General features: G+C 62.6%; 67 protein-coding genes and 2 tRNA genes (2 of these 69 only partly in view). 58 read left to right on the forward strand and 11 right to left on the reverse strand.

The window, feature by feature from the left end; translation table 11 throughout:
• Together CXY91_RS10245 and CXY91_RS10250 are read left to right on the forward strand one after the other, a co-directional pair.
• Positions 1 to 337, forward strand: the 3' portion of a protein-coding gene (locus tag CXY91_RS10245) for a sigma-70 family RNA polymerase sigma factor (protein WP_100961026.1). 218 nt of this gene lie to the left of the window's left edge; the window shows 337 of its 555 coding nt (coding positions 219-555); its start codon lies beyond the left edge, outside the window; it ends in the stop codon at positions 335 to 337.
• Positions 337 to 615, forward strand: a complete 279-nt coding sequence (locus tag CXY91_RS10250; protein WP_100961028.1) for a hypothetical protein — start codon at positions 337 to 339, stop codon at positions 613 to 615. The genes CXY91_RS10245 and CXY91_RS10250 overlap by 1 nt, the downstream gene beginning before the upstream one ends.
• A 1-nt stretch (position 616) precedes the next feature.
• Here CXY91_RS10250 and CXY91_RS10255 read toward each other — a convergent pair whose 3' ends face one another.
• A complete protein-coding gene (locus tag CXY91_RS10255) occupies positions 617 to 820 on the reverse strand; it encodes a hypothetical protein (protein ID WP_100961030.1) in 204 nt (67 codons plus the stop codon).
• 95 nt (positions 821 to 915) lie between these two features.
• On the opposite strand from CXY91_RS10255, the gene CXY91_RS10260 reads away from it, so the two are divergent.
• From CXY91_RS10260 to CXY91_RS10505, 49 genes are all read left to right on the forward strand, one after another.
• Positions 916 to 1347 (forward strand): GIY-YIG nuclease family protein, encoded by a 432-nt coding sequence (locus CXY91_RS10260; RefSeq protein WP_100961032.1) that lies wholly within the window; start codon positions 916 to 918, stop codon positions 1345 to 1347.
• Between the two features lie 190 nt (positions 1348 to 1537).
• A complete protein-coding gene (locus tag CXY91_RS10265; protein WP_158673351.1) occupies positions 1538 to 2005 on the forward strand; it encodes a VRR-NUC domain-containing protein in 468 nt (155 codons plus the stop codon).
• A gap of 103 nt (positions 2006 to 2108) precedes the next feature.
• Positions 2109 to 3011, forward strand: a complete 903-nt coding sequence (locus tag CXY91_RS10270; protein WP_100961036.1) for a hypothetical protein — start codon at positions 2109 to 2111, stop codon at positions 3009 to 3011.
• 1155 nt (positions 3012 to 4166) lie between these two features.
• On the forward strand, positions 4167 to 4415 hold the full coding sequence (locus tag CXY91_RS10275; protein WP_100961038.1) for a hypothetical protein: 249 nt from the start codon (positions 4167 to 4169) through the stop codon (positions 4413 to 4415).
• Positions 4416 to 4536: 121 nt separating this feature from the next.
• A tRNA-Thr gene (locus tag CXY91_RS10280) sits at positions 4537 to 4612 on the forward strand.
• Positions 4613 to 4709: 97 nt separating this feature from the next.
• The gene (locus tag CXY91_RS10285; protein ID WP_100961040.1) at positions 4710 to 4898 is read left to right on the forward strand and encodes a hypothetical protein; all 189 of its coding nucleotides are present in this window, start codon (positions 4710 to 4712) and stop codon (positions 4896 to 4898) included.
• Between the two features lie 50 nt (positions 4899 to 4948).
• The gene (locus CXY91_RS30140; RefSeq protein ID WP_158673352.1) at positions 4949 to 5098 is read left to right on the forward strand and encodes a hypothetical protein; all 150 of its coding nucleotides are present in this window, start codon (positions 4949 to 4951) and stop codon (positions 5096 to 5098) included.
• Between the two features lie 94 nt (positions 5099 to 5192).
• Positions 5193 to 5384, forward strand: coding sequence for an HNH endonuclease (locus CXY91_RS10290; RefSeq protein WP_100961042.1), 192 nt, complete (start codon positions 5193 to 5195; stop codon positions 5382 to 5384).
• 135 nt (positions 5385 to 5519) lie between these two features.
• Positions 5520 to 5909 carry a hypothetical protein gene (locus CXY91_RS10295; protein WP_100961044.1) on the forward strand — a complete coding sequence of 130 codons (390 nt, stop codon included), beginning with the start codon at positions 5520 to 5522 and terminating at the stop codon, positions 5907 to 5909.
• Positions 5869 to 7806 carry a terminase large subunit gene (locus CXY91_RS10300; protein WP_100961046.1) on the forward strand — a complete coding sequence of 646 codons (1938 nt, stop codon included), beginning with the start codon at positions 5869 to 5871 and terminating at the stop codon, positions 7804 to 7806. Before CXY91_RS10295 ends, CXY91_RS10300 begins: the two co-directional genes overlap by 41 nt.
• A complete protein-coding gene (locus CXY91_RS10305) occupies positions 7803 to 9077 on the forward strand; it encodes a phage portal protein (RefSeq protein WP_100961047.1) in 1275 nt (424 codons plus the stop codon). Before CXY91_RS10300 ends, CXY91_RS10305 begins: the two co-directional genes overlap by 4 nt.
• Positions 9074 to 9703, forward strand: coding sequence for an HK97 family phage prohead protease (locus CXY91_RS10310; RefSeq protein ID WP_100961049.1), 630 nt, complete (start codon positions 9074 to 9076; stop codon positions 9701 to 9703). Before CXY91_RS10305 ends, CXY91_RS10310 begins: the two co-directional genes overlap by 4 nt.
• 95 nt (positions 9704 to 9798) lie before the next feature.
• On the forward strand, positions 9799 to 11082 hold the full coding sequence (locus CXY91_RS10315; RefSeq protein ID WP_100961052.1) for a phage major capsid protein: 1284 nt from the start codon (positions 9799 to 9801) through the stop codon (positions 11080 to 11082).
• A gap of 44 nt (positions 11083 to 11126) precedes the next feature.
• Entirely contained in the window at positions 11127 to 11330 is a 204-nt protein-coding gene (locus CXY91_RS10320; RefSeq protein ID WP_100961054.1) for a hypothetical protein, read from the forward strand.
• Positions 11330 to 11572: a hypothetical protein gene (locus CXY91_RS10325; RefSeq protein WP_100961056.1), complete on the forward strand. Its 243-nt coding sequence runs from the start codon at positions 11330 to 11332 to the stop codon at positions 11570 to 11572. Before CXY91_RS10320 ends, CXY91_RS10325 begins: the two co-directional genes overlap by 1 nt.
• Before the next feature lie 4 nt (positions 11573 to 11576).
• Entirely contained in the window at positions 11577 to 12068 is a 492-nt protein-coding gene (locus CXY91_RS10330) for a head-tail connector protein (protein ID WP_248307430.1), read from the forward strand.
• A gap of 10 nt (positions 12069 to 12078) precedes the next feature.
• On the forward strand, positions 12079 to 12489 hold the full coding sequence (locus CXY91_RS10335) for a hypothetical protein (RefSeq protein WP_100961060.1): 411 nt from the start codon (positions 12079 to 12081) through the stop codon (positions 12487 to 12489).
• Entirely contained in the window at positions 12489 to 12842 is a 354-nt protein-coding gene (locus tag CXY91_RS10340) for a head-tail adaptor protein (RefSeq protein ID WP_100961061.1), read from the forward strand. The genes CXY91_RS10335 and CXY91_RS10340 overlap by 1 nt, the downstream gene beginning before the upstream one ends.
• Before the next feature lie 305 nt (positions 12843 to 13147).
• Positions 13148 to 13606 carry an HK97-gp10 family putative phage morphogenesis protein gene (locus CXY91_RS10345; protein ID WP_100961063.1) on the forward strand — a complete coding sequence of 153 codons (459 nt, stop codon included), beginning with the start codon at positions 13148 to 13150 and terminating at the stop codon, positions 13604 to 13606.
• Positions 13606 to 14013 carry a DUF3168 domain-containing protein gene (locus CXY91_RS10350; RefSeq protein WP_100961065.1) on the forward strand — a complete coding sequence of 136 codons (408 nt, stop codon included), beginning with the start codon at positions 13606 to 13608 and terminating at the stop codon, positions 14011 to 14013. The genes CXY91_RS10345 and CXY91_RS10350 overlap by 1 nt, the downstream gene beginning before the upstream one ends.
• 12 nt (positions 14014 to 14025) lie before the next feature.
• Entirely contained in the window at positions 14026 to 14466 is a 441-nt protein-coding gene (locus CXY91_RS10355; protein WP_100961067.1) for a phage tail tube protein, read from the forward strand.
• A gap of 3 nt (positions 14467 to 14469) precedes the next feature.
• Entirely contained in the window at positions 14470 to 14904 is a 435-nt protein-coding gene (locus tag CXY91_RS10360) for a gene transfer agent family protein (protein WP_100961070.1), read from the forward strand.
• A 422-nt stretch (positions 14905 to 15326) separates the two neighbouring features.
• Entirely contained in the window at positions 15327 to 18128 is a 2802-nt protein-coding gene (locus CXY91_RS10365; protein WP_100961072.1) for a tape measure protein, read from the forward strand.
• Between the two features lie 386 nt (positions 18129 to 18514).
• Positions 18515 to 19027 (forward strand): DUF1833 family protein, encoded by a 513-nt coding sequence (locus CXY91_RS10370; protein WP_100961074.1) that lies wholly within the window; start codon positions 18515 to 18517, stop codon positions 19025 to 19027.
• A gap of 397 nt (positions 19028 to 19424) precedes the next feature.
• The gene (locus CXY91_RS10380; protein ID WP_158673353.1) at positions 19425 to 22619 is read left to right on the forward strand and encodes a host specificity factor TipJ family phage tail protein; all 3195 of its coding nucleotides are present in this window, start codon (positions 19425 to 19427) and stop codon (positions 22617 to 22619) included.
• Positions 22620 to 23596: 977 nt separating this feature from the next.
• The gene (locus tag CXY91_RS10385; RefSeq protein ID WP_158673354.1) at positions 23597 to 25387 is read left to right on the forward strand and encodes a hypothetical protein; all 1791 of its coding nucleotides are present in this window, start codon (positions 23597 to 23599) and stop codon (positions 25385 to 25387) included.
• A 13-nt stretch (positions 25388 to 25400) separates the two neighbouring features.
• Positions 25401 to 25844, forward strand: coding sequence for a hypothetical protein (locus tag CXY91_RS10390; RefSeq protein WP_248307431.1), 444 nt, complete (start codon positions 25401 to 25403; stop codon positions 25842 to 25844).
• A 357-nt stretch (positions 25845 to 26201) separates the two neighbouring features.
• Positions 26202 to 26420: a DUF7940 domain-containing protein gene (locus CXY91_RS10395; protein WP_100961081.1), complete on the forward strand. Its 219-nt coding sequence runs from the start codon at positions 26202 to 26204 to the stop codon at positions 26418 to 26420.
• Positions 26421 to 26453: 33 nt separating this feature from the next.
• Complete coding sequence (locus CXY91_RS10400; RefSeq protein WP_465246850.1) at positions 26454 to 26879, forward strand: lysozyme; 426 nt, start codon at positions 26454 to 26456, stop codon at positions 26877 to 26879.
• Positions 26879 to 27250 (forward strand): hypothetical protein, encoded by a 372-nt coding sequence (locus tag CXY91_RS10405; protein WP_100961085.1) that lies wholly within the window; start codon positions 26879 to 26881, stop codon positions 27248 to 27250. The genes CXY91_RS10400 and CXY91_RS10405 overlap by 1 nt, the downstream gene beginning before the upstream one ends.
• A 201-nt stretch (positions 27251 to 27451) precedes the next feature.
• Entirely contained in the window at positions 27452 to 27757 is a 306-nt protein-coding gene (locus CXY91_RS10415; protein ID WP_100961089.1) for a hypothetical protein, read from the forward strand.
• 66 nt (positions 27758 to 27823) lie between these two features.
• A complete protein-coding gene (locus CXY91_RS10420) occupies positions 27824 to 28180 on the forward strand; it encodes a hypothetical protein (RefSeq protein ID WP_100961091.1) in 357 nt (118 codons plus the stop codon).
• A 395-nt stretch (positions 28181 to 28575) separates the two neighbouring features.
• On the forward strand, positions 28576 to 28872 hold the full coding sequence (locus CXY91_RS10425) for a hypothetical protein (protein WP_100961093.1): 297 nt from the start codon (positions 28576 to 28578) through the stop codon (positions 28870 to 28872).
• Positions 28873 to 29017: 145 nt separating this feature from the next.
• Positions 29018 to 29296, forward strand: coding sequence for a hypothetical protein (locus CXY91_RS10430; protein ID WP_100961095.1), 279 nt, complete (start codon positions 29018 to 29020; stop codon positions 29294 to 29296).
• Complete coding sequence (locus CXY91_RS10435; protein ID WP_248307432.1) at positions 29293 to 30537, forward strand: helix-turn-helix domain-containing protein; 1245 nt, start codon at positions 29293 to 29295, stop codon at positions 30535 to 30537. Before CXY91_RS10430 ends, CXY91_RS10435 begins: the two co-directional genes overlap by 4 nt.
• Positions 30534 to 30785: a hypothetical protein gene (locus tag CXY91_RS10440; protein WP_100961097.1), complete on the forward strand. Its 252-nt coding sequence runs from the start codon at positions 30534 to 30536 to the stop codon at positions 30783 to 30785. The genes CXY91_RS10435 and CXY91_RS10440 overlap by 4 nt, the downstream gene beginning before the upstream one ends.
• 88 nt (positions 30786 to 30873) lie before the next feature.
• Positions 30874 to 31308 (forward strand): hypothetical protein, encoded by a 435-nt coding sequence (locus CXY91_RS30555; protein WP_199777400.1) that lies wholly within the window; start codon positions 30874 to 30876, stop codon positions 31306 to 31308.
• Positions 31308 to 31541: a hypothetical protein gene (locus CXY91_RS10450; protein WP_100961099.1), complete on the forward strand. Its 234-nt coding sequence runs from the start codon at positions 31308 to 31310 to the stop codon at positions 31539 to 31541. The genes CXY91_RS30555 and CXY91_RS10450 overlap by 1 nt, the downstream gene beginning before the upstream one ends.
• A 12-nt stretch (positions 31542 to 31553) precedes the next feature.
• Positions 31554 to 31880 (forward strand): DUF7768 domain-containing protein, encoded by a 327-nt coding sequence (locus tag CXY91_RS10455; protein ID WP_100961101.1) that lies wholly within the window; start codon positions 31554 to 31556, stop codon positions 31878 to 31880.
• Positions 31877 to 32305 carry a hypothetical protein gene (locus tag CXY91_RS10460; protein ID WP_100961104.1) on the forward strand — a complete coding sequence of 143 codons (429 nt, stop codon included), beginning with the start codon at positions 31877 to 31879 and terminating at the stop codon, positions 32303 to 32305. The genes CXY91_RS10455 and CXY91_RS10460 overlap by 4 nt, the downstream gene beginning before the upstream one ends.
• The gene (locus tag CXY91_RS10465; RefSeq protein WP_100961106.1) at positions 32305 to 32550 is read left to right on the forward strand and encodes a hypothetical protein; all 246 of its coding nucleotides are present in this window, start codon (positions 32305 to 32307) and stop codon (positions 32548 to 32550) included. The genes CXY91_RS10460 and CXY91_RS10465 overlap by 1 nt, the downstream gene beginning before the upstream one ends.
• Positions 32550 to 32717, forward strand: a complete 168-nt coding sequence (locus CXY91_RS30145) for a hypothetical protein (RefSeq protein WP_158673355.1) — start codon at positions 32550 to 32552, stop codon at positions 32715 to 32717. Before CXY91_RS10465 ends, CXY91_RS30145 begins: the two co-directional genes overlap by 1 nt.
• Positions 32714 to 32998 carry a hypothetical protein gene (locus tag CXY91_RS10470; RefSeq protein ID WP_100961108.1) on the forward strand — a complete coding sequence of 95 codons (285 nt, stop codon included), beginning with the start codon at positions 32714 to 32716 and terminating at the stop codon, positions 32996 to 32998. Before CXY91_RS30145 ends, CXY91_RS10470 begins: the two co-directional genes overlap by 4 nt.
• Before the next feature lie 202 nt (positions 32999 to 33200).
• Entirely contained in the window at positions 33201 to 33755 is a 555-nt protein-coding gene (locus tag CXY91_RS10475) for a hypothetical protein (RefSeq protein WP_158673356.1), read from the forward strand.
• A 268-nt stretch (positions 33756 to 34023) separates the two neighbouring features.
• Positions 34024 to 34455 (forward strand): hypothetical protein, encoded by a 432-nt coding sequence (locus CXY91_RS10485; protein ID WP_100961114.1) that lies wholly within the window; start codon positions 34024 to 34026, stop codon positions 34453 to 34455.
• A gap of 5 nt (positions 34456 to 34460) precedes the next feature.
• Positions 34461 to 34883, forward strand: a complete 423-nt coding sequence (locus CXY91_RS10490) for a hypothetical protein (protein ID WP_158673357.1) — start codon at positions 34461 to 34463, stop codon at positions 34881 to 34883.
• Between the two features lie 7 nt (positions 34884 to 34890).
• The gene (locus CXY91_RS10495) at positions 34891 to 35112 is read left to right on the forward strand and encodes a hypothetical protein (protein ID WP_100961117.1); all 222 of its coding nucleotides are present in this window, start codon (positions 34891 to 34893) and stop codon (positions 35110 to 35112) included.
• Between the two features lie 169 nt (positions 35113 to 35281).
• On the forward strand, positions 35282 to 35491 hold the full coding sequence (locus CXY91_RS10500; protein ID WP_100961119.1) for a hypothetical protein: 210 nt from the start codon (positions 35282 to 35284) through the stop codon (positions 35489 to 35491).
• Positions 35492 to 35768: 277 nt separating this feature from the next.
• Positions 35769 to 36062, forward strand: coding sequence for a hypothetical protein (locus CXY91_RS10505; protein ID WP_100961121.1), 294 nt, complete (start codon positions 35769 to 35771; stop codon positions 36060 to 36062).
• Positions 36063 to 36514: 452 nt separating this feature from the next.
• On the opposite strand, the gene CXY91_RS10515 is transcribed toward CXY91_RS10505, so the two are convergent.
• The 4 genes from CXY91_RS10515 to CXY91_RS10530 form a co-directional block, all read right to left on the reverse strand.
• A tRNA-Thr gene (locus CXY91_RS10515) sits at positions 36515 to 36589 on the reverse strand.
• Positions 36590 to 36784: 195 nt separating this feature from the next.
• The gene (gene pdeM / locus CXY91_RS10520) at positions 36785 to 37447 is read right to left on the reverse strand and encodes a ligase-associated DNA damage response endonuclease PdeM (protein WP_100961890.1); all 663 of its coding nucleotides are present in this window, start codon (positions 37445 to 37447) and stop codon (positions 36785 to 36787) included.
• A 44-nt stretch (positions 37448 to 37491) separates the two neighbouring features.
• Entirely contained in the window at positions 37492 to 39978 is a 2487-nt protein-coding gene (locus tag CXY91_RS10525; RefSeq protein ID WP_100961125.1) for a ligase-associated DNA damage response DEXH box helicase, read from the reverse strand.
• Positions 39979 to 40033: 55 nt separating this feature from the next.
• Positions 40034 to 40723: a L,D-transpeptidase gene (locus CXY91_RS10530; protein WP_100961127.1), complete on the reverse strand. Its 690-nt coding sequence runs from the start codon at positions 40721 to 40723 to the stop codon at positions 40034 to 40036.
• Between the two features lie 105 nt (positions 40724 to 40828).
• Between CXY91_RS10530 and CXY91_RS10535 the strand changes: the two genes are divergently transcribed.
• Complete coding sequence (locus tag CXY91_RS10535) at positions 40829 to 41758, forward strand: LysR family transcriptional regulator (protein ID WP_091833914.1); 930 nt, start codon at positions 40829 to 40831, stop codon at positions 41756 to 41758.
• Between the two features lie 21 nt (positions 41759 to 41779).
• Here CXY91_RS10535 and CXY91_RS10540 read toward each other — a convergent pair whose 3' ends face one another.
• Complete coding sequence (locus CXY91_RS10540) at positions 41780 to 42718, reverse strand: methyltransferase domain-containing protein (protein WP_158673358.1); 939 nt, start codon at positions 42716 to 42718, stop codon at positions 41780 to 41782.
• Positions 42719 to 42778: 60 nt separating this feature from the next.
• On the opposite strand from CXY91_RS10540, the gene CXY91_RS10545 reads away from it, so the two are divergent.
• The 4 genes from CXY91_RS10545 (at position 42779) to CXY91_RS10560 (ending at position 46602) form a co-directional block, all read left to right on the forward strand.
• On the forward strand, positions 42779 to 43834 hold the full coding sequence (locus tag CXY91_RS10545) for a ligase-associated DNA damage response exonuclease (RefSeq protein ID WP_100961131.1): 1056 nt from the start codon (positions 42779 to 42781) through the stop codon (positions 43832 to 43834).
• On the forward strand, positions 43831 to 45465 hold the full coding sequence (locus CXY91_RS10550) for a cisplatin damage response ATP-dependent DNA ligase (protein ID WP_100961133.1): 1635 nt from the start codon (positions 43831 to 43833) through the stop codon (positions 45463 to 45465). The genes CXY91_RS10545 and CXY91_RS10550 overlap by 4 nt, the downstream gene beginning before the upstream one ends.
• A 115-nt stretch (positions 45466 to 45580) precedes the next feature.
• Entirely contained in the window at positions 45581 to 46246 is a 666-nt protein-coding gene (locus tag CXY91_RS10555) for a response regulator (protein WP_425285432.1), read from the forward strand.
• A gap of 83 nt (positions 46247 to 46329) precedes the next feature.
• Complete coding sequence (locus CXY91_RS10560; protein ID WP_100961135.1) at positions 46330 to 46602, forward strand: DUF6460 domain-containing protein; 273 nt, start codon at positions 46330 to 46332, stop codon at positions 46600 to 46602.
• A 3-nt stretch (positions 46603 to 46605) separates the two neighbouring features.
• Here the strand turns inward: CXY91_RS10560 and CXY91_RS10565 are convergent, their stop codons facing one another.
• Together CXY91_RS10565 and CXY91_RS10570 are read right to left on the reverse strand one after the other, a co-directional pair.
• Positions 46606 to 47694 (reverse strand): quinone-dependent dihydroorotate dehydrogenase, encoded by a 1089-nt coding sequence (locus CXY91_RS10565; RefSeq protein WP_100961136.1) that lies wholly within the window; start codon positions 47692 to 47694, stop codon positions 46606 to 46608.
• Positions 47691 to 48032 carry a DUF952 domain-containing protein gene (locus tag CXY91_RS10570; RefSeq protein ID WP_091833946.1) on the reverse strand — a complete coding sequence of 114 codons (342 nt, stop codon included), beginning with the start codon at positions 48030 to 48032 and terminating at the stop codon, positions 47691 to 47693. The genes CXY91_RS10565 and CXY91_RS10570 overlap by 4 nt, the downstream gene beginning before the upstream one ends.
• On the opposite strand from CXY91_RS10570, the gene CXY91_RS30150 reads away from it, so the two are divergent.
• Positions 48022 to 48195: a hypothetical protein gene (locus CXY91_RS30150; protein ID WP_158673359.1), complete on the forward strand. Its 174-nt coding sequence runs from the start codon at positions 48022 to 48024 to the stop codon at positions 48193 to 48195. The genes CXY91_RS10570 and CXY91_RS30150 overlap by 11 nt on opposite strands.
• Positions 48196 to 48276: 81 nt before the next feature.
• Positions 48277 to 48903, forward strand: coding sequence for a S24 family peptidase (locus tag CXY91_RS10575; protein WP_091833949.1), 627 nt, complete (start codon positions 48277 to 48279; stop codon positions 48901 to 48903).
• Positions 48904 to 49066: 163 nt separating this feature from the next.
• Here the strand turns inward: CXY91_RS10575 and CXY91_RS10580 are convergent, their stop codons facing one another.
• From CXY91_RS10580 to CXY91_RS10590, 3 genes are all read right to left on the reverse strand, one after another.
• Positions 49067 to 50521 carry a sensor histidine kinase gene (locus CXY91_RS10580; protein WP_100961138.1) on the reverse strand — a complete coding sequence of 485 codons (1455 nt, stop codon included), beginning with the start codon at positions 50519 to 50521 and terminating at the stop codon, positions 49067 to 49069.
• 11 nt (positions 50522 to 50532) lie between these two features.
• Positions 50533 to 51978, reverse strand: a complete 1446-nt coding sequence (locus CXY91_RS10585; RefSeq protein WP_100961141.1) for a dihydrolipoyl dehydrogenase family protein — start codon at positions 51976 to 51978, stop codon at positions 50533 to 50535.
• A gap of 248 nt (positions 51979 to 52226) precedes the next feature.
• Positions 52227 to 53849: the 3' portion of a putative bifunctional diguanylate cyclase/phosphodiesterase gene (locus CXY91_RS10590; protein WP_158673360.1), read on the reverse strand. Its footprint extends 729 nt past the window's final position; 1623 of the gene's 2352 nt are visible here — the last part of the coding sequence; its start codon lies beyond the right edge, outside the window; its stop codon occupies positions 52227 to 52229.

Genomic DNA, 53849 nt, shown 5'->3' on the forward strand with positions numbered 1-53849 from the left:
CCGGTTCATCATGCGCAGTCAGAGCCGTGACGACCTCGAGCGCCGGCAGAAGGCCGCAGACTTCAAGCTCAGGCTGCCTGGGGTTTCCGTGACCATCACCGAGCCCAATCAGGAACACGCCGCGGACTTGGCATTGGTCGCCGACCAAATCGCGCCGGATCTTCGCGAAGACATGCTGGACATGGCGGCCGGGGCCCTTTTGGCGGAACCCGCGGCCCGCAGGGGAATAACCCGGGAGCGAGCTCGCCAGATGTTCGAACGCGAGCGCGAACGGCTAGCATCCTTGGCCAGGCGGGCCGACACGCGACGAGACGTGGTTTGCGGGAGAGCGGCTTGATGTCGAACAACCCGCGCAGAGAGGGCAGGCGATCATTCGAGCGTGGCTATGCCACTAACCCTTATACTATCACCTACAACCGCGAAGAATGGCAGCGCGGTTACGAGGAGGCCAGTCGAGAATTCGACGCGGCCCAAGCTGCGCAAGCGGCCGAGGACGAGCGTTGGCGATACATGCCGCCTTCATGCCGCGCGCTTGACGACCTAGAACAGGCTGTCGGTGCCATCGCGGCGGAAAAGATCAAGGCATTGGTCGAGGCTATGCTGGCTGAACGCTAGTTCAGCGCCCCTTCTCCGGCCCCACCTCTTTCCGCAGAATCAGAGCCCCGTGGACAAACCATACCTCGCGCCCGGGGCGGTGCTTCAACGCCTCTTCATAGGCGGCCTTGGCCACCGAAACGTTGCAGGAACTGGCTATCCAGTCCCGCTTGCCCTCCGGCGTGATGCTGATGACTTCCCAGTCGCTGCCGATCTTGTTGCCCATAGGTGCCTCCGTGAACGGAACGGGAACATGAGCGTACTGGCGGCGGGAGTCAACGGAGCTGGCCGATAGACACCATAACAGAATAAGGAAAACAAATGTCAAAGACGTCTTATGTCTATTTCGTAGGGATGAGAGAAAAAGGTCCAGTTCTTCCCTTTTGCAAAATCGGGATGTCTGACGAGGTCAGCAAGAGACTTGCCCAGATACAATCGGGAAATCCTTACGAATGCTTCGTCTATAAGCAGATCAGGTGTTCGTCTCGGGCCGGGGCGCAGGCTATCGAAGCGGCGGCACAGGCGGATGCCGCCTCAAAATGGCGACGAGGCGAGTGGTTCAATGGCACGCCGGAGGCCATTTACCGCATGGTTGAGGCGTCGATTAAGACAAAGACGGCGGCGGCCAATGATAACATCATACCCGCGGTAAGGCGTAAACTAAGCCCCGCCAAAGTGTCTGAAATCCTGACGAGACCTAAGCCAGGCGGATTGGCCGAGAGCCTTAGAAGGCACATGGAGGCGCAGCGATAGGATTTGAATTCCCATTTACAACAGCAAGAACGCTCGCGTTCCGATTTGTAAGAGCGGCCTGTTTTTGAGATGCGAAAACAGGCCTTTTTTCAAGCGCCAAAAGCTAAATAAAATCAGATACTTATTCCTATAAATATCTCTATATAATGTATATATTTGTAATTTGTAAAAAATGAAATGGAGTGTCTAAATGGGTAGGGTTTCTTTAGCGCGTACAAATTCCAAATCCACCTCCGCAGCGCCGCTCAAGGAATGGCATCTTCAGGCGGCGCAGGTGAAGGCGCTCCGCCGCGCCCGACAGGCCGGCTGGCCAATCCGCGTTGAAGGCGACATGAACGCCGGCAGGCGAACCTTGCGCGAAACCGGCATTGCGTCGGCGACCGGTCTCAACGCTGGCGCGGCTGACGTTCGCGTCTTCCTCCCGGCTGGCAGGCTTCTCATGGTCGAGAACAAGCGTGTCGTGGACGGCAAGTCAGGGCGCTTGTCCAAGGAGCAGAAAGAGGCGCATGCGGAGTTTGCCGAGCTCGGTCACGACCTGATCGTCATCGAGGCGGACACGCCGGAAAGCGCCGCCGAGCAAATACTGGCGGCCGTGTCACTACGGCTGGGGCTCGCCGTGCCGGACTGGCGCGCGCCTGGTCTTGACAATCCAAATTAGGATTCGCTATAAAGCAAGAGTCGGGCGGTTCCGAGGGGTTGGGCATTCCCGGCCGAGAGGTAACGCTGCAGCGCCGCCCGACGCTCCCCATCAGGATATCGCTATGGCTCGTCACGGCTCCTTGGCAGAACAGCTCACCGCGTTGCTGGCCTACCGCAACCGTCCGGAAGGCCCCATTGAGCCGATGCAAAGCAACTGGACCGTGGTTCCCGCCAATGACGACATTGCGGTGAAGTCATTCAGCCACGAGCGCGACTTACGCGTGACGCCGTCAGTTGAAGAGATCATGCGCCAGGTCGAGACTGGCGATGTTGAGAAAAACGCCAAGGGCCAAACGGTCCGCATCGGCAATCTGCGCTTCAGCGACGGCACGCAGACCGAAAAGGCTTTCAAGCGCACAGGCGGGCGCTCCGTGAAGGAAGTCAATTTCGTGATGCCAGTTGGCGCCATGCTCGGATGCCGCGAGCAGGCGGATCGGGCTAGCGGTGGAAAAGGCTACGACGGCGACTACAAGCGGCGCAGCAACCAGTATTTCGCTGACACGTTCGGCGTGGACGTTCCGTCGAAGGCCAAAGGCAAGCCGCGCAAGAACGGCCCGGGGTTCAGCAAGGATGAGTTGCGCGCCATGCGCGACGAGGCGTTTGCCAACACACCCGTACTGCCGGAGGTCAAGCGCTATCCGGCTGGCCTGCCCGCGACACGGGATCTTGTGTCCGACCACTTCATCGGAATGAAGGTAGCTGCCACGGGGCAGGCGGGTGGAGCAGCCTGGCAGGATGTTAGTGGCGCGATCGTCCAGCGCGAGATTTGGGACGCTGCCCTGTCTGAGATGAAGGGCGCGGACCTTGCTGTGCTGGACAAGGCTGTTAGGGCGGATAGCTACGCTGAGGTAGGTATCGCGGCGGGGCAGACCAGCGCGTATGCGGACAAAAAGGGCGGCGGGCGTAGGCGTCTGATCGCAGCAAACGATAATCTTGCAGCGTCACTCAAAAAACATTCGGCGTAGGGTAGGGATTCCGCCGAGTTGTGCGGAGTAAGGTAAGGAGTAGTTACAGCAAAGAATTTGAATGTCCAGTTTTGAAATGGCGTGCCTGATTTTCGTCAGGGGCGAAACGCTGCCGCCGTACTTGGCCAAAAGGCTTACTGCGCAGGGCCACGACGTCGAAAGGCTGGAGGAAGAGTGCAAAACTCTTAGCCGAGAGCAGATCGAGCGCCTGTACGGCGATTGGTACGAATAGGAATTGCCAAAGAGGTGAGAACGGCCTCCTCACGCGCCCGTAAGGGCAAAGTAAGTCCCGGCGGCCTTTATGCCGGGATCAAGAGATGCGGGAATGGGCACCCCGCCTTTGGCGGTGCAGATGGGGCTTCGGCCCCATATTCCGGGTGACGAGATTTCCTCCTTTCTCTCGTCATTCCGTGATGCCGCGGGTTGAGCACGCTGCTGGTGCAGCGCAGGCCGATTGGCCGGCTCCCCGCGGCCTTGAACACCGCTGGCGCGGTTTTAAAGCTGACGACGCCAGAAGCGTCAGCATACCTATCCCACCCAGGCCGCTGGGTTCGGCGACGAGGCGCAACGTCGTAGTGTGAGGTGGGAAGCTATTTCGATCGAAGCGTCCGTGTATGCACGGCCTCGATCGATAGCGGAGTGGCAAATTCCACTCCGCGCTTATTCGCCCGAATGGGCAACGAGATGGTCAGGCGGAAATGGCGATCGTAAGCCCCGCTGCAAGGACGGTGCGCGCCCGCCCTGGCTCAGTAGTTGGCTTTGGCAGTGTCGATATACGGCTGTGCGGTCGCACCCACGGCGAGGTCGGGAGGCGCGATATGCGCCGCAACCTTGGCAACCCGGACGCTGAAAAGGTTCTGCAGGACCGTTCCATTGCCTTCTGTGTCACCGGGTACAAACCGGGCACTCGGGTTGATCGCCGAGTAGCGGCGTGGTGAAGGGCTGCTGCATGCTGGCTTGCCAGCGCATTCCCTACCCGTCTTCGATATCACCCACCGGGATCCAAGCGCATGGCAAGGGCGCTCCCGGTTGTGCTTCGGCGCGCTTGCGCTTGCCCGTTCGTTTGGGGTCCGCTGCCGCGGAAGAGCAGCGCCGCAGGATGGTCAGCGGCTACAATCATCAGGGCGCGAGCCCGTAATTCACGGAGTACGAAGTATGATGACGGCGAAGCATATCGACGAGATGGAGACAATTGTCGTCGAGTGCGTGGATGTAACTGCTCGGAAGGCGAATTCGCTTGAGAGGCACGCGGTCGAGGTTTCTGTAACCGAGCCGAACGGTGCTCAGCGCCATTTCCACTCCGGCACGGTCTACCTCATGAATTCGGCGGGAAATACTGTCTCTCAGTGGTTTTTGTCGGGGTCGACCAATAGCGCGTTGGCAGCGGTTTCGAGAGCCGCCTAACCCGCCTTCGATATTCGGCCCGTGATTCGGGCCATGTGCGCAGATTGCCGCCGGATGGCGGACGGGCGCCAAGCCAGCAGCGCCGCAGTGATAAGGCGGCACGCTGCTGGCTTCTTCTATTGCCGGCGTAGCACAACGGTAGTGCAGGCGCCCTGTAAGCGTTTCGCGTGCGGGTTCAACTCCTGCCGCCGGCTCCAAGAACCATTCTGCTCAGATCCGCGTGGTGAGCAGGCCGTGCAATCACCTTGCCTAGTGCTGGTGGCGGAAAGCGGAGTGACTTTGAAGGGATAGAACATGGACACGAACAAGGTAGCCGCCGCCTTCAACGAGTGGATGCGGCGCTATACCGAGGATCCCGCCGCCTTCGACGCTGAATTCCAGACGGTTGGCCGGTTCCTTGCCGAGCAAGCGGAAGGCAAGGAACCTTCATACGGTGATCGGTGCGTTGCCATGCTTGAGCAGCTTATGGCGGAGTCTGCCTAATGGCACGCGCTTCAATCATTCGCACACACACCGGCGGGCTAGAGCTTGCCGTGTCTGGCCAATACGTCGACCAGGCTCGTGTCATCAACATCGCCAGCAATGGCGATGAGCTCGTTGCGGTTGTGCATATCCCAGTCAAGGCGCTGACGCTGGAGGAGCGTGACAGTGTCGTGCCCTTCAAGCGGGAACGTCGTGGGTAGGTACAGCACACCCCGACCGTGGCTCGGTTGGTATAAGTTGAAGCGCTGGCTAGACAGGCGCGCCTATCAGCTTGCAGCGGAGCCTCTGTGCCGCATGTGTCTCGAGCAAGAGATCGTGACAGAGGCCAACACAGCAGACCACGTCAAGCCGCACCGCGGCGACCCCGAGCTGTTCTGGCACGGCGAACTGCAGAGCCTGTGCAGCCAGTGCCATTCGAAGCACAAGCAGAACGAAGAGGCCGGCAAGACGGTCGTTCGATACGGCGCCGATGGCTGGCCCGTCTGAGTGTTGCAAAAATGCAACGTTTGTGCGCCGCACAACGGGGGTAGGGGGTGGTGTTGCCTTTATGCAACGCCATTTCGCCGGAACGGCGGGGAACCAACGCGCACATTTTTTCGATTGAAATGTTGAGGTCAAAAGATGGCCAGGCCGAGAACGCCGAAGGCCAAAGCTAAGCTCACCGGCCACGCAGACAAGCAGAGAACCAAGTTCGAGGGCCGCAACGAGCCGGACGTTACTGATGATGTTGGCGAGCCTTTTCCTTGGCTGAACGACTTTGCCAAGGAGGCATGGCGGGACATCAAGGCTGAGGTTCCTTGGCTCAACTCAAGCCACCGCGGATTTCTAGCCATTGCTGCGCGCATTCGTGGCCGCATGATGGACCCCAAGGATATCGACGTCGGCGTCCAGGCGCTGAACCTTCTTCGACAGTGTTACGGGCAAATGGGCGCGACGCCGGCCGACGCAAGCAAGGCTGGCGCAAAACCTGATGGCGAAAGCAAAGACCCAGCCGACGAGTTCTTCGACTGAAGTCGGCACACCTAAGCACTTCAACCCACCATACCCCACGGGGCCTGTTGACGCTTACGCTGAGGCTGTCCTTGCCGGCGAGATCGTGGCCGGTCCGCATGTGCGGAATGCTTGCCGCCGTCATCGCGACGACCGCAAGAATGGCCCCGGGCGCGGCATACACTGGGATCCGGAAGCGGCTGGCCGCGTTCTACGGTTCTTCCCGGCTGTTCTGCGTCTGAACGGCGGCCAGTTCGAGGGGCGTCCGTTCCATCCGGCGCCGAGCCAGGCATTCAAGATCGGCTCCCTTTTTGGATGGAAGCGTGTCGAGTCCGACGGTGCAATTCTGCGCCGGTTCCGGCGCGCCTATATCGAAGAGGGGAAGGGTAACGGCAAATCTCCACTAGCGGCCGGCATCGGGCACTATTGTCTGACTGCGGACGGCGAAGCGGCGGCTGAGATTTACGCCGCTGCCGCGAACAAAGATCAGGCGTTCGTCCTTTTCCGCGACGCGGTTGCGATGTACGAGCAGTCGCCGGCCCTCAAATCGAAACTGACGCCGTCTGGCGGCAACCCGATTTGGAACCTGTCGTACCTCAAGAAGCGGTCGTTCTTCCGTCCCATTTCGCGCGAGGGCGCGCACTCGGGCCCGCGTCCTTACATCGCTCTCTGCGACGAAATTCACGAGCACCCCGATGGCAAGGTCATCGAAATGCTCGAGCGCGGGTTTAAATTTCGGCGCCAGCCGCTGCTGTTTATGATCACGAACAGCGGGAGCGACCGGAACAGCATTTGCTGGGACGAGCATCAGCACGCGGTCAAGGTGGCCGCGGGCACGCAGACGCCGGACGATGACTTCACCTATGTCGGCGAGGTTATTGACGACAGCACGTTCAGCTACGTTTGCGCGCTCGACAAGGACGACGACCCGTTCACAGACCCGACGTGCTGGCAGAAGGCCAACCCGCTTTTCGGCGTGACGCTGAAGCACGACTATCTGGCCGGCGTTGTCGCTCAGGCCAAGGATATCCCGTCAAAGCGTAACGGCATTCTGCGCCTGCACTTTTGCGTTTGGACCGAGGCGGATACCGCCTGGATACCGCGCCCCATCCTCGAGAAGGTTATGGTCGACTTCGACCCCTATGAGGAACACAGGGGCAAGCGTATCAAGGCGGCTGGTCTGGACCTGTCTGGCGCAAAGGATCTCACCGCAGCCGCGTTTGTCGTGGAAACGGGAACCAAGTCCGTCAAGCGCGAGGACGGGGAAGAAGTAGAGCTCCCGACCTACGATCTATGGATCGAGGCATTCACGCCGCGCGATACAATGGACGAAAGGTCGAAGACCGATCACGTCCCGTATCGGTTATGGTTCGACCAGGGATATGTTAACGCTCCTGAAGGTGCTCGCATACGTTACGATCATGTGGCGGCTTTGTTTGCGCGACTCAATACTGAGTACGGCATCGAGGTTTTGGCGTTTGATCGGTATGCCTTCGACAAGTTCGAAGACGAACTCAACGAATACGGCGCCGAAATCAAAACAGTAGCGCACCCGCAGGGCGGTAAGAAGCGCGCCAAGCCGGACGAAGCCAAGGTCGAGGAGGCAAGGGCAGCGGGTTTGGAGCCGCCGCTTGGCCTGTGGATGCCTGGCAGCGTATCGGCGCTTGAGGCGCTGATTTTGGAAGAGCGGATTCGGCTCAGGTCGAGCCCCGTTCTGCTTGGCGCTTTGATGGGCGTCGCGATCGAGACGGACCCGCTGATGGGTAATCAGTGGTTCTCAAAGAAAAAGAGCACGGTTCGCATTGACCCGGCGGTTGCGGCTGCGATGGCCGTAGGCGCGGCGGTTGATGGGGTTGTCGTGCACAAGCCCCCGGCATCGCCGTGGGATGACCCGGAATTCACCTTGGCGGCAGCATGAAACTATTCGGGTTTGAGGTCACAAGGCCGCCCAAAAACGAGCAAAAAGCTAACGAAAACATCGCCGTTTCCGCTGGATACGGCGATTTTCTAGGTTTTTTCGGGCTAACTACGGCAAATCTGCCAAGCGTCACCACCGATTCGGCGTTAACGGTTCCTGCTGTTGCAGCGGCTGTGGCGTTTCTCTCGCGGACCATGGCGGCGTTGCCGCTGCACGCCTACCGCAATACCGCGGATGGGGCAAAGCGCCTTACGGGTAAGGTTCAGACCATCGTTCACGATGCTCCGAACGACGGTCAGGATAGGTTCAAGTTCGCACAGTACTTTTGGCAGCAGGTGTTCACCGGCGGTCGCGGTCTGGCATGGATTGAGCGTTCCGCGCAGAGTCCTGAGGCCATTTGGCCGATGGACCCGACCAAAACAACTATCAAGCGGGTCAATGGGCGAACTTCATATACGTTTGACGGAAAAGAATACCCCGCCGCGGATGTGATTGATGTTCCCTTCATGCTCAAGCCCGACGGGCTTGGCCACTGGGGCCCGATTATGCTCGCGAGTAAGGCGATTCAGCTTGCTCTCGCCATGAACGACTATGGGTCGAGTTTCTTTGCCGGAGGCGGGGTGCCGCCGCTTGTCCTTGAAGGGCCACTCCCGGCTGGCGCCGATGCAATGAAGCGAGCGCAGGCCGACATTAAACGGTCGATTGATGCGGCTAAGGGTGGTGGCGAGGCCATTTTCCCTGTGCCTCCAGGTTACAAGCTCAACCCGGTCGGGATTGAGCCAAACAAAAGCCAGATGATCGAGGCGCGGCGGTTTCAAGTTGAAGAAATCGCCAGAGCGTGGCAGTTGCCGCCTGTGTTTCTGCAGGACTTGAGCCGAGCGACGTTTTCGAACGCCGAGCAGCAGGATCTGCACCTTGTCAAGCACCTTATTGGTCAGTGGGCCGAGGCGCTTGAGGGCGAAATGAACTTAAAGCTCTTCGGTCGCGGCAACACCGGGCGGTATGTCGAACACAATCTAGACGGCCTGCTTCGCGGTGATTTCAAGACACGCATGGAAGGCTTGGCCCGCGCGATTCAGACGGCGCAGATGACGCCGAACGAGGCCCGCGCGCTCGAGAACCGGCCGAAGCATGAAAACCCGGACGCTGACAACCTGCTTGTGCAGGGAGCTACAGTCACGCTGGGGACGCAGGTGGCGGATGGCGGTAGTGAACCGCCATCGCCCGACAACGACAACACACAAAATGACGACGGGGCGGAAGCCGCATGACTGAATTTGAAAAGCGCGGCGGAAACCTTGGCGTTGAGAAGCGCGCCGCCGATGACAAGCGCACGCTGAGCGGCTATGCGGCGGTGTTCAACAGCGATACGGCAATCGGCGACTATTTCGTTGAGCGTGTAGCGCCTGGTGCATTCGCCAATACGATCAAGGGCGATATTCGGGCGCTGGTTGACCATGACTGGGGTCGCGTTATCGGCCGTACGAAGTCTGGAACGCTCCGTCTGGTTGAAGACGAGCGTGGTCTGAAGATCGAAGTCGACATTCCGAACACTACCGACGGTAACGACCTGTGGGAACTTGTCGAGCGCGGCGATATTTCTGGAATGAGCTTCGGTTTTCGCGTCACCAAGCAGTCTTGGGACGAGACAGGAGATACGCCGATCCGCACGATTGAGGCGGTCGAGCTCTTTGAGGTGTCGGCCGTAGCCTTCCCGGCCTACGACGACACGTCGATCGGCAAGCGTGACCTAGAGGCGGCCAGGGCGGAAGCTGGTAAGGCGAAGTCCGACGAGGAGCGCCGCAAACAAAACGCCATCGCTGCTGCGCGGCGAATCGCGGAGCGCGAAGCGGTTACCAATCAGAGAATTCGGGGCATCCGGCAGGACGCTTCGTAGTCACCCGGCATAGCCGGAGGGCATGGACGACGAGTCCTGCCAGTATTTCACCAACAGGCTCGCTTTCGCGGGCCATTTTCATTTCAGGAATATAGATGACCCTTAAGGAACTGAACGACAAGCGTCAGAAGCTTGTTGTCGATGCTCGCTCGGCTCTCGACGAGATCAAGAAGAACACCGATGAGGCTCGCGCCGCTGAGCTCGAAGCCCGTCACGACGCCATCATGGCTGAATTCGACAAGGTCGAAGCCACGATCGTCCGCGAGCAGAAGGTTGCGGATGCGGAACGGCGCCTGGCCGAGCGTGCCGAGGAAGAGCGCAAGAAGCAGCGCCCGAACGGCAGCGATGGTGAGGCCCGCGGCGTGGACGAGGGCGCGAAGCTTGAATATCGCACTGTCTTCTACAAGTACCTGGCCTCCGGCGCGTCGCTCGACGAACTGTCTGGCGAAGAGCGTGGCATCCTGAAGGCGGGTATTGTTCCGGACGCGGAAAAGCGCGTTCAGGTCTCGACGCAGGGCACGTCCACCACGGCCGGCGGCTACACTGTTCCGGTCGAACTGTCGAACCAGATTGTCAAGTCGATGAAGGCCTGGGGGCCGATGTATGACGAGGACATCTGCACGACCATTTCGACTGCCAACGGCGTCACGATCAAGATTCCGACCGTCAACGACACTGCGGTGACCGCTGGCCAGCACGCGGAAGGGACCGCGATGACTGATGACAACAGCAAGGACGTTGCGTTCGGTCAGAAGTCTCTGGAATCGTATGGCTACGATACTCAGTGGGTGAAATTCTCGCTTGAGCTTGCCCGCGACTCGATCTTCAACATGGAGTCGCTGCTCGGCTCGCTGCTCGGTGAGCGCCTTGGCCGTATTGCCAACTTGCAGCTCACCACTGGCGACGGCACAGGCGACCCGAACGGCGTCGTTACGGCCTCCTCGCTCGGAAAGACTGCGGCTGCCGTCGCTGCCGTCACCTATGACGAGATCATTGACCTTATCCACTCGGTCGACCCGGCTTACCGCCAGTCCCCGAAGGTTCGGTTCATGTTCAATGACCTGACGCTGGCCGCGCTTCGTAAGCTCAAGGACGGTGATGGTCGCTACATCTGGACCATGGGCGATGTCCAGAGCGGCGTTCCTGGCAATATCCTTGGCTATCGCTACAGCATCAATCAGGCCATGGCGAACCTCGCCACCGGTAACAAGACCATGCTGTTCGGCGACTTCGGCAAATATTTTGTCCGCAAGGTCGGCTCGCCGATGATTGGCGTCAAACGCGAGTCGTACTGGCCGGATCTGGGCATCGCCGGTCTGATCTATCTGGACGGCGAACTTGGCGATACCGCCGCGGTCAAGCACCTCATCCAGGCGTAACCTTCAGGGGCGGCCTTCGGGCCGCCCCTGCTTAAGGAGTGGCTATGAGCTACCAACCTAAAGTCTACAAAGAGCAGGGAGGCGACCGTGAGACGATCGCTGCCGGCGGCTCGCTCAAGATCGGCAATGCTGTTTTCACGGTGAATGCCGCTGGCCAGGTTATTGTGACCGGTCTTCCGACCGCTAACCCGAACGTTGCTGGCGCCCTTTACAGCAACAGTGGTGTTTTGACGCTGAGCGCTGGCTGATGCTGGTTAAGATGCTGGTGGGCATCTCCGGGCCGTTCTACACACTGGACCCTGGCGATGAGTTCCACTTTCCGGACGACGAGGCATCGCGCCTCGTCGAAGCCGGATTTGCGGTCACTGTGGCGGTAGCGCCGACGATTGAGACGGCCACGGTGGATACCTCCGGCACTGAGAAGCGCCGCGGACGCCCAAGGAAGCAAGACAATGTGGTATCCGCCGACGGAGACAGCACCGGCGAGTGAGCCGGTGAGCGTTGACGATGCCAAGCGGCATCTGCGCGTCTTTCACGACGACGACAACGAATACATTAAGTCTGTGATCTCAACGGCGCGCGACCATGTCGAAAAATATTGCGGTGCGCGCTGGTCTGAAGTCGATTTGACTGCAAATTGTGACGATTGGCGCGACCTAGCGTTTCTGCCGTTTACGCCGGTCACCGCGCTGACGTCGATTGCGTATATCGATGCCGAAGGCGCGCCCGCGACGGTTGATCCGTCTGTTTATGAGTTTCGCGCAGACGCCAGGTCTGTCGCGCTGAAGCCGGGGAAAACCTGGCCTGCCAAGCAGAATTCATCGCGGATTACAGTGACCATCAACGCGGGCACAGAAGACGCGCCACCTGCTGTGAAGCACGCAATTTTGCTGCGCGTCGAAGATCTATACGAACATCGCGGCTCCGAAGAAGACGGTAAATGGTCTTCGTTCGATAGCCTTTTGAGCAACTATCGATTTTATTAGGAGCCATTAGTTGGCCGACCTGACGATTACCGCCGCGAGTGTTATCGCGGGCGCCGATGCCGCGCGGGAAAGCGGCACCGCTGGCGAGACAATTACCGCCGGCAAGGCGGTGTATTTTTCCAGCACCACGAAAAAGTGGATGCTTGCCGATTCCAACAGCGCAACCGCCGAGGCGCGGAAGTGCACGGGCATTGCCTTGAACGGCGCGTCCCTCAACCAGCCCATCGCAGTGCTGAAGGGCGGTGACGTCACGATCGGCGCAACGCTGACGGCGGGAACTGCCTACTATCTCAGTGACACCGCGGGCGGCATTTGTCCGATCGCCGATGTCGGTTCTGGCGAGTACGTCAATCTTTTGGGCCTTGCCAAGAGCACGTCGGTTCTGGCGTTCGCTCCGCAGTACCCGGGCGTGGCGCTTTAATGGTCAAGCGCTCGGGAGCCGGAGCGCTCACCGAGCGCGTCCATTTTCAAAAGCGTGACGAACAAGACGACGGCTACGGCAATCCTGTAGCCGGTGACTGGACCACGCAGTTTACAGAGCCGGCCCGCCTGCAGCCAAAGCTTGGCAGCGAACCTGTGCTTGCCGCGCGCCTGGCGGGCGTACAGCCGTTTTTGCTGGTCGTCCGCAGTTCGGTGCGCACGAGAGCCGTCACGCCTGCCTGGCGGGCCGTGAATGCGCGTAGCGGTGCCGAGTACAATATCCGCACGGTTGCCAACGCAGACGAGCGGAATGGCTGGCTGGAAATGTTGGTTCAGGAAGGCGTGGCCAACTGATGGTTGAAATAAAGAGATTGCCGCCAGACGTGGCCAAGGCGCTAGGCGGGCCGTTCTACGCCGTAGTCAACGGCAACCCTGTCGGTGTTCCTGGCAGGCTTGGCTGGAGCACACGTAAAGAGGCGCGCGCTTGCGCGACGATTTACATGGCATACCGCAGCGCATGCCCCGCGTAACTTTCACGCAGCCGTTCGATTGGGCGCCGCCTGAATTCAACGGGCGTTGGCTGCTAGCCTACCGGGCCGGTTGGTCCGGCCTAGTCACAACGCCGTGCGCCGCGGCGGCCATTGCCGCAGGAAAAGCTATTGGCACAGCTAAAGAACCGCGAGAAAGCGCTCCGGAAACTGGCGGCGATACCGTCAGCAGTTCGAAGCGCCGCAAAACAGGCGCTCGCGCAAAGCGCTGACGAACTGACTGAGGCGATCCGCACAGCGGCGCCTCGCGGCGCGACGGGCGAGCTAAAGAAGTCGGTTGCTCAGACGTGGGGTGGCGGCAAGGTACGGTATTCGAGCCTGGCTGGCAACGTCGGAGAGGCTGGGGATCCAGACCTTTCGGTTCGGATCAGTGCTGGTAATAGCAAGGTTCGTTACGCGCACCTAGTCGAATTCGGCACGGCGCCGCACATTAACGGCGGTCTGTTCGCTGGAACAGAGCACCCGGGCACGCGCGCGCAGCCATTCTTTTATCCGACATACCGTCGCATGCGAAAGCGCGCCCGTAGTCGGGTTAGCCGCGCCATCACTAAGGCGATCAAGCAACTCTGATGTCAGAAGCAACACTGCCTTTACAAGCTGCGGTCATCGCGGCGCTTAAGGCGCACGCGCCACTGGCCGCGATCGTTGGCACGAAGGTTTTTGACCGCGTGCCCGCCGGGACGGCGGCGCCCTACCTTTGCCTGTCGGGTTGGCAGGAAATCGAAGACGGCACCGACTGCATGGACGCAAGCGAGGTGTTCTTCGACGTTCAGTGTTTTTCTACCAGCGTAGGCAGGCCGGAAGCCGCAAGAATAGCGGCCGCAGTTAAGGCCGCGCTGCACCGTCTCGCACCAGCAACTGCGGGCTGGTCAGAAACAGAAATTCTCTACCGCAGCACTCAATACTTCACGGAAACGGACGGCACCACGACGCGCGCCGTTGTCAACTTTCAATCGCTGACTGACAGCGACGCATAGGATTAATTTTAAATGGCCCTAGCCGCCACTTTTCGTTTTTCTGGATACCGCGTACTTCTCGGCGACGGTGCGGATCCCGAGGTTTTCGCCGCCCCGTGCGGCTTCACCGAGCGCTCAATCTCTTTCAACCGAGAGCTCTCTGAGACCAATACCCCTGATTGCGCAGACGAAGACGCGCCGTCCTGGCTGGAGCGTGACGTTACGAGCATGTCCGCCACGATCAACGGCACAGGCGTCCTCGAGGCGACCGCGCTGCCGATCTGGCTCGGGCTGCTCAACACCACCGTTAGCTTCAACGCCCGCGTCGAGCTGTGGCGTGAAGGTGTGAAGGTTGGGCACTGGCAGGGCGCTTTCGCGCTTGAAAGCTTTGAGACCAGCGGCACCAAGGGCGAGCGCGTTCAGGTGACCGTCTCTATGCAGTCCGACGGCGTGGTCGCCTACACCGCGGCGTAATCCATGGCCTTCGAAAACCGCAACGGCCGGATCGAGCTCGACTTTGCGGACGGAACCTACGGGTTCCGTCTTGCTATCGGCGAGCTCGAGGAGCTGCAGGAAAAAACGGGTGTGGGCCCGTATGTGCTGCTTAAGCGGCTGTTGGTCAATGAGTGGCGCATTGAAGACGTCATTCAGACGATCCGGCTGGGCCTGATCGGGGCTGGCGTAAAATCAACGGACGCGCTTAATCTCGTTCGCCGCTATGTAGAGCAGCGGTCAGACTGGATGAACAATGCCATGCTAGCCCAGGCGATCGTTAGCGCCGCGCTGGTTGGTGCCCCGGAGGAAGAGCCGGGAAAAGGCGACGCGCCGGAGGCCGAGACGGAGGGTTCGAACTTCCTGACGGACGCCTTGTCTTCGGCGATCTCTACGGAGCAGCCGGCGCTGCCGGCATAGCCATCTCTGAAATGCGATCCATGACGTGGTGGCAGTTCTCGGAGACGGTCGAAGGGTTCGTTAGGTCCAAGACCAACGACAAGGACGCGGGCATCTCCGCGGCCGAGGAAGACGAACTAGGTGCGCTTCTTAACGCGCCATTGTGACGGAATATCCCGTCATGCGCTCATTGCCGTTGGCGGTTATGACAAGAATTGATCCGCGTGGGTCAACGACTTGAAATAGCATAACTGCCGACGGACCAAAGCCGTGCTTTGATACAAGCGATGGCTCGCAGCCAGTGTGGAATTCGACGCTGGCCATGTCGGCGCCGTTATACAGCGCGTCTACTTTTTCTTTAGTCAGAAGGCATCTGGCTCCTGCCTGAGTAGTGGCGCAGAGCGCTGCAGCAGCCGCAATTATTTTGAGCATTTGGATATTCCATGGCAACTGACATCGAAACTCTGTCTCTTTTGCTGGAGGTGCAGGGGCAGAAGTTCGAAAATCAGCTAAAGCGACAAAATGCACAAGCTTACAGAATTTTCAAGTCCCTTGAAGATCGCGCGAGCGAAATGGAGTCCAATGTTTCGGGATCTTTCGACAAATTAGCTAGGATTGTTGGCGGCGCCGCGGTATTGAACGAGCTGAAGAAGCTCGCAGACACCTGGCAGGAAGCAACCAATAAGATCAAGTCTGCGGGCGTTGGCGAGGCGATGGCCGGTGCGGTCTCAAATGAGATCGCTGATATTGCGTCTCGAAGCCGGACGGGGTTCGCAGAAGTTGCCGACCTTTACGCGCGGCTTACACGCACGGGCAAGGACTTCGGGGCGACGCAGGGCGAGATCGCCCTTGCGACCGAGACGGTTTCGAAGGCCCTGAAGGTTTCCGGTGCGTCTGCTTCGGAGACGCAAGCCACGCTTGTCCAGTTGGGCCAGGCATTGGGTTCTGGCCGACTGCAGGGAGACGAACTTCGCTCCCTGCTTGAGAACGCGCCGGTGGTGGCCCAGGCCATCGCAAAGGAATTTGGCGTTGCCGTCGGGCAGCTCAAGGATCTTGGCGCCGAAGGCAAGCTGGTTTCAGATCGCGTGTTTCGTGCGATCGTCAACGCGGCGCCGGAAGTTAGCGCTGCGTTCGCTAAGACCAACGCCTCGATCGCCGACAGTTTCACCATCCTGCAAAACGCAGCGTTGAAGTTTGTCGGCAACAGCCAGCAGATGGGCATTGCCGCGGCTGCGGCTTCGTCTTCAATCCAGTTCCTAGCCAAAAATATCGACGGCGTTGCGACAGCAGCCGCGGCGGTTGGGGCGGTTATCGCCAGCCGACTGGTCGCGCAGGGTCTCGCGCCCATGGTGGCGCAGATTGGCGCGACCGTTACCGCCTCGGCGGCGGCGAGCGCCGGACTTACAGCCCTTGGCGTGCGGGCTCAGTTGGCTGCCACGAGCGTTGCGGCTCTGCGCGGCGCTTTGGCGCTTGTGGGCGGCCCCGTCGGGGCGGCCATTCTCGGAACCGCTGCCGTTGTCGCTTATCTGGCCACGGAAGCGGGAAAGGGCAAGGAATCCACCGATCGTTATGCGGAAGCGCTCAAGGCGCTCCGCCCGCCAGCCGATGACGCGAAGTCGGCTATTAAGGGTGTAGGCGACCAAGTTGCCGAAACGTCCGACCGGATGGACCGTGCCGTCACTGACGGCTATAATCGAAAGCTCAAGGAAGACGCAGCAGCGGCGCGCGACCTCGAGACGACCATTCGAAGTGCGACGCAGGGGCTTGAGCAATACGGGTCCGCCGGTCTGAAAGCCGAAGACAAGAAGCGCGGCCTGGATCTCGTCAAGCAGGGTATGGAGGGCAACGCCCAACAGGCGATTGCCGCGGCTGACGAGCTTCGCAAGCTTGGCGAGACGAACATCAGTTTTGCCAGCGCGTTCGGCTCGATTGCCGCGATGCTTACGCAGCTCGCCGCGGTTCGGCAGGCGGCGGTAGCTACCCGGGCGGCTCTCGCCAACGTTGAGGCTGGGCAGGCGGGCGAGGCCAACGCCAAGAAAAGTCGCGACGAGCAGGCCGCCTTGGTCAAGTCCGGCTTTGTGCCTGTGGGGCCCGCATTTGACGCGCAGAGTGATCCGGTTTTGGCCGGTCTGCGTCTGCAGCGGGAAGTCCGCCTTGCCCAAATGGACAAGGACAAGAAGGCGCTTCAGGACAAGACGAAGGAACTCTATGACGCGGCTCTGGGACAGGGCGGCGGCGTAACGCTCAAGCAGGCTGAGGCTGCGGCGAAGCAGATTCTTGCAGCCGAGGCCGCGCAGAAGGGCGGAGGCGGGGGTAAGGGGCCGAAGTCTGATGAGGACAAGGCCGAGGACCGTATCAATAAGTACATTGATAGCCTTGCGCGTCAGAACCTTGTTCTTCAGGCCGAAATTGATAATTTCGGCAAGTCGAACGCGCAAAAGCGCGCGGCTGTTGAGTTGGCTAAGGCCGGTGTAGACCTTAATCGCCTGGACGCCGAAACACGCGAAGAGGTGTTGGCGAAACTCAATAAAGAGATTACGCTTTCCGAACAGCTTCGAACCAAAAAGAAAGAGCTTGAAGACGCGCAGAAGTCGTACAACGACGCGTCGAAATTCTTTGGCGACGCTGCCACAGACGCTCTAGAAGACCTAATCATCAACGGCGCCAAAGCCGAAGACGTCATGAAGCGGTTGGTCGCCACACTGGCCAAGGCAGCATTACAGGCCGCGTTGATGGGCTCTGGCCCCTTGGCTGGGATCTTCGGAACATCGGGGACAAACGGCGGCGTCGGCGGCTTGTTCGGTCTGCTGTTTGGCGGCATCGGCGGAAAGGCAGACGGCGGGTGGATTAGCGGGCCGGGGACGGGTAAAAGCGACAGTATTCTGTCTTGGCTATCCGACGGCGAGCACGTTACGAACGCGCGCTCTGCTAAGAAATACGCGCCGCTTTTGAATGCGATCAACAACGATCGCATGCCAAAATTCGCCACCGGCGGCTTTGTTGGGGCGATGTCGACACCAAGCGTTCCGTCGGGGATTAGCACCGCCAGTCCGGGCCCCGCGAAAATCACCATCAACAACACGCAGTCCGACAACGTCCAGGCTGACGCCAAGCAAGACAGCAACGGTGATATCTCGATCATGATTAGCGCCATTGGCGCGAAAATGGCGGACGATATTTTGCGGGGCCGCGGCCCGATGTCCGCAGCTTTGTCGGCTCGTCAAACCAACCGGCACTTGAGGTAAACATGGCCGTCATTACATGGCCGTCGCAGGTGCCGTATCGGTCGCCTGTCGACGGCCGCACTCCAGTGCAAACCTACAGCGCGCCGGTAGTTAGTGAGACGGAGGGCGGGCCGCCGATTATGCGGCCTCGCCCGGGCCCGCGCGCAACTGAGATGCCCTGGCAGTCAGCATTGCTGACCCTAGCTGAGTGGGAGGCGTTCGAGCAGTTCGCAAGGTACGACCTGCGGCAGGGGACACTCCCTTTCACGATGCCAATTTACCGACCGAATGGCTGCTACGTTGACCGTACTTGCCAGATAAAGGACGGCGTTTGGTCGTCGGATTTCAGCAAAGCTCCGCGTATTCGCATTTCATTCACGTTGGTTGTATTTAATTGGTGATTTCTGATGTCCCTTAGCGAGGCTCTTACTGAGGCCTATGCAGCAGTTGATGTTTCGGGTGATATCTACGATACGCTTGAGTTTAACCACATCACCTTGGAAGCGCCGCTTCGGTTTGTGAAGGGTCACCGCATCCCAGGTGAGTACGAAACTCTAAATCTACCGGTCGCCGGAAACCCTTCCGCCGTTTTTACAGTGGTTGATTTTGGGTTCCAGCGCCCCGGGCAAGATGAAGGCGGTACGTCGAAGGCCAGAATCCGCGTCGACAACGTCTCGCGTGTTCTGCAGCAGGCATTACGGGATGCGATTTCCGCCGACCAGCCGTTTTCTGTGACATACCGCTGCTATTCCACTAACGATATCAATCACCCAGAGGAATTTACTGGGTTGAAGATGTCGTCGGTCACCGTGAACGCGTTCAGCGCGGAGGGGGACTTGTATTACGAAGAGGTGGAGTTGCAGGGATTTCCGAAGCGGACGTATTCGCTTGATTTGTACCCGGCACTACATGGTCAGTGATCTGGTTGCCTTCGTTAATTCTTACATCGGCCGAGCCTACGAAAAGACTGGTCTTCACTGCTGGGAATTAACTAGACGCTGCCAGGCGGTCTTCGGCCGCGAGCTTCCTAGCGTCCTGGCCGTTCCGGACCACCCAGCCGGCATCGCGCGCCTAATGAGGCGACGTGACAAGCACAGTGGCTGGCGGCGCGTCGACGCCCCGCGCCATGGCGCGGTTGTCTTCATGGCGCGCGCCGGACATGGGCCAGAGCGGGCCGCAATTCATTGCGGAACCTACCTGGCCTTAGACGGTGGCGGGATCCTGCATACGGACAATCCGCATGGGGTGGTGTTCGAGTCCCTTTCTGAGCTCAAGGCCCAAGGCTGGGCGGGGCTGAGTTTTCACGTTCCGGAATAAATGGCTCATATCCTGTTTCGTCTGTGCGACGGTCGCGAGGCCGGAGCGCCTGTTGTGCTGCCCAAGCGCCGGCGGCTGTCTGCAATTGTCAAGCAGCACGCTGACCGCAGTCGCCCGTTCACCGTATCCATCTGCCGCCGCGGGCAGCATCTCGCGCCGGATGGTCAATCGGTTCGGATGCGGAAGACGTGGTCTGCCACAACCGTAGGCCCACACGATACCGTCACTATCCTCTACTGGCCGCGCGGCGGCGCAGGCGGGGGAGGCCGTGGCGGTGGCGCTAGTAAAGGACTTGCAATTGGCCTGGTAGTTGGCGCCATTGCGCTCGCCGCGCTCGGTCAATTTTGGGGAATTGCAGCACTCAACGGCGCGCTTGGGTTGGGCGCGACGAGCGCTGTTGGATCGACAATCTGGGCGGCTGGTACAACGGCGCTTCTCGCAGGCGGCGCCTATCTGCTAAACAAGGCCACTCAAGCAAAAGCCGACAAAACAGATGACCGGCCAACTTATGGCGTCGCCGGAGGCGGCAATTTGCCACGCGCCGGTGATCGAATTCCAGTAATCTACGGACGTTGCTGGAACTCACCCGATCTCAGCCAACCCGATTACACAACCTACGACGGCGACGACCAGATACTTTATAAGCGGCTGACAATTGGCTGCGGCAAATACGCAATCAAAACAATCCGCGTTAGCGGAATAACGATGTGGACTGCTGATGGCGGACTAACTGCGCCGTTCTCTGGCGCCGCGATCGAGCCGATTGCGCCAGGCAGCACGTCCTCGCTGGTCCCGGGCTCCGTCATAAGCGTTGCCGCAGTCGGGAGCAATCAGCTTCCAAAGGCTCCCGACTTCCCCAATTGGGCCGGGCCTTTTGATTTTGGCCCAGACGCTCCACTGCAAAGCCGTATTCAACTGGACTATTCAGTTCCGTCGGGCTGTTACTCAGTTCCTGACGGGGGCAAGTTCGAAGGTAAGCAGTACGCCGCAAACTGGGGCGTGCTTTTTGAATACGCCCCTTGTGATATTGACGGCGAAATCATTGGCGGTTGGTCGACTCTCTACACGGAGAGCCATTACGTCCTTTCGACGAGGCCAATTCGCGCGACAAGGTACGTTGACGTCCCCGCGGGGCGGTACGCCGTCAGGGCCCGCAACGTAGGAGACGCGGATGAACTCTCCCATCCGTCGGGGTTCAACGCCGACGTAACCAACTCCGTTGTGTGGGAAGGGCTTAGGTCTCACCACGCTGAAACCATCACGCGTTCTGGCGTGACAGAACTCGCACTCAGAATCCGCTCTGGTAAGGCGCTTGGAGTCACCTCTTACGGTGACGTCGAAGTGGAAACCAGTCGCATCCTACCCGTCTGGTACGGCGCGACGACCGGGTGGGTGGAAGAGGAGACCGACAAGGCGGTCTGGGCCGCAATCGATGTCCTGCACAATGGCGACTACGGCGCGTCGATCCCGTATAGCGAAATCGACCTGGACCGCTTTCAGTTCTATGCCGAAAATGTCACCCAGTTTGACCGGTTCAGCGCGGTCATTCGCGGCCCTGTATCTGTTCACGAGGCCGCAAGTAACGTTCTCGGCGTCATGCGCGCTTCGCCTCTGCGGCTCGGCAGCATTTGGACAATGGTCCGCGATGAGCCCAAGTCGGTGCGGAAGCATGTCATTTCGCGCCGCCAGATCCTCAAGGACAGCAGCGGGCAGACGTTCAATCTCGATCTAGGCGACGGCTCTGCCGACGTGATCGTTGAGTGGAACGTTGACGGTGATCCCAAGCGGAGGCGCGAAAAACGCATCACGTTTGGAGCGCAGACGCTCAACCCGCGGCGCATGGCCGCGACCGGCGTCACGGACAGCGCGCACGCTATCCATATCGCGACGTGGGCCGCAGCAAGTGCATACTACCGGCGCGAGCGACGTAGCCTGACGACGGAGCTGGCGGGCCGGTTGCTTATCCCGAACGACTCCGCGCTGATCGATAATTGGTACTTCGATAAAGACAAAGAAGTTACAGGGCTGTTCGATCGGGACGGCCTGACGCTGACCGTCGATTCAGAGTTGACCTTGCCACCGTCGCCATACGCGGTCCTACGCGCTCGGGACGGGCGTGAATGGGGTCCGGTCGGCGTAACATTAGACGGCAACCGGATTGTTCTCAATGCCGCCGACGTGACCCAGGCGGAAAGCCTCTCGGGCATTTCTCTAGCCAACGTAATCAATAAGAGGACACAGGCCGCGACGACTATTGTCATCGGAACGCTGACTGAGGTGCAGGACGCTTGGCTTATCCGGGCGATCAGCTTCAGCGGTGACACGCAGGTCGGTGTTGAGGCTGTTTACGATGCTCCGCAGGTTTGGAGTGCTCTGGCTGAGTCCATCATTGTCCCGCCCCCTCCACCGTCAAGCGGCCTCGAGAACGACGCGTCAGTTCGCGTTGCCTGGGTCCGCGGCAAGGCCGTGCAGCGCAACGGCGCCATGTTCATGGATTGGTCGCTAGGGCGAAGTACCGGCGCGGCTCAGTACGCTGTGCGTATCAGCTACGATGACTGGGCGACTTCTGAGGATGTCTTCCGCGGACCGGAGTCGTCCGGCACGCATCCGCTGCGGGAGTTCGAGGGGACTATTCGCATCAGGGCGCGCGGCATCAGCGCTTCCGGCTTGCTGGGGGTTGAGGTTGAGTCGGCGTTCAGTCTCGCCCCAGCACTGTTTGACCTGAGTAATGCTTCGGCGGGCACGCTTCAATACAAGGCGTTTCTAGACGGCATGGAGCCGGTCGCTATCGTCAGCGAGCTTCCGGACCTGTTTGGTTACGACGGCCCCAAATTCGTGACAATTCGCGAGCCTGGGGCTGATAAGCCGACGCTATATAGGTTGTCGGACGACGGAACTGCGTGGAACAAGCTCGCAGCAGAAGACTACGTTGCTAACACAATCACCGCGGCTGCGATCCAAGCCGGTGCGGTGAAAGCAAGCGCAATCGATGTTGATTATCTGTCTGCTGTTAGCGCTGATTTGGGCGATATTCTTGCCGGTAGTATTAGTATCAACAATCGATTTCAAGTTGCGGCTAATGGCACTGTTACGATTAACAATGCCACAAGCGGTGCGCGACTTGTAATTACCAATAGTCTCGTTTCTGTTTATGACAGCAGTAACGTACTGCGCGTAAGAATGGGTATCTGGTAGTTTATGGCTCAGGGTCTGCAAGTATTTAATCAGTATGGTGTCTTAAAGGTAGATCTTTCCAGCCGCCTATTGAGGCTTGTGGACGTCATTTTCGTTTCTGCCGGGACATCCGGTAGCGTATACAACGAGGGTCTATTAACTGGCACCCCAGTTGTATTTGCTACTATGGTCAGTGGCGCCGGCTCTTCTTGGCCTGGTAACAATCTTTACCCCCCGGCGATCAGCGTCTCCGGGGGGACTGTCGCTTGGGGCGTCACTAACGCCGATCATCGCCTAATGCTTTGGGTTTATTGATGCCAGCTGGCTTGCAGATATTCAACGATTCCGGAACCGTTCAGATCGACGAGAATTGGAAGAATTTTGGCTTTCGTCAGATTATCCCGGTTACGCTAACGGCAGGTCCAATGGTTGGTGGTCCAACTGACATTGCGCCGTATCAACTTTCAGTCCCCGGGAGTGCCGCATTAGTTGCTGTGCGCGCGGCTACGTTGAAACCGATATTGATGCACAGTTATCTAAGCGGGGGAGTCTGGACCTACAATTGGCAATTTTATCCTCCTTTTGTTTCGGGCTCTTACACGGAAACGGTGAATTTCTACGTCTTCGACGTACCTTATAGTGGGTCGTTTTCTACAGTAGGATTGGAGGTCTTTAATTCTACGGGTGAGCGTGTCTTTCACTCAGATATGGACGTGATGAAAATCCCGCCTGGCGCTTCCGTGCAGGCCTGTAATACCAGTTTCACAGGCGTGCCTGGTCGAATATACGCGCCGTTGATCGTAGTGAATCCCGTAAGGGCGGTGTTTACGGGCTCTAGCTACAGGCACGCAACGCGTTCTCTACAGGTTTCAGGCTCGAATATTGTCAGCTCAAATCAAGACCTAAGTTCGTCTACGATCGGTGAGTTCGCTAATGAAGGACTCTATATTCCGATTGATGTCACCGAATATTCCTAAGTAAATCAGCCGGAAAAATAAATGACCAACACAATCGCGATCTTTCAGATCTCGACTGAAGAAGATTTGCGCTTTCAACTTGATTTCAACGGGTTGAATCTTAGCGGTCGTACTTTGAAGGTTAATGTCAGAGAGCGTGTGTCGAACACGCTGAAGGTATCGCTAGCTGCGCCGGCAAATCTGACGTTGGTCGGTACTGGCAATCTGACAGCTTTCTACGCTAAATCCAGCATGGCTAGCTGGGCTAAGGGCGAGTACGAGGCTGATGTCATTGACGAGACGGGGGGTAATTTTACTCGCCTTATGGCTGTGCGGTTCGTCTACGACAACCCCGGCCGGCTTGTTCATGGCGTAAAGGGCAATCAAGCGACTGTAAACTGGGGCGGCAATCAAGCTGTCGTTACCGCGATCGGCGGCGTAGGCCCGCCGGGGCCGGTAAACGTCCTGACCATCGGCGACGTCGATACGCTCGAGACCGGTGAGCCGGCAACAGCGGAGATTACGGGCAGCGCGCCCAATCAGGCGCTCAATCTCGGGCTGCCCAAGGGCAACACCGGCGCTACGGGCCCTTCAGGCACCGTCACGGTCAACCCGACGACGATCACCGGGGCGCCTGGCTCCAATGCGTCGGTCGCGAACACTGGCACGCCTGAAGCAGCGGTTCTTCAGTTCACTCTTCCCCGCGGCAATACCGGCCTGACGGGCGATGACGGATGGTCCCCCGTCCTAGCCGTTGTGACGGACAGCCAGCGCCGCGTTCTTCAAATCAGCGACTGGACGGGCGGCGAAGGAACAAAGCCCGCCACAGGCTCCTATATCGGGCCGACAGGCCTGGTACCGGACGCTGCTAGCGCTGTAGATGTCCGCGGTGCGCAGGGACCGTCAGGGTCAGTCACGGACGGCGATAAGGGCGATATAGTCGTCAGCGGCTCGGGCACGACCTGGACGATCGATGCGAAGGCGGGGACCTTCAGCAAGCTCCAAGACGTTGCAACCGGCATCATGCTCGGGCGCAAGACGGGCGGCACTGGCTCGATCGAGGAACTGTCCCGTGCCGATGTGATCGCGCTGGTACGGCTTGGCATTTTCGGCCAGTGCGAGCTCATCAAGGACGGCTCGAATATTCGCCTGCTGCCGAAGGGGGGCAACAGGATATTCGTCAATGGCGACTACCTGACCGTTCCCGATGCCGGGGTCGCCAAAGCTGCAACGGGGCTGACCGTCAGCACGCAGTACTACGTCTATGCCATCAACAGCGGCGGCTCGGTCGACATTGAGCTAACAACCACGGCGCCAGCACGTAGCGCAACCTATGGCCACCTGATCGAGGGCACCAACGACGCCCGAACCTATGTCGGCACTGTTCGCCCGATCACTGGCCCGGCGTTTCAGGATACAGCCCAGCAGCGCTTCGTCCGCAGCTGGTTTGGCCGGACGCCGACAGTTCTGCGGGGGGCGCTGACGGCCCAGCGCACGACGGGGTCAAGTAGCTGGGTCGAGGTCAACAGCGAAGCGCGCTGCGAATTCCTGCTGCAACCCGGCGAGATCGTGAGGGCCGATATCACCGGCTACAGCTTCAACAGCGGCTCGTCCACGACATTCGCCTCGGTGGGCTACGATTCCTCCAGTTCCAACGAGGATGCCAGCGCGACATTCGGTTCGGCTGGCGGCTCGATCGGGTATTCCCGGCCCAAGAGCGGGTTGTCCGCAGGCTATCATGACGCACGGCTGCTGGGCCGGGTTTCAGGGGGCACCGGCACCTATTCCGCGACATCGCCCGAATTCACGGCGATGCACCTGACAATCCAGTAAGGGACGATCAACCATGCCCGCGCTCAAGCCGCTCGGCCAGACCTTCGCCAGTGAACTCACTGAGGCTGGACTGCTGACGTTGCCGATCACCTGGGGGCCTGACGGCCAGATAAGCGGTGTCGAAGCTCTCCCGGAAAACGACCGCCTCGCGCTCGATGCCGTCGTGGCGGCCCACGACGCAGAGGCTGTGCCGCTGAATGACTACCGCCGCGCTATTCAGGCCCATGTCGACGCGACGGCGCAGGCGCGCCAATACGACAGCGGAATCACCTGCGCGTCCTATGTCGGTTCGACCGTCTCGGCATGGGCTGCGGAGGCTCAAGCCTTCGTCGCCTGGCGCGATAAAGTTTGGGACTATGCATATGGCGAGCTCGCCAAGGTCGGGGCCGGTGAGCGAGAGCGTCCGACGATAGAGACGATCCTCGCCGAGCTGCCGGCGATGAGCTGGCCGTCTTGAGCGCTCACGGCGCCAGCAGTGATCCAACCAGCACAGTCGCCAGCGCGAGCAGCGGCGTCAACACGATCAAGCCGATGAAGATCAGGTCCATGAGAATCCCCGCGTGCTGGTGCCGGGGAGTTGGAAACCCTTCCGAGGTCGGGCGCCGTCGCCTTTAGGCTGGAGGCCCTGAACATACGCGACGGCCTCCCCGACTCAGCATCGGGAAGTGCAAGTTGCGGCCGCACCTTGCCGCCTCGGAAGGGGTTTCCACGCCCCATCCCGCCCCATTTTCGGGCAGAACATTTATAGATTAGCTCGTACCGATGCGGCACTCAACCCTAGATCGGTGCCCATCGCCGGATAATTCAAAACACTATGAAACTCGCATCCAACTGGCGGGCGGTGCTTCGGCACGCCTGGAGCCTTCGCCTGACTGTGCTGGCGTCAATGCTGGGCGCGGTCGAGTTCGTGCTGCCAATCTTCATGGACGATCCGCCGATTGAGCGCGGCGTCTTCGCGGCGCTGGCGGCACTTGTGAGCCTAGCTGCCGCCATTGCGCGTGTCGTCGCGCAGCAACCAATTTCTGGAGAGTAAATATTGAAATCACGCCTTAAGAAGGGCGCGGCCGTGGCTGCGCTCGCCGTCGGCTTGGTCGGCGGCTTCGAGGGCTTGCGACTGAACGCTTACAAGGACGTCGTTGGGGTGCCTACGGTCTGCTACGGCGAGACCCGCGGCGTGAAGATGGGCGATAAGCACACCAAGGCTGAATGCGACGATATGCTGCTGAAGGGGCTCGCCGAGTTTGAGGCAGGTGTCCTGAAGTGCGCTCGCGTTGAGATGCCGGATAAGCGCCTCGTTGCGCACGTGTCACTGGCCTACAACATCGGAGTCGGCGCCTATTGTAAGTCGACCGTGGTCCGCAAGCTCAATGCCGGTGACACGCGCGGATCCTGCGAAGCCTTCATGATGTGGAACAAGGCCGGCGGCGTAACATGGCCTGGTCTTACGCGCAGGCGCGATGCCGAGCGCAAGCTTTGCCTGGAGGGCTTGTGATGCCCTGGCTGAGCTTGAGCAAGCCGGCGCTGGCCGTCCTAGCCGTTGCTGCTCTGCTTGCGCTGGCCGGCCTTGGCTTCTGGCGTGGCATGGCGGCGATTGAATCAGCGCAGGCCGCCGCCGTTGCTATAGCCGTTGAAGGCCGCGACGCGCACTGGCGAAGCGAGATCGCCAAGAGCAACGCTGAGGTCGCGAACGCGCGCGCCGCGCAGGCGATACTTGTCGCGGACGCCGCCGCAAAGCAGGCGCGCGCCGAGGCCGACGCAAAAGCCGCATATGATGAGTTGGAGAAAAAGAATGCGGCTATGCCCGTTAATCCTGAGTGTGGCCTTAGCGCTGAGCGCGGCGGCTTGCTCGACAGTATCCGATAAGCCGGTGGTCAGAACCGAAATCGCGACGCCCCTGCTGACTGAAGACATGCGTAAGGCGTGCGGCCGGCCCGTCGCAATTCCGCGCAGGAAGTTGACCGAGCAGGACGTGACGAGTCTGTGGGGCAGGGACCGGCGCGAGCTCGTTTCGTGCGCCGCACGGCATGGTGCAACGGTAGGTGCTATCGTCGGCGGGGCCAAATAATGGAAATTACCATTCCGGCCGCGCTGGCGCTGTCTCTGGGGACAGCGGGTCTGACGCTCGCGGCAAGCTGGGGCGTGGTCAAGTACCAAGCCGCACAGCACGAAAAGCGCCTGCAAGGCCTGGAGGAAAAAGTTGAGCGCCAGGCCGACGAGTTGTCCGACTTCCGGCTCGAGGCCGCGCAGCGCTTTGTCACTGTCGAAACGATGGCCAAGCTTGAAGAGCGCGTAATCAGCGCGATCGACCGGCTCGCGGACAGGCTGGACCGTGTGATCGAGGGTAGGGCGGTTCCGGCACGTCGCTCTTGACAATTCAAATTAGGATTCGCTATAAAGATAGTGCGTTAACGGTGACGCACCAATCAGGCGATTCCAATGCGAAAGCTGCTTTTGTCAGCCGCGCTTTGCGCGGTGGTGGCCTCTTGTTCTGCGTCGCCTGTGATGGCGCAGCAGTGCGTCAGCGTTGAGCGCGTTCTTGAACATTTGGAGCCGGTCAAGGCTCTTGGTGAGGTTATCACCTACGGCCGCGAAGATGCCGCGAAAGTGTTGGCATTTATGGCTGACAGCGGGAGTGCGTATCCCGAACCAAAAGTTGACGCGGTTATTCTTGTCGTCGGCGACCGTGCCGCGATGTTGCTGTTTGTTGATGGCGACAAGATTTGCCGCACGCTGACGATTCCGCTCAAGGCTGCTGCGTTGCTTGATGCGGCAGTGCGTGGTCGCGCCGTCTGATTTTGCCCGGTGGCCGAAAGGCTGCCGGGCTATTTTTGTTTGGAGGGATTGATGGCGTTTCCAAAGTTGAGGACGCAGGTCTGGGAAGATTCAAGCGGAGCGCTTCACGCCACAGAAGATGCCGCCGTGCGAGCGGAGGCCGTGATTAAAGATAGGCACCGCCTTTCGCTCGTCGAAGAGGCTATTAGGCGCGCAATTTCTGAATCTCGGTGGCACATTCTCGGAGAATATCGCGATTATGACAGCCCTGATTACAGGAGCAGTCTTGTTCGTCACTTGATGTCCGCTGGCCTAGATTTTGTTGGGGAGGTCCGACTGTGAGCGATTGGATTGAATGGGGAGGCGGGGCGCGCCCGGTTGATGGGGCTTCACAAGTCAGTGTTCGCTATCGGCCAATGAAGCACGAATTCGGCTTTGGCGAAAGCGACGGCTCGACTGCCGCTTCGAACTATCGATGGGAGCACGACGGGTCCGCTGGGGACATTATCGCTTATCGCGTCGAGTCGTGGGCAGGCCAGAAGCCCGCCAACGACAATCTGACGCCACGCGCCCAGTTCGACGCCGCATCGCAGCTTCAGGAAGAGCTCGCAATCAACATTTCCGCGCAGATCGCGAACGGTGTCAGGCCGGACGCTGTCCAGGTTCTCGAGTGGGCGAACGCCCTGTACGAGGCGGAAGTGGGGGCGGCGTGATGCGGTTCCTAGCGTTTCTCTCGGCATTGATTGCGGTAATCGCAGCGCAGCACATTCCTTACGTCCTTGGGCCGTCGTTCAGCGGCCTCTCGTTCGTAGTAGGCGGAATCGGTGGCGGTGTTCTCGGTCATCTTGCGATCGACCGATGACCTTCCCCGACGACATCATGCGGGCGGCGCGCGAGGCGTTTATTGCATTCGCAACTCCAACGCTCGACCGGGCGACAACCGAGCGGACGCGGGCTGGCGATATCGACCATATGCCCATGCTGCAGCTTGCTGCCCAAGCCATCATGGCTGAGCGCCAGCGTTGCTTGGAGGTTGCATCAGATGTGGTGCAATCGGCGGACGCCCAAGGCGCATCTCGCTACTTAATTCCAGGCGCCGCCCACGTTCTCCTAAAAATTATAGGATCACAGGCTTGACCCAAATCGACAACGAGACCCTGGCCCGTACAGTCGCGGCCTACAAGGCGAACGACTGCAGTCAGCGCGCGACGGCGCTCACACTTGGGCTCGCGCGCAGCACAGTGCAGAACCAACTCAAGCGCGCGGCAGAGCGCGGGATGCTCGGTACGGAGCCCGTATTGCCGGGGTACCGGATCAGCCAGGTCACGACGACGCCGCACGGCGATTTCGTCCAGCAGAAGCCGGAGCGCGGTGACGCCTTTGAAGTTCCAGCCGGTCATTCCGTCAAGGGCATATCTGCGCTTCTGGACGAAGACGGCCGCGAGATTATCAAGTGGGTGAAGACCCGCAACGAGTACGCGCCGGCCGATATCGCCGACATCCTCAAGACCGCTTTCCTAGACTACCGCGCGACCGAGCCAATTCCCGCGCCGGCAGCGTCCGACTTGGACCTGTTGACGCTTGTGCCGTGCAACGACTGGCACGTGAACTTGCTGACGTGGGAACGCGAGACCGGCCAGAATTGGGATCTCGCGATTTCCGAGCGAGTCATCGGACAGGGCATTGACGACGCCATTGCACGCTCTCCGGCAGCCGGAACTGCGGTGGTCCTGGCCGGTGGTGACTTGCTGCATGCGGACGACAACGAGAGCCGAACCAAGCGCTCCAATAACGTGCTCGACACGGACGGCCGCCACCAGAAGGGGCTCGAGACGGCAGGCCGGCTCATGGTGCGAACCATTGACGCCGCGCTACGCAAGAACAGGCGAGTCGTGGTGCGCGTGCTCAAGGGCAATCACGACGAGCACACTTCGGTAGCGATCGGTTATTTCCTGCTCGCCTGGTACCGCGACGAGCCGCGGGTGACCGTGGACGTCGACGCGTCGCTGTTCTGGTGGTTCCGCCACGGCTCGGTGCTGCTTGGCGCCACGCACGGCCATACGGTCAAGCTGAAGGACATGGCGTCGATCATGGCGCATCGGCGGGCCGAAGACTGGGGAGCGACTAAGTTCAGGTACGTGCACGGCTTCCATATCCACCACGCCAGCAAATTCCAGACGGAAGGCGGCGGCGTGATCATGGAATCGCACCAAGCCCCTATCCCGCAGGATGCCTGGCATTTCGGCGCCGGGTTCCTGTCGGGCCGCTCCGTCCAGACGATCACGTATCACGCCAGTTACGGCGAGATTTCGCGGGTGCGCGTCGCGATTTTGGATGCCGCCAACGACAACAACGAGCAGGGAAGGGCTGTGGCGTGAGCGATAAAAAGACCGAAATCATGCTGGTGAGCGAGACTGTCGCGCAGTCTTGGGCAAAGGACGCCAGCACTGCGGCCCTGTTCTTGGCTCTAGTCGGAACCGGCTGGCTTCTGGACAGCACTGCGCTGCAGTGGGCCGGCGCCTTCGTCGGCTTCACGACGCTGTTCATGAGGTCTAGCGGCAAGGTTCCCCGCCTGACGATCGCTGAAGCCCGCGCGAAGCTCGACGAATTGGAGCGCGGGGCATGACCCCCGTCGCCGCTTTTGCCGCAGGCGCGTTGTCAATGCTCGCGCTCGGCTTCGCAGTTTTCTGGTTTGACACTTCTACAGGTGGGGAATGACCGACTGGATTGAATGGAACGGCGGCGAGTGCCCGGTGGGGCGCAAAGATAGGGTTCAGGTCAAGCTGCGTGACGGGTACGTTACCCCGCAGCACGAAGAGTACCCCGCCGAGTCGTTCGTTTGGAATCATGCCGGCGGTCGCTCTTGGGAGATTATCGCCTATCGACTTGCGGAACAGGACGCGTTTGCGGCGGACTTTCGGGTCCCCGAGTCCGCCCTGACCCGCCAGCCCGGCGGCACGCATTACCGCGACTCGGCAATTCAGCCCGTCCAGTTCATCGAGGCCAATAAGCTCGGCTTCCTTGAAGGATGCATCATCAAGCGCGTCGCACGGCACGACAAGCCGACCGGCAAGGGCCGAGAGGATATCGAAAAGATCATCCACGAGGCGCAACTGCTGCTCGAGCTTCGGTATGGGGCGGTGGCGTGATGGCTGTCGACTGGATGCCGCACCCAGCCGAAGACACCTTCGCCGCACCATTGGCTCGCTACCCGGCGCCAGCCGCGGCTGAGTTCGTCACGCTCTGGAAGCGCGGCCAGCAAGCCGTGCTTAGCGTTACCGCCGACGGCAAGGTTCACGACTTCCACCTGCCGCCCGCGAGGCTTGTCTACCTGCTGCGCGAGGTCGCGGAGCAATTGGCTGAAAATTCTATCCTGAAATAGGAGGGCGCGCCAATGCGGCTCGTTATCGTCGAAAGCCCCTATGCCGGCGACGTTGAGACCAACGTCGAATACGCGCGCCGCTGCGTTAGAGACAGCTTGTTGCGAGGCGAGGCGCCGATTGCTTCCCACCTCCTTTATACGCAGCCGGGGGTGCTTGACGACGAGATACCGGAGGAGCGGAAGCACGGTATCGACGCGGGCCTAGCCTGGCGGCGCGTTGCCGACGCTAGTGTTGTCTACCTGGATCGCGGCATCAGCAAGGGCATGGAGTACGGCATTGAAGCCGCGCGCTATGCCGGTCTGCCGGTAGAGTTCCGCGAAATCGGAGACGCGTCATGAACCGCGCCCATCTCCGCTGGTGGCTCTGGTCCTGCCTTACGTTCGTTGGCGCGGCTGTGGCCTGGCTGCTGGGCTTCTTCGCAGTGCTGGCCAAGCAGGACGCCACTGGCCTCGGGTTCGTTGTCCTGGCGCTCTACGCCGCCAGCACGGCGTGGCTCGGGTGGAAGGTCTGGAGCGGTGATACCGACTATGGCTTCGTCCGGCATCTGGCAAAAGACATGTCTTACATCGGGATCCTCGGCACGTTCATTGGCCTGTACCTGGCGTTTCAGGTCATGGCGAACCTGCCGGCTGACGGCTCAATCCCGCCGACGTTCAAGGCCGAATTTATACGCGCCGTGGCGACAAAGTTTTTGACCAGCATTGTGGGGTTGGTCGGGTTTCTCTGCCTGGAAAAGCAGGTTCAGATTTTGGAGGCTAGGTGATGGCTATGGATGGTGGGCCGGCGTTTCCGCAGGCAATCGCGTCTGACTGGGCGAAAGGCATGTCTTTACGCGATTGGTTTGCCGGGCAGGCGCTGACGGGAATGATGGCAACGCCGCATTTCTGGGACTTCGTTAAGGATGCAACCGGCAAACGCCCCGGGTTTGTTGAGCCTCGTCACGGAGCAGCACTCACAGCTTACCAGTACGCCGACGCCATGCTTGCGGCTCGCGAGGTGCGGTCGTGATGGCGCGCGACGTTGGCCACCTGTTATTTCCGCACTGGATTGAGGCCGCGCCGCAGTCGATGTCCGTATGGCGGCTCGTCGCCGGCGCGGTTGCCTGGGGCATCGCAGCGGTTGCCTGCATGGCTGGCATGTATCGAACGCTGCCGACTTGGGGAATGCGCACATGACCACGATGATTGAGCGCGTCGCCGCCGCTAACAAGCGGGCGTGGGACGGGTGGCCCGAACCGATCACCACTGAGAACCTGGCGCAGGTTCGGGAAGCAGCAGCCCGCGCCGCTATCGCCGCGATGCGTGAGGGGCTGCCGGATTTCGGCGAATATCCCCTAGTCGAGCGCCTTGCCCGTGAGTGCGAAAGCGCCGGCACCGATGACGAGACTTGGGCGAAGTTCAAGGCTCTTGCCGAGTGGGTTTCCAGCTTCGACGCCGCCTTGGAGGAAAAGCTGTGACGCTGTCAATCACAATTGGCTGGTGGTTGGCACCAGCGCTGTTCACTGCCATTGCCTTCGCCCTTGCGCTTTGGCGCCTAAACTGCGCCCCCGCCGGTAGTGACCTTGGCGGCGCAGTTGCGGGAATGTTCTTGGCGCTTCTGTACTTACCCTTGGCTGCGATTGCCTCGCTTCTAGCGTGGCTTGTCTGGGCTCTCGCGACATGACCACCCGCACATCCCCCGACCTTCCGGCTCCATTTTTTGATTTCGCCATGTCGGTGCTGATGGTGTTTGTGGCGCTGTTCGTCCTGGCGACATTCGACACGCCGCGCCCGCCGCAAGCCGGAGTCCTGACGCCGAAGGCCGAGTTCTTGATTGAGCTCACATGGGATGACGGCAGCGCCAGCGACGTCGACCTGTACGCCAAGGGCCCCGACGGGAAGATCGTGTTCTTCGGCTCGAGGCGGACCGAAACGATGTTCCTTGACCAGGACAACACAGGCAACGGCAACGGCTCTGTGGTCGACCGCAGAGAGATCGTGACGGTTCGGGCGATCGAGCCAGGGCGCTACGAGTTCAATGCCCATGCCTATCGGCTGGCGGGCCCGGCATCTGTGAAAATGCGCGTGCTCAAGCTCAATCCGTATTCGGTGGTCAGCGAGCGCGCCATCACCTTCGACATGCCGGGCCAGGAGCGGACGCTGGCGGCGATGAATGTGCGGGCCGATGGATCCGCTGAGCCCTATGAGGCGCAAACTAGGATGGTGGGGAAGTGATGGAAAAGGTGCGTATTGCGCTTTCCAAGGTAGCTCTGACCGCGGCCTTTCTTGCGGCGCCGGGCTACATGCGACGTGTTCTGGCGTACGCCATGGAGTCAGCAACCGGAGTGTGTGAGGAAATCGCGGCGGGGCGGGATGGAGGCGTGATGATTACGCCGTGGTTCACGTCTGCCGCAGGTGGCATCCTGGCCAATACGCAAGCGCACTACTGCTTGAACGAGGCAAAACGGGTGCGGGCCTGGCACGCTGGTCAGGAGCCCCGCCCATGCTAACCCTAACCGTAGCCGCCACGCTGGCCGTTCTGGCGCCGCTGGCGTGGCTGTTGGTGGAAACATCGCGGCGGAGGTGGTTGGCCTTCGCCATCCCCGCGCTGGTCGCCTTGCCGCTGGCATTCTACGCTTACGGCTCGAGCCTGCTTGGCTACGCGGTAGCGACTGCCCCCAAGGGCGAGTTCGACGTAGTGCACGCCAGTGTGGATGAAGCCAGGGGCATGGTGCTGCTGCTGATTGCCACGCCAGACGGCGCGCGCCTCCACACCATTCCCGCGACCGAGCAGGCCCGCAAACAAGCCGGATCCGCGCAGGCCGCGCTTGAGAAGGGTTTGCCGGTCAGGGGGCGAGCCGGCACGGGCGCAGACCAGAACGAGGGCGATCTCGTGTTTTATGTGCTGCCGCCTATGGCGCAGCCGAAGGGGTGAAGGTGATGGAGGAAGCGCAGGCGCAAGCGATCCGTCGCAGCGCTCAGTGGGACGCATTCAACCGTGTCTTGGCTTGGGTAAATGAGCAAGAGAACAGGGAACTACCAAAGGCGGATTTCTATCACGCCGTGATGGATATGCGTCCGGTGCTCAGCGGCAGCGAGCCGATTTCGCTAAAGCATGCGGGCGCTCGCTGGTGGCATACCGACGACTACGCCAGCCCAAACCTCACAAAAGCCAGCCTTGGCGAGTTCTTCGCGGCCGTCCTGTCGGTTGGCGCTTACGTCGGAGAGATATGGCCGTTCAATCACCGCTACAGCCGATCAGCCGTCTACGTGTCGGTGTTCGCCACGGACGAGCAGAAAGCCGCTATTGAGGGCGCGACGCGCTACCGGTTTAGGCGTCCGCCCAAGTTGAAGTTGAATTGAGGACGCCATGCAGCACAACGACATTATTGCCAGGATGGAAGCCGCGTCGATCAATGCCGGCGAAACGGACGACGGTTGGAACCGCCGCTTCATTGCTGCGCTCAACGGGCAGGGACTTTACCTGTCGTGGTGGCCAGCCGACACGGTGCCGGAAGACGCCATCATGGCGCCGGTTCCGCACAGCGAGGGATGGCAATATCGATATCCCTCTTATGTGACGACGAGCTGAATCGGCGACGCGCCACCAACCCCGCCTTGTGCGGGGTTTTTTTATGAGACGTTTTTTCGTATGACATATTGACGTACGACAAACTGTCGTCTATGTTCATTTCACGAACGAAGAGACACAGCGGCGCGGCAATCCCGCAAGCGCCACGGCCCCAAGGAGGGCTCCTTCCATGGCTTCCGCCTTTGTCGTTTTCGCCTCCCGCTATAACGTCGCCGTTGAGGACGCTTATGTCCTGCCGGCCCTATTTGAGCGAACCGCACAGAAGGTCGGAATGTCGGCAAGCGCGCTTCTCAGCCGCGCCACCTTCGACTGCGCTCTTGGCGAGTACCTCGCCGACTGCGCGCGCAAGGTTGCTGCCTCCGATAAGGCGGCGCTCTGATGAGCGCCGTTTTCTTTGTAGAGCCGAAGCGTCACGGCCTAGACCGCCGAGTGTTTCGCCGCATGGGGTGCGGAGCCCTTGAATGGGCTCACTACGCTGATTGGGCGCGCAACCCGGCTCGCGCGCGCTACTACGGCTCCGCCCTCTCCCACGTGCCGGAGGGGTGTGAAAAAATAAGCATTGGTTAGGCGCCTTCGGGCGCCTTTTTCTTTGCTACGACATATTGACGTATACGACGAACTGTCGTATGAACGATTCATCTGCAAGGGAGACGGACATGACCGCACTGAGCATCAACATGACGGCTGATGATCTCAAGGCTGCAATCCTCGCCAAGTTTCCAGCCAACGCCACATGCTGGTCGCAGGCGACTGATGAGGTGCGCGACATGAGCCGCTGGGCGCGCGAAGAGATCGGCCTTGACGAAGACGCTGCCACCAATTTCCGCGCCATCCGCACACCCGATCGCTGGAACGCGGTCGGCGCTGAGAGCGCGGCGAGGTTCTTCGCGCAGATGAGCGCCCGCCAGCGCCTCAACTATCTGGCTCGCATCGAGGGCTTCTTGGTATGACGCCCGAAGCTTACCGGGCCGCCCTCCAGCGGCTCGGTCTGTCGATCGTAGGCGCCGCGCCCCTGCTCGGGGTCACGGGCCGCACAAGCCAGCGCTACGCAGCTGACGGCGCGCCCGAAAGCGTAGCGCGCCTGCTTGCCTACATTGAGCGCTACGGCGCGGACTTGGCGCGCGAGCTCGCATCCTCATAGCCGCCGCACGCAAGGCGGCTCCGGCTACGGCATTTCGACCCTGCCGCTCCGGAGCCTGGCCGCGGGTTAGGCGGTTGGCTGACGGCGTAACATTTTTCCCACAGACGAACATCCGTGAACAAAGCAAAAACGCCCCTGCACGGCTTTTGCACGGATATGTGTCAATATTCATGGTTTGTTCCGCGCATAAATGCGCAGAAATGCAGCCTTGGCCATTACAGCCAAAACGACATAACGCATTGATTTTCTTGCTAAAAAGGCTGGTGCTGCGAGAGAGGATTGAACTCTCGACCTCTCCATTACCAATGGAGTGCTCTACCACTGAGCTACCGCAGCAGGACCGTGCTTATGCAGGCGTTTCGGGTCGATCGAGGACCTGGAAAGCGCCGCGCCGTTCCGAAGCGGCGTCCTGATGCCACAAGCCCCGCCCCGACGCAACCTGTTCCGCACATATCCCTGCACATGAAAATGAAGGGCTGTTGAGCACTCCCTTCACACGGGAGGGGTCACAGGTCCGATCTCCGTGCGCCTTCAGTCCGGCAGCAGCAGGCGCGGGTCGATGCGGAAGAGCCTGCCGTCGCCGAGAAGATGGGCGCAAAAGCCCAGGCTGAACAGCGGCCGGAAGGCGATGTCCCGGACATTGAGACCGCCGGCATAGGCGCCCATCGCCGGCATGACGCAGCGGCTCGGCGAGATCGCAAAGCAGCGCCGGCGCAGCGCCCGGCCGCGCATGCGGACCTTGGCGGCGGGGTGCAGATGCCCGGCGATCTCCGGCAGCGCACCGGCGGGGCTTGGCTCGTGCCGCAGCATGACGCCGCGAAGCTCGAGCTCACCGGCTACCGTGCCGCCCATCGCCGCCGAGATCATCGGGTCGTGGTTGCCGCTGATCCAGAGCCAGTCGCGGCCGGCCTGGCAGGCGCGCAAGCTCGCAAGGCAGCTTTCGTCGATCCGCGCCTCGGCGCCGCGGTCATGGAAGGAATCGCCGAGGGCGATCACGCGTGCCGGCTGGTAGCGCAGGATCGCGGCGCCGAGCAGCCGCAATGTCGCGGCGGAATCATAGGGCGGCAGCAGCACGCCGCGCGCCGCATAGGCCGAGCCCTTCTCCAGATGCAGGTCGGTGACGACGAGCGTGCGCTCGTCCGGCAGATAGAGCGCGCCGGACAGGTCGGGCACGACAGCCAACCGGCCGAGCATGAACGCCTCGGCTGCCACCTCTCCGGTTTCCTTCGCCGCCAGGTTCACGCCATCGCCTCTTCGAGCATCTGCGCTTCCGCCTCCGCCAGGATCTCGTCGGCCGCTTCGCCATGGACCGCCTCGCGCCCGATCTCGAGCATGACCGAGACCGAGAGCGGCGAGACGTGATCGAGCGGCTGATGCACGATTCGCCCGCTGATCCGTGTCAGCATCTGACCCAGGCGGCCGATGTCGAGCAAGCCCGTCGCCGCGTCGGCGCGCGCGGCGCGCAGGAGCACATGGTCGGGCTGGTGCCGCCGCAGCACGTCGTAGACTAGGTCGGTCGAGATCGTCACCTGCCGCCCGCTCTTCTCCTGGCCGGGGAAACGACGCTCGATCAGGCCGCCGATCACGGCACAGGAGCGGAAGGTGCGCTTCATCAGCGCCGATTCGGCCAGCCACTCCTCGAGATCGTCGCCGAGCATGTCCTGCGCGAAGAGATCGTCGAGCGAAAGCGCCCCGCGCGCGATCGCCGCGCCCATGTCGCCGAGCGTCCAGACGGCGATGCCATAGTCGTTGCAGACAAAGCCCAGCGGCTTCAGCCGGGCCCGCTCCAGCCGTCGCGTCAGCAGCATGCCGAGCGTCTGGTGGGCGAGGCGGCCCTCGAACGGGTAGGCGACGAGGAAGAAGCGCCCGGCGCGCGGGAAGGTCTCGACAAGAAGCTCGCCGGGCTTGGGCAGGCGCGATTTCAGCCTTTGCGCATGCAGCCAGGAAGAGACCTCGTCGGGGAGCTTCGCCCATTCCTTCGGCGTCGCCAGGATGGCGCGGACCCGCGCCGCAAGGAAGGTCGAGAGCGGGAACTTGCCGCCGGCATAGGACGGGATCTTCGGGTCGGTTCCGGCGCTGGTGCGCGAGCAGACCACCTCGTTCTCGACGATGCCCTCGAAGCGCAGCACCTCGCCGGCGAAGACGAAGGTGTCGCCTGGCGTCATCGTCTCGGCGAAATACTCTTCGAGCTCGCCGAGCACGCGCCCGCCGCGGCTGAGCATCTTCTGGCCGCCGGGACGAGCCGGCCTGGAGCGGCCGAGCCGGACCTTGAGCATGGTCGACTCGACGATGGTGCCGATGTTCATGCGGTATTGCTGGATCACGCGGGCGTTGCTGGCGCGATAGAGCCCGTCCTTGCTCCGCCGCAGCTTGGCGAAGCGTTCATAGCTCTTCAGCGCATAGCCGCCGGTCGCGACGAAATCGACCACGGCGTCGAAATCAGCGCGGTCGAGACCGGCATAGGGCGAAGCTGTCAAGATCTCCCGATAGAGCGCGTCGGGCTCGAAACCGTCGGAGCAGGCCACCCCCAGCACATGCTGGGCGAGCACGTCGAGCGCCCCTAACCGCGGCGGCGGCGTATCCTGCGCCGCCTCCGCCACGGCATCGAGCGCAGCCCGGCATTCGAGCAGTTCGAAGCGGTTCGAGGGCACGAGAAGCGCCTGCGAAGGCTCGTCCATGCGGTGGTTGGAGCGGCCGATGCGCTGCATCAGGCGGCTGGCGCCCTTCGGCGCGCCGACATTGACGACGAGGTCGACATCGCCCCAGTCGATGCCGAGATCGAGCGTCGCGGTGCAGACGACGGCTTTCAGCTTGCCCGCCGCCATCGCCGCTTCGACCTTGCGGCGCTGGCCGACATCGAGCGAGCCGTGATGCAATGCGATCGGCAGCGTCTCCTCGTTCACGCTCCACAGCGCCTGGAACATGAACTCGGCCTGCATGCGCGTGTTGACGAAGACCAGCGTCAGCTTATGCGCTTGGATCGCCGCATAGATGTCGCCGACTGCATGGGCGGTGACATGGCCCGCCAGCGGCAGCCGCCGGCTCGTATGCATGATGCCGATCTGCGCTTGTGCGCCGCCCTTGACGGTGACGAGGCCGGACGGAGTGCCGGCGCCGCCCAGATAGGCTTGCAGGTCCGCCGGCTCGCGCACCGTCGCCGACAGGCCCACGGCGCTCATCTGCGGCGCCAGCATGCGCAGGCGGGCGAGGTCGAGCGAGAGCAGGTCGCCGCGCTTGGAGGTGACCAGCGCATGCAGCTCGTCGAGCACGACGCGGCGTAGGTTCGCGAAGAACGGCTTGGCGTCGCGGTGAGAGACCAGGAGCGCGAGCTGTTCCGGCGTCGTCAGGAGGATGTCGGGCGGGCGCTCGATCTGGCGCGCGCGCTTGGCCGGCGAGGTGTCGCCGGTACGCGTCTCGACCTTCACCGAGAGGCCCATTTCCCTGATCGGCGTCTCCAGATTGCGCGCGATGTCGACCGCGAGCGCCTTCAGCGGCGAGACATAAAGCGTATGCAGGCCGTCGCGTTCGCCGCCGCGCTGGGTCAGTTCGACCAGCGAGGGCAGGAAACCGGCGAGCGTCTTGCCGGCGCCGGTCGGTGCCACCAGCAGGGTCGAGCGCCCCGCCCGCGCTTCCTCCAGCAGAGCGAGCTGATGCGCCCTGACGCTCCAGCCGCGGCTGGCGAACCAGGCGGAGAAGGCGGGCGGGAGAGGCGAGGGCGCATCCATCGAGCGACAGAGATAGGCTCTGCCGAACGAAAAGGGAACGGTGGTCTCTCGCCTTTCAGACGGCCGGGTTGCCGCTTGATCCCAATACGACGACCCTGCTGCCGACCGGCACGCGCCGATAAAGATCCATGATGTCCTGGTTCAGCAGCCGGATGCAGCCGGACGAAACCATCCCCCCGATCGTCCACGGCTCGACGGTGCCGTGCAGCCGGTAGAGCGTGTCGCGACCGTCGCGATAGAGGTAGAGCGCGCGCGGGCCGAGCGGGTTGCCGGCGCCGCCTGCCAGGCCGCCCGCATAGCGGCCATAGCGCTGCGGTTCGCGGCGGATCATATCCTGCGTCGGCGTCCAGCGCGGCCATTGCGCCTTGCGCGCTATCGTCGCGGCGCCGCGGAAGTTGAAGCCCTCTTCCTTGCCGACGCCGATGCCGTAGCGGATCGCGCGTCCGCCTTCGCCGACGAGGTAGGCGTAGCGTTCGCCAGGATCGACGACCACAGTTCCAGGCCGCTCGGCCGTGCGATAGCCGACCTCCCGCCGCAGGAATTCGGGCTCGATTTCGCTGAGGTCGATGGCCGGCACCGGAAAAGGCTCGCCGTCGACGGCTGCATAGATCGAGGCATAGTCGGCATCGAACGTGTCGAGGCGTCCGGCGGGCGATTGGCTGGAAAGTTCGGGCGCGGGTCTCGTCACGCAGCCGGACAAAAGGAATGGGCTGCCGAGCAGCAAGCGGCGTCGGTCGATGGGCATTTCAGCTATCGGCTCGCGTGACGGGATCGGTGCGACGATAGAGCAATTTGCCGCGGCAGCGTCGATCCGTTATGAGGTCATGGATATCATAACCAATGGCTATGCATGGATATCGCCGCCGCCCTGAGAGCTTTCGTGCACGTCGTGGAGCGTGGCTCGGTCACCGCCGCAGCGCGCGATCTGTCGGTGTCGCAACCGGCCGTCACCAAGCAGCTGCGCAATCTCGAGCGGCATGTCGGAGCGCGCCTATTGGAGCGCTCAGCCCGCATGGTCCGGCCGACCGCGCAGGGCATAACGCTCTATGAGGCCAGTAGGAGCGCCCTCGCGACAATCGATGCGGCGTTGGAAGGCGTTCGCCACGAGATGGGCGCGATCGAAGGGCTGTTGCGCGTGCATGCGCCGTCCTGCATCGGCGCCAAGCATCTCCATCCGATCGCGCTGGCCTTTCAGGAGCGCCATCCCAGCGTAACCATCGATCTGGTTCTGGAGAATCGCGCGGTCGATCTGGTTTATGAGGGGTTCGATCTCGCGCTGCGCTACGGCCGGCCGGATGGCCAGGAACTGATCGTCAGGCGGCTTGGCCTGGTGCGCCGCATCCTTGTCGCTTCCCCGCAGTTCCTGGCCCGATCGGGGCCGATTGGGACGCCGGCGCAGCTGTCTGAGATCGATGTCGTGACTTCTGCAACGCTGCTATCGCCCCGCGATAGCCTCCCGCTGCAGCGAGGAGGAGAGAGCATCAACGTACCGGTGCGGCCGATCATGCGTGTCAACCACGCCGACGCTGTCACCGCGACCCTGCTGTCCGGCCGGGCTGCCGGCCCCGTCCAGCATCTGCTCGTCACGGAAGAACTCGCGGCAGGAAGCCTCGTCAGAATCCTGCCGGATTACGAGGTCAAGCCGACCGAGGCCTTCTGGACCTTTCCTTCGGTGCGCTTCATGCGCCCGGTCGTGCGCGCCTTCACTGATTTCGCCATCCCGGCCCTGCGCGCCGTCGAGGGCGTCGATGCCGGGGATATGCGGTCGGAGGCGGCCTAGACTGGCGCCGGCCTCGTGCCCTCAGCGGCGCTCGGCGATGACCAGCAGCCCCGGCACCGGCTGGCCGCGATCGATCCTCGTGCTACGTGGCTCGACCAATACGGGCCTCAGCCCGGCTTCGGCGAGCGCCTCCCTGATCCAGCTCTCGGCATGGGCGAAGCGCCGGTCCTGCCCGACGGTGATGCCCTCGCCGTCATGGCTCTGCACGGTGAAGGCGAGGAGCCCGCCTGTCTTGAGCACCCGCGCGCTCTGATGGAAGCACGGGGCGAGATCGCCGAGATAGACGAAGACGTCGGCGGCGATGACGAGATCGGCGCAGGCGTCGGGCCGGCTCGCCAGAAAGGCCGTGAGGCCGGCGGTCGCGAGCTTGTCGTAGAGCGGCCCGCCATCCTCGCGCGTCTTGGCCTGCGCCTTGGCGATCATCCGAGGCGACAGATCGCAGCCCGCGAGGAATTCGGTCTCGGCGCGGATCGCTTCGCCCATCAACCCGGTGCCACAGCCGAGATCGAGGGCCGTCCCGAACTTGAAGGGCCGGCCAGCCTGCTCGCAATACCGCGCCAGCGCGTCCTTCAGCAGCGCCGGCGCCTGATACTGCAGCGTCCCGACCAGATGGCTGTCGAAGCGCTCGGCGTAAGCATCGAACAGTGCGCCGGAGAAGTTCTCGGAGGTCGCCTGCTCGGCCGGCAGCGCGCCGATGCGGGCGAGGTCGAGCTTGGCGCCGACATGGTCGTTCGGATCGAGGTCGAGGCATTGCCGCCAGGCGGTCGCGGCCTCCTCATTGTGCCCGAGCGCCTCCTGGGCCAGCCCGTAAAGATGCCAGGCGGCGGTGAAACCGTAGTTCTCGGCGAGCGTTTGATCGAGGATGTCGATCGCCGCCTGCGGGTCGCCATCCTTTAACGCCGCCTCGGCCCAGGCATAGCGACGGTCGAGACGTTCATCCCCGGAACTGGCGGAGTACACGCTGCTGCCCTTTTCGATCATGCTGCGGGTTTACCGAAGGCAGATGACACTGGCCAGACGATGAAGCCTTCCGATCTGCTGACGCCGACGCCGGCCGGCCTCTATTGCCCGGCGGCCGATATCTACATCGATCCGGTCCGCCCGTTGGCGCGGGCGCTGATCACCCATGGCCATTCCGATCATGCCCGCGCCGGCCATGGCGCGGTCCTGGCGACATCAGAGACGCTGGCGATCATGGCGCTGCGCTATGGCGAGGCTTTCACCGGCTCGCAGCAGGTGGCCGCTCCCGGCGAGACAACCCGCATCGGCGCGGTCGATTTCCGCTTCGTCCCGGCCGGCCATGTCCTCGGCTCCGCCCAGATCGTGGTCGAGCACAAGGGTCTGCGCATCGTCGTCTCCGGCGACTACAAGCGAGAGCGCGACCCGACCTGCGCGCCCTTCGAGCCCGTGCCCTGCGACGTCTTCATCACCGAGGCGACCTTCGGCCTGCCGGTGTTTCGCCACCCGCCAGCCGATGCCGAGGCGGCTAAGCTGCTCGATTCCGTCCGGCTCTTCCCCGATCGCACCCACATCGTCGGCGCCTATTCGCTGGGCAAGGCGCAGCGCCTGATGGCGCTGATCCGCGAGGCCGGCTATGAGCGGCCGATCTTCATCCATGGCGCGGTCGAGAAGATCACCGAGTTCTACCAGGCGCAGGGCATCCCGCTCGGCGAAATCCGCAAGGTCGAGCCGAGCGGGCGCAAGGCCGAGGGACGCAAGGCGTTCGCCGGCGAGATCGTCATCTGCCCGCCGAGCGCGATCCAGGACCTCTGGTCGCGCCGCTTCCCCGATCCGGTCACTGCCTTCGCCTCGGGCTGGATGCGGGTCAGGGCACGAGCGCGCCAGAAGGGCGTCGAGCTGCCGCTGATCATCTCCGACCATGCCGATTGGGACGACCTTCAGGCGACGATCCGCGAGGTCCAGGCGAACGAGATCTGGATCACCCATGGCGAGGCCGAGGCGCTGGCGCATTGGTGCGGCACGGTCGGCCTCAAGGGCATGCCGCTCCATCTCGTCGGATATGGCGACGAGGGCGAGGCCGAACCCGAGGCCAAGCCTGCGGAGGCGTCCGCATGAACCGCTTCGCCTGGCTGCTCGACCGCCTCGCCTATGAGCCGCGCCGCAACGGCAAGCTCGCGTTGATCGCCGATTACCTGCGCACCACGCCCGACCCCGATCGCGGCTATGCCCTGGCGGCGATGACTGGCGGGCTGGTCTTCCAGAACGCCAAGCCCGGCCTGATCCGCGCCTTGATCGCCGAGCGCGTCGACCCTGTCCTGTTCGCCCTGTCCTATGACTATGTCGGCGACCTCTCCGAAACGGTCGCATTGATGTGGCCGGCCCGGCATGGTGCGAACGACGTGCCGCATTTGCCCGACGTCGTCGCCGGCCTGCGCAGCTCCGGCAAGACCGAGCTGCCGCGCCTGATCGCCTCCTGGCTCGACGCGCTTGACGAGACCGGCCGCTGGGCCCTGCTCAAGCTGATCACCGGATCGCTCCGCATCGGCGTCTCCGCCCGTCTCGCCAAGACCGCCGCCGCGAGCCTCGGCGGCATACCAGCCGACGAGGTCGAGCAGGTCTGGCATGGGCTGGAGCCGCCTTACACCGCGCTCTTCGCCTGGCTGGAGGGCGCGGGCGCACGGCCGGAGGCGACCGATCCGGCGCCGTTCCGCCCGGTCATGCTCTCGCATGCGATCGAGGACGGCGATTTCGGCAAGCTGAACGCCGACGAATTCGCCGCCGAATGGAAATGGGACGGCATCCGTGTCCAGGCCGTCGCCGGCACGCGCCCCGATGGCAGCCGCGTCGTGCGCCTCTATTCCCGCACCGGCGAGGAGATCGGCGGCGCCTTTCCGGATCTCACCGAGGCGCTGACCGAGGACGGCGCGATCGACGGCGAATTGCTGGTGATGCGCGACGGCGTCGTCCAGAGCTTCAACACCTTGCAGCAACGGCTCAACCGCAAGCAGGTGACGCCGAAGATGCTGGCCGAATTCCCGGCCCATATCCGCGCCTACGATCTCCTGGCCGAAGCCGACGATGATCTGCGTGCCCTTCCCTACACGGAGCGGCGGACCCGGCTCGAGGCCTTTCTCGGCAGGCTCGACAACGCCCGCTTCGACCTCTCGCCGCGCATTACCTTCGCAAGCTGGGAGGAACTGACCGAGGCGCGTGCCGATCCGGCTTCCGCCGGGGCGGGCGCAGATGCCGAGGCGGTCGAGGGCTGCATGCTGAAGCGGCTCGATTCGCCTTATTTGCCGGGCCGCCCCAAGGGCTACTGGTACAAATGGAAACGCGATGCCCGGCTGGTCGATTGCGTGCTGATGTATGCCCAGCGTGGCCACGGCAAACGCTCCTCCTTCTATTCCGACTACACCTTTGGCGTCTGGCGGGTTGGGGAGGCGGGAGCGGATGAACTCGTTCCGGTGGGAAAAGCCTATTTCGGATTCACCGACGAGGAACTGATCGAGATCGACCGCTATGTCCGCAAGAACACTCTGAACCGCTTCGGCCCGGTGCGCGAGGTCACGCATACGCTCGCAAGCGGTCTCGTCTTCGAGGTGGCGTTCGAGGGGCTGCAGCGCTCGACGCGGCACAAATCCGGCGTCGCCATGCGCTTTCCCCGCATCAACCGAATCCGCTGGGACAAGCCGCCGGGCGAGGCCGACCGGATCGAGACATTGGAGGCGCTGCTCCCCGCCAATTAGCGATCCGCTGTGTCTCCCTGCGATTGGAGCATTGACAGGGTAAGATGGGGGGCGCTTGAACGTGCAAGGGGGAATCGCGCGGCATCTTGCCGGGCTTCGGCGCGCGGAGGGCATGATGACACGGATCGTGATCGCGGACGATCATCCGCTCTTCCGCGGCGCCCTGCGGCAGGCGGTCTCGCATGCGCTGGCCGGCTCCGAGGTCAGCGAGGTCGGCTCGCTGGAGGCGCTCGGCCAGGCGCTCGCCGAAGCCTCGGACATCGACCTCATCCTGCTCGATCTCTCCATGCCGGGCGTGCAGGGCTTTTCCGGCCTGCTCTTCCTGCGCGCCTCCTATCCCGAGATCCCGGTCATCGTCGTCTCGGCCAATGACGATCCCGCCGTGATCCGCCGCTGCATCGAGTTCGGCGCGCTCGGCTTCCTGCCCAAGACCGCCGAGGTCGCGCAGATGGGGGAGGCGATCCAGGCCGTGCTCGACGGCGGCGTCTGGACCCCGCCCGGCGTCGATCTCTCCGCCCCTGTCGACCATGAGACCGCCGACATGGTCCGTCGCCTCGCGACGCTGACGCCGCAGCAGGTGCGCGTGCTGATGATGCTGTCGGAAGGGCTGCTCAACAAGCAGATCGCCTATGAGCTCGGCGTCTCCGAGGCGACGGTCAAGGCGCATGTCTCGGCGATCCTGACCAAGCTCAACGTCGACAGCCGCACCCAGGCCGTGATCGCCGCCGCCAAGATCGCCGGCGCCGGCTGGGCGGCGCAGGGTGCTTCGGCGACGAGCTGAGACGCCGCGGTTGACGGCGGCGTTCAGGCCCGGTTCAAGCGGGGTCTGATTTGTCTCTCGCGGTCGATCCGAAGGGGATTCCCATGGCCAATGGCGGTGGCACCGAGCGTTTCCTGGGCGGTTCCGTCCTCAGCGTCCTCGTGCGCCTGTTCTTCATCTCGCTACTGGTCGGCGCGGCGATGGCCTTCCTCGGCCTGTCACCGCGCGGCCTGTTCGACTCGGCGCTGCGCTTCGTCCGCTCGCTCACCGATATGGGCTTCGACGCGGTCCGCGAGGTCGGCGGCTGGGCGCTCGCCGGTGCGCTCGTCGTCGTGCCGCTCTGGCTGATCAGCCGACTGTTCGCCTCGAAGCGCTAGCCCCTACAGCCCATCGCCCCGCGCGATCGCTTCCGCGTCGCGCCCGATCAGCGCGTCTAGGCGCGGCAGCCCGGCCTTGCGCACTTGCATGTCGAGCCCGCGCTTGACCTCGCCGACCAGGCCCGGGCCCTTGAACACCATCGCCGAATAGAACTGCACTAGGCTCGCCCCGGCCCGGATCTTGGCGAAGGCCGTCTGCGCGGAGTCGATGCCGCCGACGCCGATCAGCGGGAATTGCCGCTCCACGCGCAGGAAGGTCTCGGCGAGGATGCGCGTCGAGGCTACAAAGAGCGGCTTGCCCGAGAGGCCGCCGGTCTCGGCCTTGTTGCCGCTGCGCAGGCTGTCCGGCCGCGCGATCGTCGTGTTCGAGACGATCATGCCGTCGACCTTGCGGCGGCGGGCGACCGCGACCATGCCGTCGAGCTCGGGCAGGGAGAGGTCGGGCGCGATCTTGATCAGCACGGGCGTCGGCTTGCCCCCGGCGGCGGCCTCGTCGCGGGCGGCGAGGGTGCGCGCGATCAGGTCGTCGAGCGCGTCCTCGGCCTGGAGGTCGCGCAGCCCAGGCGTGTTCGGCGAAGAGACGTTGACGGTGAGGAAATCGGCGAGCGGGGCGAGCCGGCCGGCCAGCACCGCGTAGTCGGCGCTGCGATCAACCGAGTCCTTGTTGGCACCGAGGTTGACGGCGACGATGCCGCTCTTCTTGCGGCGGGCTTGAAGCCTTGCCGCGACCGCCTCCATGCCGTCGCTGTTGAGGCCGTAGCGGTTGATCACGGCCTCGTCCTCCGGCAAGCGGAAGACGCGCGGGCGTGGATTGCCCGGCTGCGGCAGCGGCGTCACCCCGCCGACCTCGACGAAGCCGAAGCCGAGGCCCAGCGCGCCGTCGACAGCTTCGGCATGCTTGTCGAAGCCGGCAGCGAGACCGACCGGATTGGCAAAGCGTAGTCCGAAGGCCTCGACCGCCAGCGACGGCGGATCGGCCGCCGGCCGCAGCGGAGGCGCGGCCGACAGTGCCGCGATCGTCAGCCGGTGAGCCTGCTCCGCGTCGAGCTTGTGGATCAGCGGCCGCGCCAGGCCGAACAGCGCTCCGATCACGCGACATCCTCCGGAAACACATGGCCGGCTTCGCCCAACGGCAGCGGCGCGATCCAGCGCGCCTGCTTGGGGGCGAGCGTGGCGTAGAGATGCGGGAACAGCGCCCCGCCTCGCGATGGCTCGTAGCGCAGGGCCGCGCCGAGCACGGCATCGTCGATGGCGATCAGCAGCAGCCCGTCCTGGCCGGCGAAATGCCTGGCAGCGGTTTCGCGGGCCTGCGCGCCGGTCGAGAAATGGATGAAGCCGTCGGCGAGGTCGACCGGCGCTCCTTGGAAAAGGCCTACGGCCTCGGCTTCGCGCCAGAGCGCCTCGGGACAGATCTTGTAGATGAGCGGCATGTTGCGGACATATCGCCTGACGGCCGTCGGCAAAAGGGGAAAGCGTGTCGCGCCGGACCGGTTCGCCGTTTTCTTTGCCGGGTGCCGGCCCGCGCCCGTCGGCGCGCTGTCTGAAATTGAAAAAGCGGCATGCCGAGCCAATCAGAGCGATAAATCAGATTGAATTCTTATAGGATAGGGGATATTTCCTATTTCAATCCCCGCTTTGCGCCGCCGGCACCATCAGGAACGAGGCCTCCCCGCGATGCTGTCCCATGACCAGATCTGGAGTGCGATCGACACGCTCGCCCAGCGTTATGGCCTGACGCCGTCGGGCCTCGCTCGCAAGGCCGGGCTCGACGCCACCACCTTCAACCGCTCGAAGCGGCTTAGTGCTGACGGGCGCGAGCGCTGGCCTTCGACCGAATCGATCGCCAAGATTCTCTCCGCCACCGGCGCCTCGTTCGATGAGTTCATGAATGTGCTGCGCCGCGGCATGCCGCCGGCCCATACGATTCCGCTGATCGGCTTCGCCCAGGCCGGCTCCGGCGGCTTCTTCGACGATGGCGGCTTTCCGGTCGGCTCCGGTTGGGACGAGGTCGCCTTTCCCGGCCTGCAGGACGAGAAGGCCTATGCGCTCGAGATCGCCGGCGATTCGATGCTGCCGCTCTATCGCGACGGCGACACCATCATCGTCTCGCCCGGCGCTGCGATCCGCCGCGGCGACCGGGTCGTGGTCAAGACCGTCGAAGGCGAGGTGCTGGCCAAGCAGCTCAGGCGCCAGACCGCCAAGACGGTCGAGCTCGCCTCGCTCAATCCCGAGCATGCAGATCGCGTGCTCGCGCTCGCCGAGATCGCCTTCATGGCGCGGGTGATCTGGGCGAGCCAGTAGGCGCAGCCGAGGGCGCTTCCTCACCGAAAAGGCGCGGGTCGTCCCGGGCGTAGCGAAGCGAAGACTCAGGGACCTATTCCGGAACCTCTTTCGGATAGGCTCCGGAATGGATCCTGGATCGGCGCTTCGCCGCTCGTCCGGGATGATCGGAGAGGGTTGAAAATCAGGCAGCTATGCGCTGCGCCGGCAGTGACACCGTGAACACCGCGCCGACCTCGGACGGCTCCAGCGCGATCATGCCGCCATGCAGCCGCACCAGCTCGGCGGCGATGGCGAGGCCGAGCCCGGTGCCGCCAGGATTGACCGAGCCACGGAAGGCCTGGAACAGGTTCTCGCGCGCCCGCGGCGGCACGCCGGGCCCGTTGTCGGCGATGCGCAGGACGATCTCTTCATGACGCCGGCCGGCGCTGATCCGGAGCATCGGGCTGCGCTCGCCGGCTTCCATGATGCTGTCGAGCGCCTGGATCGCATTGCGCATCAGGTTGGAGAGCACCCGTGCCATCTGGTCGGGATCACAGGGGGCGACCACCTCGGCCGGAACCTCGTTGACGAAGCCGATCGCGCCGTTCTCGCCGAGGCCGAGCAACTCGGCCTGTTCGGCGACGAGCTGTCGCAGCGCCACATCGCGCAGTGCCGGCGTCGCCTCGGTGGCCCGGCCATAGGCGAGCGTCGCCTGGCAGAAATCGATGGCGCGCCCGAGCGTCGCGATCAGCCGTGGTGCGAAGCGCCGGATCTTCGGGTCGCGCGTCTCGGTCAGCCGGTCCGACATCAATTGCGCCGCGGCCAGCATGTTGCGCAGGTCGTGGTTGATCTTGCTGACGGCCAAGCCGAGCTCGGCGAGATGCTTCTTGGCTCTGAGGTCGTCGGCGAGCGTCGCCTGCATGCGTGCCAGCGCCCGCTGCGCCTCGCCGATCTCGTCGGCGCGTTCAGTCGGTTCGATGATACGGCGCGGATTCTCCGGGTCGTGCTCGAACTCCATCACATTTGCGGCGAGATGCCGGATCGGCTGCACGATCAGCCAGTTCAGCGAGAGATAGACCAGCCCGGCGGTCAGGATCGAGATGATCAGCGTGACCAGCGTCAGGTTGACCGAGAATTTCAGCATGGCCCGGTGCAGCGGCCGCTCGTCGATGACGATCTCGACGAAGTCGGCGGCGCCGACCGCCTGTCCCACCACCCGGATCGGCATCTCATGCGAGGGGCTGACCAGCGTCGCCACCGATTCGACGATCGACTGCATCCAGCTCTGGTCGCGCAGGTCGACGGTCCTGGCGACTTCGTGCGGCATCGAATCGAGGCTGAGCAGCCGGCGCGCCCCGCCGACGCGTGCCGCGATGGCGGAGGCGCCGACGCCGGCCAGCAGCCGCTCTTCGCTGCCCTCGGGCAGGCCCTCCGCGGGGGCGTTTTCGAGCACCAGCACGGCGATCTGCGCCGCTGCGAGCCGATCGTTCAGCCAGTTGCGCCGGAAGTTCGCGACCGAAGGCAGGTAGATCAGCACCTCGGCCAACATCACGAACAGGATGGTGAGCACGAGCAGCTTGGCCGAGAGGCCGAGCTGCGTCGGCCCGCGCGCTACGCTGATCGACAGGGTGTTGGGATCGAACCGTCTTACTGACATCAACAGCCAGTCTATCCGAAACGGCTGAGGAAGCCGATGAGGCGGCGGATGCCCGGTTTTGCCGCGAGCGGCGCCTGGAAGGAGAGCGCCGCTTTCTGCGACAGCTCCGACAGGCTTTGAGATGGCACTATCAATCCGGCCATCTCCTTGACGTTCATCCGCTTCTGGATGGCGAGCCCCCAGGGCACGATCAATTCGGACGCCTGCGCCCCGGCGATGACGACGCCGAGAATACCGCCCTTGCGGTCGGTCATCAGCTTGACCAGCCCTTCCGTTTGTCGCTCGGCCTGGGCGCGTCCGCTCTCGGCATAGGGGAAGCGCAGCACCCGGATTTCGCCCAGCGCGCGCGCCTGCGCCTCGCTCAGGCCAATGCATGCCAGTTCGGGCCGGCCATGGACCGTGCGGGGGACCCATTCACGCCTGAAGCGGGTCGGCTGGCGGAACAGGGCGTTGCGGAGCACGAGGCCGGCCTGATGCTGCGCGGCATGGCTGGACGTCGTTCCGGCGGCCGCGCCCCCGGCGCAATCGCCGACGGCGTAGATGTTGCGATTGGCGGTCCTCAGCGAGGCATCGACGATGATGCCGGTCTCGTCGCTGCGGACGCCGGCGAGGTCGAGTTCCAGGCCTGCGATATTGGGTTTGCGCCCATTCGCGACGAACAGATGTGTGCCGTCGATCCTGATCTCGCCGTCGAGAACGAGGCGAGGGCGCTGGCGATGGCTCTCGGCCCGCAGGATCGGCCGGCCTTCGTGCAAGGCGATGCCGTCGCTGAGCAAGGCCCGACGGAGCACCCCGACCGCTTCGGGGTCCTCGTCCAGCAGGAGCCCGTCCCGGGCGATCAGGGCGACCTCGCTGCCGAGCGCGCGCATCGCTTGCGCCAGCTCGACCGCAGCCGCCGTGCCGCCGAGCACGATCAGCCGCTCGGGGCGCTTGACCAACTCGAAGATGCTGTCCTCGGTGACGACGGGCAGCTCGGCCAGGCCGGGAATATCGGGCAGCGCCGGTAGCGATCCCGTTGCGACGACGAAGCGGCGCGCCTTGACCACGCTCTCGCCCACGGCGATCTGGCGGCGATTCTGGAAGTGCGCCTCGCCCTTGATCACGAGGACACCGAGCGCTGCGAGGCGCTCATCCGAGTCGTTGGCGGCCAGTTTCGCCGACACCTGGTCGAGATGGGCGCGCACGCGCCCGTAATCGATCTCGCTGGTCCCCGCTGCGATGCCGAAGGCCTGGGCATCAGCAATGGCCCGCGCGTGCTGGGCCACGGCCCGCAGGGCCTGGCCGCGTGCACCCTGGCTGAAGGACGGCGCGCTGCCGCTCTGCCGGACCAGCACCGTCCGGACGCCGAACAGCGCGGCCGCGGTCGCGACTGCGAGCCCGCCGGGTGTATCGCCGATGACGCAGATGTCCGGCGTCAGCGGCTCCTTGCTGGCTGCAGGGCTGGCGGTTTGGCTCACGCCGCATCTCCCGGTCGCTAGAGCCGGATGATTTCAGTTGGAATCGCAAGGCGATGCCAACTGAAATCTGAATCCGTCTCTCCTCAAAGGGTTAGAGCAGGATCAATGCGAAAAACCGGTTCCCACTTTTTCGCATCCTGCTCTAGCTTGCTCGTGCAGATGCGTTGCCGTTGCGGCGGAATCAAGCTCGCTGCTGCGATAACCGGGTGGAAGCAGTCAATTCGGGCGGGACGATGGTCCAGCCGCCCTCAGGCGATCTTGCGCGGCTCGTCGCCCTTGCTGAATTCCGATACCGGCTGCGGCCGGCCGAACAGATAGCCCTGGGCGCGCTGGGCGCCGAGCAGTTGCACCGCCATGCGCTGTGCCTCGGTCTCGATCCCCTCGACGACGACGTTCATCGACAGGCGCCGGGCAAGCTGGCAGACCGCCTCGATCACCGCCTTGGAAGCCTCGTCGCTGTTGACGTCGCGGCTGAAGCTTTGGTCGATCTTGACCTGCGAGAACGGGTAGGTCGAGAGATAGGCGAGGGAGGAATAGCCCGTCCCGAAATCGTCGAGCGCGAACTTCACGCCGATCGCGCGCAACTCGTTGATGACGTCGAGCGTCGTCTTGTTGTCCTCGATGAGCAGCGATTCCGTCACTTCGAGCGTCAGGCGGCCCGGCGCGAGATGGGCGAGCAGCAGCGCATTCTTGACGGTCTCGACGATCCGGCCCGGCTCGCGGAACTGCAGCGGCGAGATGTTGACGGAGACGCCGATGCCGCCCGGCCATTTCGCTGCGTCGCGGCAGGCCTGGCGGATGGCCCAGTCGCCCATGCCGGCGATCAGGCCGGATTGCTCGGCGATTGGGATGAAGACGCCTGGCGGGACCATGCCGCGGGTCGGGTGCCGCCAGCGCATCAGCGCCTCGCGCGTCACGATCTCCTGCGTGCGCAGGTCGATGATCGGCTGATAGTAGAGCTCCAGCGCGCCTTCGGTGGTCGCCTGACGCAGGTCGACCTCGATCTCGTGGCGTTCGAGCATCTCCTCGGCCATCGCCGGGTCGAAGAAGGTCGCAGTGTTGCGACCGGCCGCCTTGGCCTTGTAGAGCGCGGTGTCGGCATGGCGCAGCAGGTCGGCCGGGATCGCGCCGTCCACTGGGGCGAGCGCGATGCCGATGCTGGCCGTGACGTAGACGGTCTTGGTGTCGAGCTCGAAGGCGCGGTCCATTGCCTCGATCATACGCTGCGCGATCATCCTGACCGTCGCGACATCGGTCGCCGGCAGGATCAGGACGAACTCGTCGCCGCCGAAGCGGGCGAGCAGGTCGTTGTGGCGGATCGCGCTCTTCAGCCGCGCCGCCGTCTGGACCAGCACCCGGTCCCCGATGTCGTGGCCGAGATTGTCGTTGACCTGCTTGAAACCGTCGAGGTCGATATAGAGCAGCGCGAAGGTCTCGCCGGTCCGCTCCTGCCGGCGGAAAGCCTCGGCGAGCTGTGTATTGAACTCGAAGCGGTTGGCGAGCCCGGTCAGCTCGTCGAAGCGCGCCATCTGCTCGATCCGCGCTTCGGTCGCCTTCCGCTCGGTGGCGTCTTCGGTCAGCATCAGCACGCCGCCCTCGGCCGCGGGCGCGATGGTGACGACGAGCATGCGGCCGTTACGCGACTGCAATTCGTAGATGGCCGCCTGCTGCGTCGCCTGGACACCGTCGAGGGCCGCCTTGATGTCGCGGACCTGCTCTGGCGTCATCACTTGCCGCTCGACCAGGAAGCGCGCGATCGCGCTGATCGGCGTGCCCGGCAAGGCGAGTGTCTCGGGAATGCCGTAAAGGGCTGCATGTGGCGCGTTCGAGACCGCAAGGTCGAGCTTGCGGTCGAACATCGCCAGGCCGTG

This window comes from Allobosea sp. FBZP-16, assembly GCF_002831785.1.
Taxonomy (GTDB): domain Bacteria; phylum Pseudomonadota; class Alphaproteobacteria; order Rhizobiales; family Beijerinckiaceae; genus Allobosea; species Allobosea lupini.

What these genes read in the sequence shown, in the direction of transcription:
- CXY91_RS10570 (WP_091833946.1), bottom strand. Translation starts at nt 48,032, where the DNA reads ATGCCGCTCATCTACAAGATCTGTCCCGAGGCGCTCTGGCGCGAAGCC.
- CXY91_RS10285 (WP_100961040.1), top strand. Translation starts at nt 4,710, where the DNA reads ATGGACACGAACAAGGTAGCCGCCGCCTTCAACGAGTGGATGCGGCGC.
- CXY91_RS10305 (WP_100961047.1), top strand. Translation starts at nt 7,803, where the DNA reads ATGAAACTATTCGGGTTTGAGGTCACAAGGCCGCCCAAAAACGAGCAA.
- CXY91_RS10385 (WP_158673354.1), top strand. Translation starts at nt 23,597, where the DNA reads ATGACCAACACAATCGCGATCTTTCAGATCTCGACTGAAGAAGATTTG.
- CXY91_RS10260 (WP_100961032.1), top strand. Translation starts at nt 916, where the DNA reads ATGTCAAAGACGTCTTATGTCTATTTCGTAGGGATGAGAGAAAAAGGT.
- CXY91_RS10380 (WP_158673353.1), top strand. Translation starts at nt 19,425, where the DNA reads ATGGCTCATATCCTGTTTCGTCTGTGCGACGGTCGCGAGGCCGGAGCG.
- CXY91_RS10450 (WP_100961099.1), top strand. Translation starts at nt 31,308, where the DNA reads ATGGCTGTCGACTGGATGCCGCACCCAGCCGAAGACACCTTCGCCGCA.
- CXY91_RS10545 (WP_100961131.1), top strand. Translation starts at nt 42,779, where the DNA reads ATGAAGCCTTCCGATCTGCTGACGCCGACGCCGGCCGGCCTCTATTGC.
- CXY91_RS10460 (WP_100961104.1), top strand. Translation starts at nt 31,877, where the DNA reads ATGAACCGCGCCCATCTCCGCTGGTGGCTCTGGTCCTGCCTTACGTTC.
- CXY91_RS30150 (WP_158673359.1), top strand. Translation starts at nt 48,022, where the DNA reads ATGAGCGGCATGTTGCGGACATATCGCCTGACGGCCGTCGGCAAAAGG.
- CXY91_RS10475 (WP_158673356.1), top strand. Translation starts at nt 33,201, where the DNA reads ATGACCACCCGCACATCCCCCGACCTTCCGGCTCCATTTTTTGATTTC.
- CXY91_RS10325 (WP_100961056.1), top strand. Translation starts at nt 11,330, where the DNA reads ATGCTGGTTAAGATGCTGGTGGGCATCTCCGGGCCGTTCTACACACTG.
- CXY91_RS10355 (WP_100961067.1), top strand. Translation starts at nt 14,026, where the DNA reads ATGGCCCTAGCCGCCACTTTTCGTTTTTCTGGATACCGCGTACTTCTC.
- CXY91_RS10455 (WP_100961101.1), top strand. Translation starts at nt 31,554, where the DNA reads ATGCGGCTCGTTATCGTCGAAAGCCCCTATGCCGGCGACGTTGAGACC.
- CXY91_RS10555 (WP_425285432.1), top strand. Translation starts at nt 45,581, where the DNA reads ATGACACGGATCGTGATCGCGGACGATCATCCGCTCTTCCGCGGCGCC.
- CXY91_RS10420 (WP_100961091.1), top strand. Translation starts at nt 27,824, where the DNA reads ATGCGAAAGCTGCTTTTGTCAGCCGCGCTTTGCGCGGTGGTGGCCTCT.
- CXY91_RS10580 (WP_100961138.1), bottom strand. Translation starts at nt 50,521, where the DNA reads ATGTCAGTAAGACGGTTCGATCCCAACACCCTGTCGATCAGCGTAGCG.
- CXY91_RS10350 (WP_100961065.1), top strand. Translation starts at nt 13,606, where the DNA reads ATGTCAGAAGCAACACTGCCTTTACAAGCTGCGGTCATCGCGGCGCTT.
- CXY91_RS10575 (WP_091833949.1), top strand. Translation starts at nt 48,277, where the DNA reads ATGCTGTCCCATGACCAGATCTGGAGTGCGATCGACACGCTCGCCCAG.
- CXY91_RS10425 (WP_100961093.1), top strand. Translation starts at nt 28,576, where the DNA reads ATGAAGCACGAATTCGGCTTTGGCGAAAGCGACGGCTCGACTGCCGCT.
- CXY91_RS10500 (WP_100961119.1), top strand. Translation starts at nt 35,282, where the DNA reads ATGGCTTCCGCCTTTGTCGTTTTCGCCTCCCGCTATAACGTCGCCGTT.
- CXY91_RS10470 (WP_100961108.1), top strand. Translation starts at nt 32,714, where the DNA reads ATGACCACGATGATTGAGCGCGTCGCCGCCGCTAACAAGCGGGCGTGG.
- CXY91_RS10560 (WP_100961135.1), top strand. Translation starts at nt 46,330, where the DNA reads ATGGCCAATGGCGGTGGCACCGAGCGTTTCCTGGGCGGTTCCGTCCTC.
- CXY91_RS10465 (WP_100961106.1), top strand. Translation starts at nt 32,305, where the DNA reads ATGGCTATGGATGGTGGGCCGGCGTTTCCGCAGGCAATCGCGTCTGAC.
- CXY91_RS30145 (WP_158673355.1), top strand. Translation starts at nt 32,550, where the DNA reads ATGGCGCGCGACGTTGGCCACCTGTTATTTCCGCACTGGATTGAGGCC.
- CXY91_RS10405 (WP_100961085.1), top strand. Translation starts at nt 26,879, where the DNA reads ATGCCCTGGCTGAGCTTGAGCAAGCCGGCGCTGGCCGTCCTAGCCGTT.
- CXY91_RS10265 (WP_158673351.1), top strand. Translation starts at nt 1,538, where the DNA reads ATGGGTAGGGTTTCTTTAGCGCGTACAAATTCCAAATCCACCTCCGCA.
- CXY91_RS10320 (WP_100961054.1), top strand. Translation starts at nt 11,127, where the DNA reads ATGAGCTACCAACCTAAAGTCTACAAAGAGCAGGGAGGCGACCGTGAG.
- CXY91_RS10550 (WP_100961133.1), top strand. Translation starts at nt 43,831, where the DNA reads ATGAACCGCTTCGCCTGGCTGCTCGACCGCCTCGCCTATGAGCCGCGC.
- CXY91_RS10290 (WP_100961042.1), top strand. Translation starts at nt 5,193, where the DNA reads ATGTGTCTCGAGCAAGAGATCGTGACAGAGGCCAACACAGCAGACCAC.
- CXY91_RS10485 (WP_100961114.1), top strand. Translation starts at nt 34,024, where the DNA reads ATGCTAACCCTAACCGTAGCCGCCACGCTGGCCGTTCTGGCGCCGCTG.
- CXY91_RS10275 (WP_100961038.1), top strand. Translation starts at nt 4,167, where the DNA reads ATGATGACGGCGAAGCATATCGACGAGATGGAGACAATTGTCGTCGAG.
- CXY91_RS10310 (WP_100961049.1), top strand. Translation starts at nt 9,074, where the DNA reads ATGACTGAATTTGAAAAGCGCGGCGGAAACCTTGGCGTTGAGAAGCGC.
- CXY91_RS10360 (WP_100961070.1), top strand. Translation starts at nt 14,470, where the DNA reads ATGGCCTTCGAAAACCGCAACGGCCGGATCGAGCTCGACTTTGCGGAC.
- CXY91_RS10525 (WP_100961125.1), bottom strand. Translation starts at nt 39,978, where the DNA reads ATGGATGCGCCCTCGCCTCTCCCGCCCGCCTTCTCCGCCTGGTTCGCC.
- CXY91_RS10535 (WP_091833914.1), top strand. Translation starts at nt 40,829, where the DNA reads ATGGATATCGCCGCCGCCCTGAGAGCTTTCGTGCACGTCGTGGAGCGT.
- CXY91_RS10365 (WP_100961072.1), top strand. Translation starts at nt 15,327, where the DNA reads ATGGCAACTGACATCGAAACTCTGTCTCTTTTGCTGGAGGTGCAGGGG.
- CXY91_RS10395 (WP_100961081.1), top strand. Translation starts at nt 26,202, where the DNA reads ATGAAACTCGCATCCAACTGGCGGGCGGTGCTTCGGCACGCCTGGAGC.
- CXY91_RS10505 (WP_100961121.1), top strand. Translation starts at nt 35,769, where the DNA reads ATGACCGCACTGAGCATCAACATGACGGCTGATGATCTCAAGGCTGCA.
- pdeM (WP_100961890.1), bottom strand. Translation starts at nt 37,447, where the DNA reads ATGCTCGGCCGGTTGGCTGTCGTGCCCGACCTGTCCGGCGCGCTCTAT.
- CXY91_RS10430 (WP_100961095.1), top strand. Translation starts at nt 29,018, where the DNA reads ATGACCTTCCCCGACGACATCATGCGGGCGGCGCGCGAGGCGTTTATT.
- CXY91_RS10495 (WP_100961117.1), top strand. Translation starts at nt 34,891, where the DNA reads ATGCAGCACAACGACATTATTGCCAGGATGGAAGCCGCGTCGATCAAT.
- CXY91_RS10370 (WP_100961074.1), top strand. Translation starts at nt 18,515, where the DNA reads ATGTCCCTTAGCGAGGCTCTTACTGAGGCCTATGCAGCAGTTGATGTT.
- CXY91_RS10295 (WP_100961044.1), top strand. Translation starts at nt 5,520, where the DNA reads ATGGCCAGGCCGAGAACGCCGAAGGCCAAAGCTAAGCTCACCGGCCAC.
- CXY91_RS10490 (WP_158673357.1), top strand. Translation starts at nt 34,461, where the DNA reads ATGGAGGAAGCGCAGGCGCAAGCGATCCGTCGCAGCGCTCAGTGGGAC.
- CXY91_RS10250 (WP_100961028.1), top strand. Translation starts at nt 337, where the DNA reads ATGTCGAACAACCCGCGCAGAGAGGGCAGGCGATCATTCGAGCGTGGC.
- CXY91_RS10415 (WP_100961089.1), top strand. Translation starts at nt 27,452, where the DNA reads ATGGAAATTACCATTCCGGCCGCGCTGGCGCTGTCTCTGGGGACAGCG.
- CXY91_RS10390 (WP_248307431.1), top strand. Translation starts at nt 25,401, where the DNA reads ATGCCCGCGCTCAAGCCGCTCGGCCAGACCTTCGCCAGTGAACTCACT.
- CXY91_RS10270 (WP_100961036.1), top strand. Translation starts at nt 2,109, where the DNA reads ATGGCTCGTCACGGCTCCTTGGCAGAACAGCTCACCGCGTTGCTGGCC.
- CXY91_RS10300 (WP_100961046.1), top strand. Translation starts at nt 5,869, where the DNA reads ATGGCGAAAGCAAAGACCCAGCCGACGAGTTCTTCGACTGAAGTCGGC.
- CXY91_RS10315 (WP_100961052.1), top strand. Translation starts at nt 9,799, where the DNA reads ATGACCCTTAAGGAACTGAACGACAAGCGTCAGAAGCTTGTTGTCGAT.
- CXY91_RS10340 (WP_100961061.1), top strand. Translation starts at nt 12,489, where the DNA reads ATGGTCAAGCGCTCGGGAGCCGGAGCGCTCACCGAGCGCGTCCATTTT.
- CXY91_RS10255 (WP_100961030.1), bottom strand. Translation starts at nt 820, where the DNA reads ATGGGCAACAAGATCGGCAGCGACTGGGAAGTCATCAGCATCACGCCG.
- CXY91_RS10530 (WP_100961127.1), bottom strand. Translation starts at nt 40,723, where the DNA reads ATGCCCATCGACCGACGCCGCTTGCTGCTCGGCAGCCCATTCCTTTTG.
- CXY91_RS30555 (WP_199777400.1), top strand. Translation starts at nt 30,874, where the DNA reads ATGACCGACTGGATTGAATGGAACGGCGGCGAGTGCCCGGTGGGGCGC.